This is a genomic window from Mycetocola sp. Y719, assembly GCF_056713205.1.
The window spans coordinates 402,411-458,540 of sequence record NZ_JBWYGY010000001.1; the positions used below are offsets into that span (position 1 = coordinate 402,411).

55 protein-coding genes (2 of these 55 running past the window's edge) are annotated in these 56,130 nt (G+C 66.9%); 6 read left to right on the forward strand and 49 right to left on the reverse strand.

Annotated elements, in window-relative coordinates; genetic code table 11:
* The 27 genes from gltB to pyrR form a co-directional block, all read right to left on the reverse strand.
* Nucleotides 1–1,710, reverse strand: partial view of a glutamate synthase large subunit gene (gene gltB, locus AC1M0F_RS01775; protein WP_480236490.1) — the beginning only. The gene continues 2,868 nt to the left of window position 1, outside the view; 1,710 of the gene's 4,578 nt are visible here — the first part of the coding sequence; it begins with the start codon at nt 1,708–1,710; the stop codon falls past the left edge of the window.
* Nucleotides 1,711–1,855: 145 nt separating this feature from the next.
* Nucleotides 1,856–2,836: a prolipoprotein diacylglyceryl transferase gene (gene lgt / locus AC1M0F_RS01780; RefSeq protein WP_480236491.1), complete on the reverse strand. Its 981-nt coding sequence runs from the start codon at nt 2,834–2,836 to the stop codon at nt 1,856–1,858.
* Between the two features lie 39 nt (nt 2,837–2,875).
* Nucleotides 2,876–3,667, reverse strand: a complete 792-nt coding sequence (trpA, locus tag AC1M0F_RS01785) for a tryptophan synthase subunit alpha (protein ID WP_480237344.1) — start codon at nt 3,665–3,667, stop codon at nt 2,876–2,878.
* On the reverse strand, nt 3,661–4,872 hold the full coding sequence (gene trpB, locus AC1M0F_RS01790; protein ID WP_480236492.1) for a tryptophan synthase subunit beta: 1,212 nt from the start codon (nt 4,870–4,872) through the stop codon (nt 3,661–3,663). The genes trpA and trpB overlap by 7 nt, the downstream gene beginning before the upstream one ends.
* A gap of 2 nt (nt 4,873–4,874) precedes the next feature.
* Nucleotides 4,875–5,645: an indole-3-glycerol phosphate synthase TrpC gene (gene trpC / locus AC1M0F_RS01795; protein ID WP_480236493.1), complete on the reverse strand. Its 771-nt coding sequence runs from the start codon at nt 5,643–5,645 to the stop codon at nt 4,875–4,877.
* A 4-nt stretch (nt 5,646–5,649) separates the two neighbouring features.
* Entirely contained in the window at nt 5,650–5,880 is a 231-nt protein-coding gene (locus AC1M0F_RS01800; protein ID WP_480236494.1) for a DUF6704 family protein, read from the reverse strand.
* A 59-nt stretch (nt 5,881–5,939) separates the two neighbouring features.
* Nucleotides 5,940–6,548, reverse strand: a complete 609-nt coding sequence (locus AC1M0F_RS01805; RefSeq protein WP_480236495.1) for a Trp biosynthesis-associated membrane protein — start codon at nt 6,546–6,548, stop codon at nt 5,940–5,942.
* Nucleotides 6,545–8,074 (reverse strand): anthranilate synthase component I, encoded by a 1,530-nt coding sequence (locus AC1M0F_RS01810; RefSeq protein WP_480236496.1) that lies wholly within the window; start codon nt 8,072–8,074, stop codon nt 6,545–6,547. The genes AC1M0F_RS01805 and AC1M0F_RS01810 overlap by 4 nt, the downstream gene beginning before the upstream one ends.
* Complete coding sequence (hisI, locus tag AC1M0F_RS01815) at nt 8,067–8,447, reverse strand: phosphoribosyl-AMP cyclohydrolase (RefSeq protein ID WP_480236497.1); 381 nt, start codon at nt 8,445–8,447, stop codon at nt 8,067–8,069. The genes AC1M0F_RS01810 and hisI overlap by 8 nt, the downstream gene beginning before the upstream one ends.
* Nucleotides 8,447–9,208 carry an imidazole glycerol phosphate synthase subunit HisF gene (gene hisF, locus AC1M0F_RS01820; RefSeq protein WP_480236498.1) on the reverse strand — a complete coding sequence of 254 codons (762 nt, stop codon included), beginning with the start codon at nt 9,206–9,208 and terminating at the stop codon, nt 8,447–8,449. The genes hisI and hisF overlap by 1 nt, the downstream gene beginning before the upstream one ends.
* A 13-nt stretch (nt 9,209–9,221) precedes the next feature.
* A complete protein-coding gene (gene hisG, locus AC1M0F_RS01825; RefSeq protein WP_480236499.1) occupies nt 9,222–10,061 on the reverse strand; it encodes an ATP phosphoribosyltransferase in 840 nt (279 codons plus the stop codon).
* Between the two features lie 63 nt (nt 10,062–10,124).
* A complete protein-coding gene (locus AC1M0F_RS01830; RefSeq protein ID WP_480236500.1) occupies nt 10,125–10,388 on the reverse strand; it encodes a phosphoribosyl-ATP diphosphatase in 264 nt (87 codons plus the stop codon).
* Between the two features lie 13 nt (nt 10,389–10,401).
* On the reverse strand, nt 10,402–11,085 hold the full coding sequence (rpe, locus tag AC1M0F_RS01835) for a ribulose-phosphate 3-epimerase (RefSeq protein WP_480236501.1): 684 nt from the start codon (nt 11,083–11,085) through the stop codon (nt 10,402–10,404).
* Nucleotides 11,086–11,094: 9 nt separating this feature from the next.
* Nucleotides 11,095–12,516, reverse strand: coding sequence for an RsmB/NOP family class I SAM-dependent RNA methyltransferase (locus AC1M0F_RS01840; RefSeq protein ID WP_480236502.1), 1,422 nt, complete (start codon nt 12,514–12,516; stop codon nt 11,095–11,097).
* 10 nt (nt 12,517–12,526) lie between these two features.
* On the reverse strand, nt 12,527–13,444 hold the full coding sequence (fmt, locus tag AC1M0F_RS01845) for a methionyl-tRNA formyltransferase (RefSeq protein WP_480236503.1): 918 nt from the start codon (nt 13,442–13,444) through the stop codon (nt 12,527–12,529).
* A 35-nt stretch (nt 13,445–13,479) separates the two neighbouring features.
* On the reverse strand, nt 13,480–15,504 hold the full coding sequence (locus AC1M0F_RS01850; RefSeq protein ID WP_480236504.1) for a primosomal protein N' family DNA-binding protein: 2,025 nt from the start codon (nt 15,502–15,504) through the stop codon (nt 13,480–13,482).
* 2 nt (nt 15,505–15,506) lie between these two features.
* Nucleotides 15,507–16,700, reverse strand: a complete 1,194-nt coding sequence (metK, locus tag AC1M0F_RS01855; protein WP_480236505.1) for a methionine adenosyltransferase — start codon at nt 16,698–16,700, stop codon at nt 15,507–15,509.
* A gap of 154 nt (nt 16,701–16,854) precedes the next feature.
* The gene (gene coaBC, locus AC1M0F_RS01860) at nt 16,855–18,069 is read right to left on the reverse strand and encodes a bifunctional phosphopantothenoylcysteine decarboxylase/phosphopantothenate--cysteine ligase CoaBC (RefSeq protein WP_480236506.1); all 1,215 of its coding nucleotides are present in this window, start codon (nt 18,067–18,069) and stop codon (nt 16,855–16,857) included.
* A 15-nt stretch (nt 18,070–18,084) separates the two neighbouring features.
* On the reverse strand, nt 18,085–18,342 hold the full coding sequence (gene rpoZ, locus AC1M0F_RS01865; protein ID WP_090712805.1) for a DNA-directed RNA polymerase subunit omega: 258 nt from the start codon (nt 18,340–18,342) through the stop codon (nt 18,085–18,087).
* 62 nt (nt 18,343–18,404) lie between these two features.
* Nucleotides 18,405–19,334 (reverse strand): guanylate kinase, encoded by a 930-nt coding sequence (gene gmk, locus AC1M0F_RS01870; RefSeq protein WP_480236507.1) that lies wholly within the window; start codon nt 19,332–19,334, stop codon nt 18,405–18,407.
* Complete coding sequence (gene pyrF / locus AC1M0F_RS01875; RefSeq protein ID WP_480236508.1) at nt 19,327–20,169, reverse strand: orotidine-5'-phosphate decarboxylase; 843 nt, start codon at nt 20,167–20,169, stop codon at nt 19,327–19,329. Before pyrF ends, gmk begins: the two co-directional genes overlap by 8 nt.
* A complete protein-coding gene (carB, locus tag AC1M0F_RS01880; RefSeq protein ID WP_480236509.1) occupies nt 20,166–23,459 on the reverse strand; it encodes a carbamoyl-phosphate synthase large subunit in 3,294 nt (1,097 codons plus the stop codon). The genes pyrF and carB overlap by 4 nt, the downstream gene beginning before the upstream one ends.
* Complete coding sequence (gene carA / locus AC1M0F_RS01885) at nt 23,459–24,628, reverse strand: glutamine-hydrolyzing carbamoyl-phosphate synthase small subunit (RefSeq protein WP_480236510.1); 1,170 nt, start codon at nt 24,626–24,628, stop codon at nt 23,459–23,461. Before carA ends, carB begins: the two co-directional genes overlap by 1 nt.
* Nucleotides 24,628–25,161 (reverse strand): PH-like domain-containing protein, encoded by a 534-nt coding sequence (locus tag AC1M0F_RS01890; protein WP_480236511.1) that lies wholly within the window; start codon nt 25,159–25,161, stop codon nt 24,628–24,630. The genes carA and AC1M0F_RS01890 overlap by 1 nt, the downstream gene beginning before the upstream one ends.
* A complete protein-coding gene (locus AC1M0F_RS01895) occupies nt 25,154–26,500 on the reverse strand; it encodes a dihydroorotase (protein WP_480236512.1) in 1,347 nt (448 codons plus the stop codon). The genes AC1M0F_RS01890 and AC1M0F_RS01895 overlap by 8 nt, the downstream gene beginning before the upstream one ends.
* Before the next feature lie 3 nt (nt 26,501–26,503).
* A complete protein-coding gene (locus AC1M0F_RS01900; RefSeq protein WP_480236513.1) occupies nt 26,504–27,451 on the reverse strand; it encodes an aspartate carbamoyltransferase catalytic subunit in 948 nt (315 codons plus the stop codon).
* A complete protein-coding gene (gene pyrR / locus AC1M0F_RS01905; RefSeq protein WP_480236514.1) occupies nt 27,451–27,990 on the reverse strand; it encodes a bifunctional pyr operon transcriptional regulator/uracil phosphoribosyltransferase PyrR in 540 nt (179 codons plus the stop codon). The genes AC1M0F_RS01900 and pyrR overlap by 1 nt, the downstream gene beginning before the upstream one ends.
* A gap of 283 nt (nt 27,991–28,273) precedes the next feature.
* Here pyrR and AC1M0F_RS01910 point away from each other — a divergent pair, with 283 nt between their 5' ends.
* Nucleotides 28,274–29,416 carry an NAD(P)-binding domain-containing protein gene (locus AC1M0F_RS01910; RefSeq protein ID WP_480237345.1) on the forward strand — a complete coding sequence of 381 codons (1,143 nt, stop codon included), beginning with the start codon at nt 28,274–28,276 and terminating at the stop codon, nt 29,414–29,416.
* A 4-nt stretch (nt 29,417–29,420) separates the two neighbouring features.
* Here the strand turns inward: AC1M0F_RS01910 and AC1M0F_RS01915 are convergent, their stop codons facing one another.
* From AC1M0F_RS01915 to aroC, 7 genes are all read right to left on the reverse strand, one after another.
* Nucleotides 29,421–30,113 (reverse strand): peptidoglycan DD-metalloendopeptidase family protein, encoded by a 693-nt coding sequence (locus AC1M0F_RS01915; RefSeq protein ID WP_480236515.1) that lies wholly within the window; start codon nt 30,111–30,113, stop codon nt 29,421–29,423.
* Between the two features lie 109 nt (nt 30,114–30,222).
* Nucleotides 30,223–30,636: a transcription antitermination factor NusB gene (nusB, locus tag AC1M0F_RS01920; protein WP_480236516.1), complete on the reverse strand. Its 414-nt coding sequence runs from the start codon at nt 30,634–30,636 to the stop codon at nt 30,223–30,225.
* Entirely contained in the window at nt 30,636–31,199 is a 564-nt protein-coding gene (gene efp / locus AC1M0F_RS01925; RefSeq protein ID WP_480236517.1) for an elongation factor P, read from the reverse strand. The genes nusB and efp overlap by 1 nt, the downstream gene beginning before the upstream one ends.
* A gap of 95 nt (nt 31,200–31,294) precedes the next feature.
* Nucleotides 31,295–31,732 carry a type II 3-dehydroquinate dehydratase gene (locus AC1M0F_RS01930; protein ID WP_480236518.1) on the reverse strand — a complete coding sequence of 146 codons (438 nt, stop codon included), beginning with the start codon at nt 31,730–31,732 and terminating at the stop codon, nt 31,295–31,297.
* A gap of 3 nt (nt 31,733–31,735) precedes the next feature.
* On the reverse strand, nt 31,736–32,812 hold the full coding sequence (aroB, locus tag AC1M0F_RS01935; RefSeq protein ID WP_480236519.1) for a 3-dehydroquinate synthase: 1,077 nt from the start codon (nt 32,810–32,812) through the stop codon (nt 31,736–31,738).
* Nucleotides 32,809–33,321: a shikimate kinase gene (locus tag AC1M0F_RS01940; RefSeq protein ID WP_480236520.1), complete on the reverse strand. Its 513-nt coding sequence runs from the start codon at nt 33,319–33,321 to the stop codon at nt 32,809–32,811. The genes aroB and AC1M0F_RS01940 overlap by 4 nt, the downstream gene beginning before the upstream one ends.
* Nucleotides 33,318–34,529 carry a chorismate synthase gene (aroC, locus tag AC1M0F_RS01945; protein ID WP_480236521.1) on the reverse strand — a complete coding sequence of 404 codons (1,212 nt, stop codon included), beginning with the start codon at nt 34,527–34,529 and terminating at the stop codon, nt 33,318–33,320. Before aroC ends, AC1M0F_RS01940 begins: the two co-directional genes overlap by 4 nt.
* 94 nt (nt 34,530–34,623) lie before the next feature.
* On the opposite strand from aroC, the gene AC1M0F_RS01950 reads away from it, so the two are divergent.
* Entirely contained in the window at nt 34,624–35,355 is a 732-nt protein-coding gene (locus AC1M0F_RS01950) for an SDR family oxidoreductase (RefSeq protein WP_480236522.1), read from the forward strand.
* A gap of 21 nt (nt 35,356–35,376) precedes the next feature.
* Here the strand turns inward: AC1M0F_RS01950 and AC1M0F_RS01955 are convergent, their stop codons facing one another.
* From AC1M0F_RS01955 to AC1M0F_RS02010, 12 genes are all read right to left on the reverse strand, one after another.
* Complete coding sequence (locus tag AC1M0F_RS01955; protein WP_480236523.1) at nt 35,377–36,240, reverse strand: shikimate dehydrogenase; 864 nt, start codon at nt 36,238–36,240, stop codon at nt 35,377–35,379.
* Nucleotides 36,240–37,661, reverse strand: a complete 1,422-nt coding sequence (gene mltG / locus AC1M0F_RS01960; RefSeq protein WP_480236524.1) for an endolytic transglycosylase MltG — start codon at nt 37,659–37,661, stop codon at nt 36,240–36,242. Before mltG ends, AC1M0F_RS01955 begins: the two co-directional genes overlap by 1 nt.
* Nucleotides 37,658–38,134 (reverse strand): Holliday junction resolvase RuvX, encoded by a 477-nt coding sequence (gene ruvX, locus AC1M0F_RS01965; protein WP_480236525.1) that lies wholly within the window; start codon nt 38,132–38,134, stop codon nt 37,658–37,660. Before ruvX ends, mltG begins: the two co-directional genes overlap by 4 nt.
* A gap of 14 nt (nt 38,135–38,148) precedes the next feature.
* Nucleotides 38,149–40,803, reverse strand: coding sequence for an alanine--tRNA ligase (gene alaS, locus AC1M0F_RS01970; RefSeq protein ID WP_480236526.1), 2,655 nt, complete (start codon nt 40,801–40,803; stop codon nt 38,149–38,151).
* A gap of 40 nt (nt 40,804–40,843) precedes the next feature.
* Nucleotides 40,844–41,077 (reverse strand): hypothetical protein, encoded by a 234-nt coding sequence (locus AC1M0F_RS01975; RefSeq protein WP_480236527.1) that lies wholly within the window; start codon nt 41,075–41,077, stop codon nt 40,844–40,846.
* Between the two features lie 142 nt (nt 41,078–41,219).
* Entirely contained in the window at nt 41,220–41,849 is a 630-nt protein-coding gene (gene rpsD / locus AC1M0F_RS01980; protein ID WP_480236528.1) for a 30S ribosomal protein S4, read from the reverse strand.
* 406 nt (nt 41,850–42,255) lie between these two features.
* Complete coding sequence (locus AC1M0F_RS01985; RefSeq protein ID WP_480236529.1) at nt 42,256–43,704, reverse strand: replication-associated recombination protein A; 1,449 nt, start codon at nt 43,702–43,704, stop codon at nt 42,256–42,258.
* 64 nt (nt 43,705–43,768) lie between these two features.
* On the reverse strand, nt 43,769–44,791 hold the full coding sequence (locus AC1M0F_RS01990; protein ID WP_480236530.1) for an iron-siderophore ABC transporter substrate-binding protein: 1,023 nt from the start codon (nt 44,789–44,791) through the stop codon (nt 43,769–43,771).
* Nucleotides 44,792–44,837: 46 nt separating this feature from the next.
* Nucleotides 44,838–45,677, reverse strand: coding sequence for an ABC transporter ATP-binding protein (locus AC1M0F_RS01995; RefSeq protein WP_480236531.1), 840 nt, complete (start codon nt 45,675–45,677; stop codon nt 44,838–44,840).
* On the reverse strand, nt 45,674–46,720 hold the full coding sequence (locus AC1M0F_RS02000; RefSeq protein ID WP_480236532.1) for a FecCD family ABC transporter permease: 1,047 nt from the start codon (nt 46,718–46,720) through the stop codon (nt 45,674–45,676). Before AC1M0F_RS02000 ends, AC1M0F_RS01995 begins: the two co-directional genes overlap by 4 nt.
* Nucleotides 46,720–47,760: a FecCD family ABC transporter permease gene (locus AC1M0F_RS02005; protein ID WP_480236533.1), complete on the reverse strand. Its 1,041-nt coding sequence runs from the start codon at nt 47,758–47,760 to the stop codon at nt 46,720–46,722. Before AC1M0F_RS02005 ends, AC1M0F_RS02000 begins: the two co-directional genes overlap by 1 nt.
* Complete coding sequence (locus AC1M0F_RS02010) at nt 47,760–48,713, reverse strand: siderophore-interacting protein (protein ID WP_480236534.1); 954 nt, start codon at nt 48,711–48,713, stop codon at nt 47,760–47,762. The genes AC1M0F_RS02005 and AC1M0F_RS02010 overlap by 1 nt, the downstream gene beginning before the upstream one ends.
* A 148-nt stretch (nt 48,714–48,861) precedes the next feature.
* Here AC1M0F_RS02010 and AC1M0F_RS02015 point away from each other — a divergent pair, with 148 nt between their 5' ends.
* From AC1M0F_RS02015 to AC1M0F_RS02030, 4 genes are all read left to right on the forward strand, one after another.
* Nucleotides 48,862–49,656, forward strand: a complete 795-nt coding sequence (locus AC1M0F_RS02015) for a peptidylprolyl isomerase (RefSeq protein WP_480236535.1) — start codon at nt 48,862–48,864, stop codon at nt 49,654–49,656.
* Nucleotides 49,657–49,743: 87 nt separating this feature from the next.
* Nucleotides 49,744–50,973, forward strand: a complete 1,230-nt coding sequence (locus tag AC1M0F_RS02020) for a DUF349 domain-containing protein (RefSeq protein ID WP_480236536.1) — start codon at nt 49,744–49,746, stop codon at nt 50,971–50,973.
* Between the two features lie 171 nt (nt 50,974–51,144).
* A complete protein-coding gene (locus tag AC1M0F_RS02025) occupies nt 51,145–51,831 on the forward strand; it encodes a phosphatase PAP2 family protein (RefSeq protein ID WP_480236537.1) in 687 nt (228 codons plus the stop codon).
* 90 nt (nt 51,832–51,921) lie between these two features.
* On the forward strand, nt 51,922–52,503 hold the full coding sequence (locus AC1M0F_RS02030; protein ID WP_480236538.1) for a type IV toxin-antitoxin system AbiEi family antitoxin: 582 nt from the start codon (nt 51,922–51,924) through the stop codon (nt 52,501–52,503).
* Here AC1M0F_RS02030 and AC1M0F_RS02035 read toward each other — a convergent pair.
* The 3 genes in view from AC1M0F_RS02035 to secD are tightly spaced (at most 44 nt apart) and all read right to left on the reverse strand, a layout consistent with a single transcriptional unit that may run on beyond the window.
* On the reverse strand, nt 52,482–54,728 hold the full coding sequence (locus AC1M0F_RS02035) for a RelA/SpoT family protein (protein WP_480236539.1): 2,247 nt from the start codon (nt 54,726–54,728) through the stop codon (nt 52,482–52,484). The genes AC1M0F_RS02030 and AC1M0F_RS02035 overlap by 22 nt on opposite strands.
* A 44-nt stretch (nt 54,729–54,772) precedes the next feature.
* The gene (secF, locus tag AC1M0F_RS02040) at nt 54,773–55,783 is read right to left on the reverse strand and encodes a protein translocase subunit SecF (protein WP_480236540.1); all 1,011 of its coding nucleotides are present in this window, start codon (nt 55,781–55,783) and stop codon (nt 54,773–54,775) included.
* Nucleotides 55,783–56,130, reverse strand: partial view of a protein translocase subunit SecD gene (gene secD, locus AC1M0F_RS02045; protein WP_480236541.1) — the 3' portion only. Its footprint extends 1,371 nt past the window's final position; the window shows 348 of its 1,719 coding nt (coding positions 1,372–1,719); its start codon lies off the right edge, out of view; it ends in the stop codon at nt 55,783–55,785. Before secD ends, secF begins: the two co-directional genes overlap by 1 nt.

A 56,130-nucleotide genomic window follows, 5' to 3' on the forward strand; every position in this document is an offset into this window, starting at 1 on the left:
GATCACCGGGAAGTCGAGGACGACCTGGCGGGCATGCTCCGGACCTGAGGTGAGCAGGTTCCGCTCAGGGCCGAGCCCGAGCTTGAGGGAGGTGACGACCTCCTCGCGGATCGAGTCGAGAGGCGGGTTGGTGACCTGGGCGAACTGTTGGGTGAAGTAGTCGAACAGCAGGCGCGGGCGCTTGGACAGTGCGGCGATCGGGGTGTCCGATCCCATGGCGCCGAGCGGCTCGGCTCCGGTCTGTCCCATCGGGCGCAGGAGGATGCGGACTTCTTCCTCCGTGTAGCCGAAGGTGCGCTGGCGGCGGGTGACCGAGGCAGGCGTGTGCACGATGTGCTCGCGCTCCGGCAGGTCGGAGAGGTTGATCCGGCCGACCTGCAGCCAGTCGCCCCACGGCTGAGACGCCGCGAGGTTCTCTTTGATCTCGTCGTCTTCGATCAGCCGCTGGGCCTCGGTGTCGACGAGGAACATCTTGCCTGGACGGAGCCGACCCTTGCGCTTGACCCGGTCGGGGGCGATGTCGAGCACGCCGATCTCGCTGCCGAGCACGACGAGCCCGTCAGTGGTCTCGAGCCAGCGGCCTGGGCGGAGGCCGTTGCGGTCGAGGGTCGCGCCGACGAGGGTCCCATCGGTGAAGGTGAGCGCGGCGGGGCCGTCCCACGGTTCCATCTGCATCGAGTTGAACTCGTAGAAGTTCCGGAGCTCCTGGTTGAGGCCCGCCTGCTTCTCCCATGCCTCAGGCACCATCATCATCATGGCGTGGGGAAGCGTCCGCCCGGTGAGCGTCAGAAGCTCGAGCACTTCGTCGAACGACGCCGAGTCGCTCGCGCCGGGAGTGATGATCGGGAGGAGCGGGCGGATGTCGCCGATCAGCTCGGATTCGAGCTGGGACTGGCGCGCCCGCATCCAGTTTCGGTTTCCCTCGACCGTGTTGATCTCGCCGTTGTGCGCCATCATGCGCAGTGGCTGCGCGAGCGGCCAGGACGGGAACGTGTTCGTCGAGTACCTGGAGTGGACGATCGCGAGTTTCGATGCGAAACGCTCGTCACTGAGGTCGGGGTAGAACGGCTCGAGCTGGAGCGTCGTCACCATCCCCTTGTAGACCACGGTGCGACAGGACAGCGAGATGAAGTATGCGTTCAGTTCGCGTTCGGCGCGCTTCCGCAGCCGGAAGGTCTGGCGGTCGAGAGCGATGCCGGAGACGGGCTCGCCGGCATCCGTGGTGATCGTGCTCGACAGGAACAGCTGCTCGAAGGCGGGCATCGCGTCGTGCGCGAGCTTGCCGAGGTTCTCGGGGTCGGTCGGAACGTCGCGCCAGCCGAGGACGGCCAGGTCCTCGTCAGCGGCCAGGCGTTCGATGCCCGCCTTGAGGTCGGCCCTCGCGTCGTCGTCGAGCGGGAGGAACGCCATGCCGACCGCGTACTGACCCATCGGGGGCAGCTCGAAGCCGGTCACCGCACGGAAGAACTCGTCGGGGATCTGCGTCAGGATGCCGGCGCCGTCGCCTGTGCCCGCGTCTGAGCCGATGGCTCCACGGTGCTCGAGGTTCCGCAGCGCGTCGAGCGCGTGAACGATGATGTCGTGACCGGCCGTGCCCCTGAGTGTGGCAACCATGGCCAGCCCACAGGCGTCCTTCTCACCGGCAGGGTTGTAGAGACCCTGCTTGGGCGGAACGAGGCTGAACTGGGAAAACGTGGGTCGAGGCTCCATCGGTAACCGTCCTCACAAAGAAATAGCGGCGGTGGGACGACGATGGCCCGGGGAAGTTGAGGGTTCGCCGCCCGACAGTGGGCTGTGTGATCGCACACGCCAGGCGAATGGCTTGGTGGCTAGCAGCCGTCGGGTACAGGCAAACCTATGATTTCGAGCCGGTCTCGCTTGTGGCGACGGCATCCACCGGAGCAGGGGTGGAATCCTCGGGCTCGCCGAGATCCACGTATTCCGAATCGGTGTGTGACGATTGTACCCCAGCGCCGGCCCCATCCCATTCCCGGCCCGTGACGTACGGTCCAGGCTCGAGACCGGTGTGGCGGCGGGACTGCACGACGAGAATAACCACGCCGACGAGGATGGCGAGCAGTGCGGCCCAGACATTGACCCGCAGGCCGAGGAACACCTCGCTCGGGTCGATGCGGATGGACTCCCAGACGGTGCGGCCGAGGCCGTACCAGATGAGGTAGAGGCCGAGGACCTTGCCCCACTGGAGCCGGAAGAACCGCTCGAGCGCGAGAAGGACGACGACACCGGCGAGGTTCCAGAGAACTTCGTAGAGGAAGGTGGGGTGGAACAGCGTGCCTGCTGGCAGTCCGACCGGCCAAGCCGGGTTCGACTCGTCGATCTCGAGGCCCCACGGCAGGGTGGTGGGGATGCCGAAGAGTTCCTGGTTGAACCAGTTGCCGAACCGGCCGAAGGCCTGGGCGAGCAGCAGTGCTGGTGCGACAGCGTCTGCGAAGGTCCAGAACCGGATGCCGGTGACACGGCAGCCGATCCAGGCTCCGATGGCGCCACCGATCAGGGCGCCGAAGATGGCGATGCCGCCCTCCCAGATGTACAGGGTGCGCAGCAGGTCCGCACCCGGGTAGAAGTAGTCGTTCGGGTGGGTGAGCACGTGGAAGATGCGTGCGCCGACGATGCCGAACGGAACGGCCCAGAGGATGATGTCGAGGACGATGCCGGGCTCGGCGCCGCGCTTCGTCAGCCTGTGGTTCGTGAAGAACGCGGCAGCGACGATACCCGCGAGGATGCAGAGGGCATAGAAGTGAATCGTAAAGTTACCGAGTTGGACGGAACTGATGTCCGGACTCGGGATGCTCAGGTGGATGGACACTGACTCCATGCCTTTCTGGGGTTACTTCTCGAACGTGCGCGTACAACTCTAGTTCGCGCGGGTCGTGCCCTGCGCCAAGTCTCGGGCGACGGCTGCGACACGGTCGACTCCGCCTTCGGCGAGTGCCTTGACGAGCGCCGAACCGACGATGGCACCGTCGGCGTATGCGAGGATCTCGCGGACCTGCTCGGCCGTGGAGATGCCGAGTCCGACGCACGCGTGCTCGCTGCCTGCCTCACGGAGCCGCGAGACGAGGATCTTCGCCGCCTGGTCGACGTCGCTCCTGGCGCCGGTGATGCCCATGGTCGACACCGCGTAGACGAATCCCCTGCTGGCCTCGACGGCCTGGCGCAGCCGGGCGTCACTCGACGACGGCGCGGCGAGGAACACGCGGTCGAGGCCGGTGCGCTCGGACGCTGCGAGCCAGTCGGCCCCTTCATCTGGGATGAGGTCGGGAGTGATCAGGCCTGCGCCGCCGGCGGCGACAAGGTCGTCGGCGAACCGCTCGACGCCGTACTGCACCACCGGATTCCAGTAGGTCATCACGAGAACGGGCACGTCGACCCGCTCGGTGATGGCACGGACGGCATCGAAACCGTGCCGCAGCTTGAAACCGTTCGCCAGGGCGTGCTGGGTGGCCTTCTGGATGACAGGGCCGTCCATGACCGGGTCCGAGTACGGCAGGCCGAGCTCGATGATGTCGACGCCGTTCTCCGCGATGGCCACGGCGGCGTCGACGCTCTCGTCGAAGGTCGGGAAGCCGACGGGGAGGTAGCCGATCAGCGCGCCGCTGCCTGCCTCACGCTTCGCGGTGAGGACGGATGCCACGCTTGTCACGATTGTTCTGCTCCCTGGTCGATGAGGTCGAAGTACCGCCCGGCCGTCTCCATGTCCTTGTCTCCGCGACCGGAGAGGTTGATCAGGATTGTGGCGTCCGGGCCGAGTTCCTTACCGAGGTCGAGCGCGCCGGCGAGGGCGTGCGCGCTCTCGATGGCCGGGATGATGCCCTCGGTGCGGCTGAGCAGGCGGAGTGCGCTCATCGCTGCGGCATCCGTCACCGGACGGTAGGACGCACGGCCGATGCTCGACAGCCAGGAGTGTTCGGGGCCGACGCCCGGGTAGTCGAGTCCGGCCGAGATCGAGTGCGACTCGATGGTCTGGCCGTCTTCGTCCTGCAGCAGGAAGCTGCGGGCGCCGTGGAGCACGCCCGGCCTGCCCTTGGTGATGGTCGCGGCGTGGCGCGGGGTGTCGGCGCCTTCACCTGCGGCCTCGAAACCGTAGAGGGCGACATCCGTGTCGTCGAGGAATGCGTGGAAGATCCCCATCGCGTTCGATCCCCCGCCGACGCACGCAGCGACGGCATCCGGGAGCTTTCCGGTGAGGTCGAGGACCTGCTGGCGAGCCTCTTCACCGATGATCTTCTGCAGGTCGCGGACCATGGCAGGGAAGGGGTGAGGACCGGCGACGGTCCCGAAAATGTAGTTCGTGGTCTCGACGTTCGTCACCCAGTCGCGCATGGCGTCGTTGATGGCGTCCTTGAGCGTGCGGGAGCCGGTGGTGACGGAGACGACCTCTGCGCCCAGCAGGCGCATCCTGGCGACGTTGAGCGCCTGCCGCTCGGTGTCGACCTCGCCCATGTAGATGACGCAGTCGAGCCCGAACAGGGCGGCGGCGGTCGCAGTCGCTACGCCGTGCTGGCCTGCGCCGGTCTCGGCGATGACTCGGGTCTTGCCGATCCGTTTGGTGAGGAGGGCCTGGCCGAGCACGTTGTTGATCTTGTGCGAGCCGGTGTGGTTGAGGTCCTCGCGCTTGAGGATCATCCTCGCGCCTCCGCCGTGCGCGGCGAAGCGGGGCACCTCGGTGAGGATCGACGGCCTGCCGGTGTATGTCCGGTGCAGTTCGTCGAGTTCGGCGTGATAGCCGGGGTCGAGTTTGGCCAGTTCCCAGGCCTCTGACAGTTCGTCGAGGGCTGCGATGAGGGATTCGGGGACGAATCGTCCACCGAACTCACCGAAGTATGGGCCGGTTTCGTCGCGTAGTGCCATGGTTATACCGCCAGGAATTCGCCGAGGGTGAGAATGGGGTCGCTCGTGACGAGCGCTTCCCCGATGAGGACCACGTCTGCTCCTGCGTCGCGGTAGTGCGCGACGTCGGCAGGGGCGAGGACGGCCGATTCGGCCACGCGGATGACTCCGGACGGGATCTGGGGAGCCAGACGCCCGAACAGATCCCTGTCGAGTTCGAAGGTCGAGAGGTTGCGCGCGTTGACGCCGATGAGTCCGGCGCCGAGGTCGAGTGCACGTTCGAGTTCGTCCGCACTGTGTGTCTCGACGAGCGCGGTCATGCCGAGGTCGGTGACCAGTGTGTAGAGCTCGCTCAGGGTTCGCTGGTCCAGCGCGGCCACGATGAGCAGGGCGAGGTCGGCACCGGCGGCGCGGGCCTCGAAGACCTGGTACGGGATCGAGATGAAGTCCTTGCGCAGCACCGGGATGCCGACGGATGACCGCACATCGACGAGGTCATCGAGCGAACCCTTGAACTTGCGGCCTTCGGTGAGGACGCTGATGGCGCTCGCTCCCCCGCGCTCGTACGAGACGGCCAGCTGGGCCGGGTCGGGGATGTCGGCGAGATCGCCGCGGGAGGGACTCGCGCGCTTGACTTCGGCGATGATCTTGACGCGATCGACCGGTGACAGTGCGGAGAGGGCGTCGAGGGGTGGCGCAGCATCCGCCGCAGCGGATTCAACACGGGAAAGCGGGCGCAGCAGTTCGCGCTCGCGTGCGTCGTGGAGTGCGCCAGCCGTGAGGTCGGCCAGCACGGGGCTAGTGGCCCTTCGGGATGTACTTCGCGCCGTTCACGCCGTAGCCCGCCTTGGCCAGGATCCAGCCGAGAAGCGCACCGACGACGAGGAGGGCGGCCGAAGCCCACACGAGCCAGGCCAGGTCGAGCCAGAAGGCGACCGTGCCGATGGTGAATGCGATCAGCATCACCGTTACAGCCGTCCAGGCGGCCGGTGAGTGGCCGTGTCCTTGGTCTGTCGACTCTGCGCTCATGGAACTCCTTCAGTATCAGTGCCGGTCAAGTCTATCGGGTGGAGCGAACGGGACCCAGTTCAGCGGGTCGGGTCGTCTCCTCGAGTCAGTTCGTCCCAGCTGTCGACCGCATCGGGCATCTCATCGCCATCGACGGGTTCGAGGCGGACTGCCGAGTATTTGCGCGACGACGACGGCCAGCTCCTGCCGGTGACGGCGATGCCCAGGCCGACGATGACGAGCAGGATTCCGGTGACGAGCGTGATCACCGGCCACACGGTGAGCGAGGTGGCGGTCACGATCCCGGCGATCGACTCCGAGCCGGCGATGCCGGTTGCTGCCGTGACCGCTGCTTCGCTCGCTGCGACGGGGCCGGTGACGACGAGCACTGCGGAGAGTGCGATGCACGCGCCGATGAGCGCGTCGAGGACGCCGAGCACGATTCGGAAGAGGACGCCGGCGATCGAGAGCGCTGCGGTGAGGGCCAGTCCCGCGAGCGCGAGCGCCGCGAGGGCCGGCGCAGCGACGGCGCCGTCTACGGTCACGGTCTCGCTCGGCGCGCCTGCGCCGAGCGAGACCGTGAGCCAGGTCTGCGTCCATGCGACGAGCACGAGGGCCGCGAGGGCGAGCGACGCGAGGATGAGCGTGTACTTGGTCCTTTTGCCGCCGCTGCCGGTTGCGGGGGTCATCGGACCCGCTTCATGGCGTTGGCCACTGCGACGGCGCGGAGCGGGGCCGCGGCCTTGTTCTGCGACTCGAGGAATTCGCTCTCCGGGTCCGAGTCGGCGACGAGGCCTCCCCCTGCCTGGACGTGCGCGACTCCGTTGACGATGGTGGCCGTCCGGATGGCGATGGCCAGGTCGGTGTCGCCGGAGAACGCGAAGTACCCGACAACTCCCCCGTAGACGCCGCGCTGGGCGGGTTCGAGCTCGTCGATGATCTCCAGGGCACGGGGCTTCGGCGCGCCGGACAGCGTCCCTGCCGGGAACGTCGCCGTGAACACGTCGATGGGGGTGGCGGACTCTGCCAGTGTGCCTTCGACGCTCGACACGAGGTGCATGATGTGGCTGAACCGCTCGATCCGCATGAACTCCGTCACTTCGACGCTTCCCGGGGTGCAGACCTTGAGCAGGTCGTTGCGCGCCAGGTCCACGAGCATGAGGTGCTCTGCCCGTTCCTTGGCGTCAGCGGAAAGCTCGGCCGCGAGTTCGACGTCGCGCTCAGGGGTGTCTCCCCTGGGCTTCGAGCCGGCGATCGGGTGGGTGAAGACCCGGTTGTTCTGAACCTTGACGAGTGCCTCAGGGCTCGAGCCGACGATCGTGTACGGCGTGCCGTCGACCGTGTGCAGGGTGAGCAGATACATGTACGGGCTGGGGTTGAGGCTCCGCAGGATCCGGTACACGTCGATCGGCTCGGCCTCGCACGGCTGGTCGAAGCGCTGGGAGATGACGACCTGGAAGATGTCGCCGTCACGGATACGCTCCTTGCTCGTCACGACCGCGTCGAGGAAGTCCGACTTCTTCGTGCGATGGGCCGGGTTCGCCGGGGTGGCGAGGTCGACCTCGGCCAGCCAGGCGTCGCTCGGCTTCGCGAGCTGGGACTGCATCGCGTCGAGTCGTGACTGTGCGGAACGCCACAGGGCGGTTTCGTCGTCGAGACCGTCGTTGAGCACGTTGGCGATGAGTTGGACGGTTCCTGTGCGGTGGTCGAGGACGACGAGGTCGGCCACGAAACAGAGGGCCTGCCCTGGCACGTCGAATTCCTTCGGCGGGCGGTTCGGCAGGTGTTCGATCTGGCGGATCGCTTCCCAGCCGATGAAACCGACGAGCCCGCCGGTGAGCGGTGGGTGACCGTCGACGTGGGGGGTCTCCCACCGCCTGTGCAGTTCGGCGATGGCCTGCAGCGGCCGCAGGCCTTCGGCATCCCCGAGGGCTCGCTGCCGTGTGAGGCCGTAGTCGATCCACTGGACCGTGTCACCACGCTGGGTGAGCACGCCGAACGAGGAGACGCCGACGAACGAGAAGCGCGACCAGATCCCGCCCTGTTCAGCCGATTCGAGGAGGAAGCTGCCCGGCTTGCCGATCGCGAGCTTCCGATAGATCCCGACAGGGGTCTCTCCGTCTGCGAAGAGCTCGCGGATCACCGGGATGACCCTGTGGTCCCTGGAGAGCATGTCGAAGTCGGCACGACTGGTCGTGCCTGTGCTCTTACTCATCGTCATCGTCGCTGTCGTCGGAGGGTTCGTCGCCGATGGCAGGGCTGAGTTCGTGCGCGTCGAAACAGGTGCGGGTGCCGGTGTGGCATGCGACGCCGACCTGTTCCACCTGGACGAGAAGGGTGTCCGCGTCGCAGTCGAGCGCTGCGCCCTTGACGTACTGGGCGTTGCCGGAGGTGTCCCCCTTGCGCCAGTACTCTTTCCGTGACCGCGACCAGAACGTCACGCGTCCTTCGGTGAGCGTGCGCCTGACGGCTTCGTCGTTCATGTAGCCGAGCATCAGGACCTCGCCGGTGTCCCACTGCTGGATGATGGCGGGGATGAGCCCGTCCGCATCGAACTGGATCTGCTGGATTGTCGAGGAAACGCTCATCAGCGCACCAATATCCCTTCGTTCGTCAGTTCACGTTTCACGTCGCCGATGGTCAACGCTCCCGAGTGGAAGACGCTCGCTGCGAGGACGGCGTCTGCACCCGCCGCGATGGCCGGCGGGAAGTGCGCGACAGCTCCTGCGCCACCTGAGGCGATCACGGGGACACTGCTGACCTCGCGCATGAGAGCGATGAGCTCGGTGTCGAAGCCCTGCTTGGTGCCGTCGGCGTCGATCGAGTTCACGAGCAGTTCGCCCGCTCCGCGTTCGATGGCTTCGCGTGCCCAGTCGAGGGCGTCGAGCGACGTCTCTGTCCTGCCGCCGTGGGTGGTGACCACGAATCCGGAGTGGGTCGATCCGCCCCGTTTGACGTCGAGGGAGAGCACGAGGACCTGGGCGCCGAAGCGGTCGGCGATCTCACCGACGAGGTCTGGCCTGGCGATCGCGGCGCTGTTCACGCCGACCTTGTCTGCGCCGCTGCCGAGCAGCCTGGCGACGTCGTCGACGCTGCGCACTCCACCTCCGACGGTGAGTGGGATGAAGACCTGCTCCGCGGTGCGGGTGACGACGTCGTAGGTGGTCGCCCGATTGTCGATGGTCGCGGTCACGTCGAGGAAGGTCAGTTCGTCAGCACCCTGCTCGTAGTAGCGGCGGGCCAGTTCGACCGGGTCGCCTGCATCCCGCAGGTTCTGGAAATTGATGCCCTTCACGACGCGGCCGTCGGCCACGTCGAGACACGGGATCACACGGCACGCAACGGTCATCGTTCCGCCCTCGCTACAGTCTCGCCGCGTGGATGGCGCTGACGAGGATGGCCCGCGCGCCGAGGTCGTAGAGCGCATCCATGATGTGGTTGGTCCGCTGGCGGGGAACCATGACCCGGACGGCCACCCAGTCCTTGTCACGGAGCGGTGAGACGGTCGGCGATTCGATGCCGCCGGCGATGTCGGTCGCCTGGTCGAGGAGGTGAGCGGGGAGGTCGTAGTCCATGAGGACGAACTGGCGGGCGACGAGCACTCCCTGCAGGCGCCTGCGGAGTGTTGCGAGCCCGGACGCCTCCTGGGGAGACCCGATGAGCACCGCCGTGGATTCGAGGATCACAGGGCCGAAGATGTCGAGCCCTGCCTTCCTGAGCGTCGTTCCGGTGGAGACGACATCTGCGACGGCATCCGCTACACCGAGCTGGACGGCAGATTCGACGGCGCCGTCGAGCGGCACGAGGGTGACGTCGACGTCGTGGCCGGCAAGGAATGTACCGACCAGGCCGGGGTAGCTCGTTGCGACCCGCAGCCCTGCCAGATCTGCGAGCTCGGTGAACCGGCCGGAAGGACCGGCGAAGCGGAAGGTCGAGTCACCGAAGCCGAGGCTTTCGATCTCGGAGGCCTCGGACCCCGAATCGAGGAGCAGGTCGCGTCCGGTGACCCCGACGTCGAGGGCACCTGAGCCGACGTATGTGGCGATGTCGCGTGGGCGGAGGAAGAAGAACTCGACGTCGTTGTGTGCGTCGACGAGGTGGAGTTCCTTCGGGTCGCGCCGGCCGGCGTAACCGGCCTCTGACAACATCTGTGCGGCTGTCTCAGCCAGTGAGCCCTTGTTGGGCACTGCGATTCTCAACATGTGCTGAAGTCTCTCGGTGGGGTGTCTGGTGTCGGAGGTGTCGTGTGCCCTGACGGGCAGGCGTCACAGATGTCGGTACACGTCCTCCGGCGCGAGTCCCTTGGCGAGCATCAGGACCTGCAGGTGGTAGATCAGCTGGGAGATCTCTTCGGCGGTCTCGGCGTCGCTCTGGTATTCGGCGGCCATCCACACTTCGGCGGCTTCCTCGACGATCTTCTTGCCGATGGCGTGCACGCCGGCATCCAGTTCACGAACCGTTCCGCTGCCTTCGGGGCGTTCGAGCGCCTTGCGGCTGAGTTCTGCGAACAGGTCGTCGAATGTTTTCACGTCTATCAGGGTACTAGTTCCTCGACGGGCCGCCGTGCGTGTGAACGGATGCAGCGGCCTCACGGAGGGCGCTGATCCGCAGTTCGGCGTTGTCGGAGCCGAAGACGCTCGAACCGGCCACGAAAGTGTCTGCCCCGGCCTCGGCGGCGATGCTGATGGTGTCTTCGTTGACTCCGCCGTCGACCTGCAGCCAGACGTCTCCTCCTGTGCGCGAGAGGGTTTCGCGGAGGAGGTGCAGTTTGGGCATGGTCTCTGCCATGAACGTCTGTCCGCCGAATCCGGGTTCGACGGTCATGACGAGGACCTGGTCGAACTCGTCGAGGAGCTCGAGGTAGGGCTCGACGGCGGTTCCCGGTTTGAGGGCGATGCCAGCCCTGGCGCCGATCTCGCGCATCCGCCGGGCGAGGAGGACGGGTTCGGTGGTCGCCTCGGCGTGGAAGGTGACGCTGTACGCGCCGAGTTCGGCATAGCCTGGCGCCCACCGGTCGGGGTCGTCGATCATCAGGTGCACGTCGAGCGGGAGTGAGGAGACCTGCTGGATCCGGTCGACCATCTGGGGGCCGAAGGTGAGATTCGGCACGAAATGGTTGTCCATCACATCCACATGCACGAGATCCGCTGTGCCGATGCGGCCGAGGTCACGTTCGAGATTGACGAAATCGGCGGCCAGGATGCTCGGGTTGATTCGGATCGACATCCAGACAGCCTAACGAGTGGAGGAGGTCGCCTGCGATTTACCGATCAATGCGATGAACATCGCGTCCGTCCCGTGGCGGTGCGGCCAGAGTTGCACCGTCGTGCCCTGGTCAGGGTCCGCCGCTGGGGGCAGGTCGAGGGGCTGGACAGCGACGGATTGCAGAACCCGGGCGGTGTCGAGCAGTTCGGCCGCATCGCCGAGCCTGCGGAGGGCGTCTGTGACGACGCCGCGGGTCTCAGCGACGTGCGGTGAGCAGGTCACGTATGCCAGCACTCCACCTGGCTTGAGCGCGTCGAAGGCGGACAGCAGCAGTGACTGCTGGAGCACGGTGAGGTCGCCCACGTCTTTCGCGGTCTTCCGCCAGCGCGCCTCAGGTCGGCGGCGGAGCGCGCCGAGACCGGTGCATGGCGCGTCGACGAGGATGCGATCCCACGACTCGGGCTGGAGCTCGCCGACGTCGGTGCCGTCGAGTTCGGTGACCGGGATGTCTCCCGGCACCGGTGCGACGGCGCGGCGGACGAGCTGCGCCCTTGCGGGGACGACTTCGTTCGCCGTGACGGTGGCCCCGGAGAGGGCCGCCTCGGCGCCGAGCAGCGCGGTCTTCCCGCCGGGCCCAGCGCACAGGTCGAGCCAGCGCTCCCCCTCCACGACCGGCCGCGCCCTGCTGAGCGCGAGGGCGGCGAGCTGTGAGCCTTCGTCCTGCACGCGCATGCGGCCGTTCTCGTGGCGGATGGCTGTGTCCGGGTCTCCGCCGGTCAGGGTGAAACCGAACGGAGAGTACCGGTTGTGGTCGGCATCGTCAGGGGCGTCGGCGAGACCGGGAAGGGCGACGAGGTTGACGCGGGGTGCCTGGTTGTCTGCGGCGAGCAGGTCGTCGAGTTCGTCTCCCCTGCCCTCCAGGTTGAGCGCCTGTCGGAAGGCACGGATGATCCAGGCCGGGTGCGCGGAATCCGCGGCGATGCGGTCGTCCGCGCTCGTGGCGGCGGCGAGCACACGCTCGCGCCACTCGTCCGGCGTCGAGCGGGAGATGGTGCGGAGGACGCCGTTCGTGAAGCCGACGGCGGAACGGGAGCCGACCATTCGCGCCAGCGCGACCGATTCGTTGACGGCGGCGTGGGGCGCGACGCGGGTGGCGAGCAACTGGTGTGCGCCGAGCCGGAGCACGTCGAGGATGGCGGCATCTATCTGGCTGATGTCCCGGCCGGCGGCGATGGCGATGACGCGATCGTAGTAGCCGCGGAGGCGCAACGTGCCGTAGGTCAGCTCGGTCGCCAGCCCGGCGTCAGCGGTGTTGAGCGCCGACCGGGAGATGAGGGTGGGAAGGAGCAGGTTCGCATAGGCGTCGTCCGTGCTCACGGCGGCGATCACGTCGTACGCGACGCGCCTGGCCGGCTGGACGGAAGAGGGAGTGGGTGCGGTTGATGCAGTCATTGTGTGGAACCTACTCTGCCACGATCGCCGGGTCGCGGCCGAGTCCGCGCCACCAGTCGGCGGCAGCCATGGCCGGTTTGCCGGCCGGCTGGACCCTGAGGAGTTCGAGTGCCGTTGTTCCGGTGCCGACGACCACACGGCCGTCTGCGAGTCCCAGCTGCCCGGGGGGAAGCCTGACGTCCGGGGCCACCCGCGCGTCGAGGACCTTGAACCTGGCGCCGCCGATTGTCGTGTGTGCCCCAGGCTCCGGCGTCACGCCACGGAAGCGGTTGTACACCTCGTCGGCCGGAGCGGTCCACGGCAACCGACCGTCCTCGATGGTGAGTTTCGGTGCGACGGTCACCTCGCCGGACTGGGGCACCGCCTCGATCGCGCCGTCGCCGAGCCGGTCGACGACGTCGGCGAGGAAGCCCGCCCCGGTGTCTGCGAGCTCCCCGAGGAGGGCGCCGGCCGTGGCATCCGGGTCGATCGGATGGGTGAGGGTCCCGAACACGTCGCCGGCGTCGAGTTCGCGGACGAGCTGGAACACGCTCGCGCCGGTGACGGTGTCGCCGGCGATCAGTGCGTGCTGCACTGGTGCTGCTCCTCGCCAGGCGGGGAGCAGCGAGAAGTGCAGGTTGATCCAGCCGAGCCGTGGTGTGGACAGCAGGGGTTCGCGGAGGAATCCTCCGTATGCGACGATGACGCCGAGGTCTGGTGCCAGCGCGGTGATCGACTCGGTCACGTCGTCGCTGAGCCTGTTGGCCTTGAGTACGGGGATGCCTGCCGACTCTGCCGCACGAGCCACAGGCGACGGTGTGAGGATGCGCTTGCGGCCGAGCGGAGCGTCCTCCCTGGTCAGGACCGCCACGACCTCGTGGCGCCCTGCGAGCAGGCGCTCGAGGCTGGGGACGGCGACCTCGGGGGTTCCGGCGAAAATCAGTCTCATCGGGGTGTGCTCTCTCGCTGGCTGGTGCTGGGGGCTCATGACAGGATCTCGGGGTCGTCGAAGCGGACCCGCAGTGTCGGGGGCGGGCGGTAGCCGGCCTTGCCAGGGGGCGCCTTGCGGCGCCTGGTCGCGTTCTTCACGACGGCGCCTCGGAGCAGCCGTGCCGCTTCGCCGGCGTGGCCGTAATCGATTCGCAGGATCGCCCTGACTCCGTCGTCTGTGGGAGTCGGACCGAGGATGCTCGCCCCTGGCAGATCCCTCACCTCATCGAGTGCGGCGGAGACCGCGGTGGAATCTCCAGAGACGGATGCCGCTCTCACGGCGGGAGGGAAGCGCAGCGCGTGGCGGTCGAGGAGCTCGGCGTGGGCGAACGCCGGCTGGGTCCAGGTGGCGAGAGCGCGTGCGAGGTCTCCGGTGACGCCGGTGAGGACGACGGGGGCGCCCGGACGGGCGAGTGCTGCGGCGTTCGACCACCAGCGCAGGCAGTCCTCACCGATCCTGAGGTGCTCTGCAGCGAGCATCCGGTCTCCGTCAAGGAGAAGGACGGCCGCGTACCCGCCCGAGGCGATCGGCTCGGCCCCCCTCGTGGCGATGACGAGCGAGGGCCTGGACTCGACGGTCGTCACCTGTCGTTCGCCGTCCGAGACGATGACGGGCACACCGGGGAAGGCCCGCCCCAGTTCTTCAGCGGTGCGTCCTGTCCCCCTGGTGACCAGCCGGAGCTTCGTGCCCTCGCAGGTCGGGCATCTCCATCCGGCGGCGATGGCGCCGCAGAGGGTGCAGGCGGGTGCCGCTCCTGCCCTTGCGATGCCGAGGGGGCCTCCACAGTGGGTGCACCGTGCGGCTGCGGAACACGTGGCGCAGGCGACCACAGGGGCGTAACCGGGCCTCGCCACCTGCACGAGCACGGGACCTGACTGGAGCGCTTCCCTGGCCTGGCGCCACGCCATCGACGGGATGCGGGCCGCGACGGCGCCGGCATCCTCATGGTCCGATTTCGCCGTGACGAGCACACGCGGTGTCAGGGCGCGCTCGGGCGCGACAGCCCTCACCCAGCCGATCTCGACGAGACGCTGTACGTCAACACTGCGCGTGTGCCCAGCGAAGAGAAGGGCGGACCCCGACTGTTCCTGGCGGATGAGAGCCGCGTCGCGTGCGTGGACGTACGGGGTGAGCGGCTCCGAGTAGAGCGGATCGCCGTCGTCCCACAGGGCGATGAGACCCAGGCGTTTGGCCGGCGCGTATACCGCCGACCGGTTGCCGAGGATCACCCGGGGAGTGTCGCTGAGGCAGTCGAGGAACCCGCGGTACCGCTCGGCATTGGGCTGGTTGGCGTCGACCCTGGTGATGCGATCGGCCGGAAGGTATTCGCTCAGGGCGGCGGAGAGCTGCTCGAGGTCGCGGTAGTCGGGCACGGCGAGGATGGCCGACTCTCCCCCGGCGACGACACGGGCAGCCGCCTGGGCCAGCGTGAGTGCCCATCGCCCGACCCATGCTCCGGAGTCGACCTGCACGACCTGAGGGACGACATCGAGCGCGATCCTGGCATGGTCGGCGAGCAGCCCGGCCAGCGCGTCTGAGAAGCCGTGGATGTCCGGGGCGGAGAGGACAGGCGTCGGAGCGCCCGGTTCGTCCTGCTCGCGCTGCCAGGTCTTCTCCACCCGGACCTGCCTGGCCGGGATGGCCAGCCGCAGGATGTCTCCTGCGCCGCCGGCTGCGCGGTCGGCCGCCTTCCTGGCCAGAGCCCAGACCTCAGGGGTCAGGACGGGCACATCGGAGACGACGGAGTCGATCGGGCTGAGGGCGCCGTCGAAACCGTCGGACGCGTCGACGGTGTCGATGATGTATCCGCGCGCGATCCGCCCGGCCGAGCGGAGGGGCACTGTCACCCGCACGCCGGGCACTGCGACGGAGGCGAGGCTCTCAGGGATGCTGTAGTCGAACAGGTGGTCGAGCTGTGGCAACGGGGAGTCGATCACGACGCGGGCCGCCGTGGTTCGGCTCGGACGCGGACCGGGCGGTGCTGCCCCGTCCGTCCCGGTTGCGGCGCCCTCCGTCACGGCTAGAGCCCGGCAGCGCTGCGGAGGTCGTCGACCCTGTCGAGCCGTTCCCAGGTGAAGTCAGGCAGTTCCCGGCCGAAGTGGCCGTACGCCGCCGTCGCAGCGTAGATCGGCCGCTTGAGGTCGAGCGCAGCGACGATCGCCGCAGGCCGGAGGTCGAACACGTCGCGGATGGCGTCGACGATGGTCTCCTCTGAGACCTTCGCGGTGCCGAATGTCTCGACGTAGAGGCCGACAGGGGCGGCCTTTCCGATCGCGTATGCGACCTGAACCTCGAGCTTGTCGGCGAAACCGGCCGCCACAGCGTTCTTCGCGACCCACCGCATGGCGTATGCGGCTGAGCGGTCGACCTTCGACGGGTCTTTTCCGCTGAATGCGCCTCCGCCGTGCCGTGCAGCGCCGCCGTAGGTGTCGATGATGATCTTGCGGCCGGTGAGCCCGGCGTCGCCGGCCGGTCCGCCGATGACGAAGCGACCGGTGGGGTTGATGAGGAAGTTGACGGCGGAGGTGTCGAGGTCCACCGTGTCGAGCACGGGCCGGATGACATGCTCTTCGACGTCTGCGCGAAGCTGTGCCAGTTCGATGCCGTCCTGGTGCTGGGTGGAGAGCACGACGGTTTCGACCGAGCGGGCGGTGATCCCGTCGTAGCCGACCGTGACCTGGGTCTTGCCGTCCGGACGGAGGTAGTCGAGCTCACCGGACTTGCGCACGGCGGAGAGTCGCTCAGCGAGACGGTGGGCGATCCATCCCGGCACGGGCATGAGCTGGGGGGTCTCGGTCGTGGCGAAACCGAACATGATGCCCTGGTCGCCTGCGCCCTGGTGGTCGAGGGCGTCCGAGCTGGACAGTTCGCGGGATTCGAAGGCGTCGTCGACACCCTGGGCGATGTCAGGCGACTGCTGGCCGATGGAGACGGAGACGCCGCATGAGGCGCCGTCGAAGCCGACATCCGAATGGTTGTAGCCGATGTTGGTGACGAGTTCCCGGATGAGCGCGGGGATCTCGACGTATGCCTCTGTGGTGACCTCGCCCGCGACGTGGACGAGTCCGGTGGTGACGAGTGTTTCGACGGCGACGCGGCTGTTCGGATCCTGTTCGAGCATGGCGTCGAGGATGCTGTCTGAGATCTGGTCGCAGACTTTGTCCGGGTGCCCTTCGGTGACGGATTCCGAGGTAAACAGGCGCAGTTGCGTCATACCAACTCCAAGTGGGACGGGGTGAGAACGGTCGTTCGGTGGGGCAGCCCGTGATCGATTCTCAGTGAGACCACCGACAATGCGCGGCCCGAAAAGCCCTCATCACTATATCCCCGGCCGGATGGGCGCCCCGTCCAGGTGACGGCGGGAGACGTCAGCGGGTCGGTCGGGGAAGGGTGTTGAGGACTCGGTCGGCGACGGTCAGTTTGTCGCCGGACGCCGTCAGAACGACCTCGCCGCCCCGAGCCAGGACGACGACGGTGTTGCTGTCCCTGGCGAAGCCCTCGTCCCATCCGACGCGGTTCACGACGAGGAAGTCGCAGCCCTTGCGCGCGAGTTTTGCCCGGCCGATCTCGATCAGTTCGTCCTCCCCTGGCGTCGTCTCCGCCGCGAAACCGACGACCACCTGGTCCGGCCTTGCCGATGCCGCGAGTCCGGCGAGGATGTCGGGGTTCTTGACGAGCCGGAGAGTGAGTTCGTCGCCGGTGTCTTCCTTCTTGATCTTGGCGTCCATCACCTCGACCGGCCGGTAGTCCGAGATTGCGGCGGCCATGATGACGATGTCGGCGTCCGGTGCGGCCTCCGTCACGGCCCGCTGGACGTCAGCGGCGCTCGGTGCATCGACGAGAGTGACGCCGTCTGGGGCAGGAACGTCAAGATGTGAGGCGATGAGCGTGACGGCCGCGCCCCGAAGGAGGGCGGCGGTAGCGAGGGCGACACCCTGTTTGCCGCTGGAGCGGTTGCCGATGAACCTCACCGGATCGAGGGGTTCGCGTGTTCCGCCTGCCGTGATGACGATGCGGGTCCCGTCGAGGTCGCCAGGGGTACGCCGTTCGACCGCAAGGGCGAGTGCGGCTTCGACGATCCGTTCGGGTTCCTCCATCCGCCCAGGGCCCGAATCTGCGCCGGTGAGTTGGCCGACGGCCGGACCGACGATTCCGACGCCGCGCGTACGGAGGGTGGCGATATTCGCCTGCGTTGCCGGGTTCTGCCACATCTCGGTGTGCATGGCGGGGGCGATCACGAGAGGGGCGGTGCTGGCCAGCACGGTGTTGCCGAGGAGGTCGTCTGCGAGCCCTGCTGCGAGCTTCGCGATCGTGTTCGCGGTCGCGGGGGCGATGACGATGAGGTCGGCGGCCTGGCCGATCGCCACATGCCTGACCTCGGAGACGCCCTCATAGAGTTCTGTGTGCACTGGGTTGCGGGAGATCGCCTCAAGAGTCGGCCTGCCGACGAAGCGCAGCGCCCCGGCGGTGGCCACGACCTGGACCGAGTGCCCGGCCAGCACGAAAGAACGGATGACACCGACCGCTTTGTATGCGGCGATGCCACCCGTTATGCCGACAACGACATTCAGAGAACCTGTCATCGGGAGTATTCGGTGTTACTCGACGATGGGACGCAGGACGAGCTTGTCCTCGTTGATCTCGTGGAGTGCGACGGAGAGCGGCTTGTCTTCGACGTGTGAGTCGACCAGGGGTCCGACGTTGTCGAAGAGGCTGCCCTCGTGCAGGTCGGAGTAGTAGTCGTTGATCTGGCGGGCGCGCTTGGACGCGAAGATCACCAGGGCGTACTTGGAGTCGACCTTGGAAAGCAGGTCGTCGATGGGCGGGTCAATGATTCCCTTGGGCTTCTCAGCCATACTGAAGTCACACTCCTCGTGTGTTGCGGATTGGAGAATAGAGGTCTGTCTGTGGCCGCGCGTCACGCCTGAGGGGCGTCTGACGGGCCGCGAGTCTTCATCAAGTCTACGACCTCCCGGGCTGCTTCAGCCACGGTGCCGTTCACGACCCGGTAATCGAACTCGTCCTGGGCCGCCAGTTCGTGCTCAGCGGTGGCCAGTCGACGTTCGCGCTCCTCGGCATCCTCGGTGCCACGGCCGACGAGCCGGCGGACGAGTTCGTCCCAGCTGGGCGGCAGCAGGAAGACGAGGGTAGCCTCTGGCATCACCTTGCGGACCTGCCTCGCTCCCTGGATGTCGATCTCGAGGAGCACGCTGTGCCCGCGGCGGAGAGCTTCGTCGATGGGTGCGCGAGGGGTGCCGTAGCGGTACGCGTTGTGGACGGTGGCGTGTTCGAGAAGTTCGTGGTCGGCGATCAGCCGGTCGAACTCGGCGTCGTCGACGAAGAAGTAGTTCACACCGTCGACTTCACCCGGCCGTGGCGCCCGCGTGGTCGCCGAGACGGACAGCAGCACGTCAGGGTAGTTCTCCCTGATGTGCGTGGCGACCGTTCCCTTGCCGACGGCTGTGGGTCCTGCGAGGACGACGAGACGGCTCTTGCGGCGTCCACGGTTCCGTGCCTCCCTGTCTATGACGAAGTTCCGGAGCCGCACGCGCTGATTGTGGCCGAGCCCGCCGATCCGCTTCGACGGAGAGATTCCGAGATCATCGAGGATGCGGGCGAGTTTGGTCCGACCGATCGCAGGCACGCTGAGCAGGAAGTCGGTGACGCGCATCCGGCCGGCAACGCCTTCCGGGTGCTCGAGCCCGTCGTCGAGGACGGAGAGCGCAGAGGTCGATCCCTCAGCGATGGCGTTCTTCAGCCGGGCTCTGGCCCGCCTCGCCTCGACTGCGGCACGGGATGCGGCGACGCGGTCCACCTCTGGTGGGGTGCGATCCGTTGACTCAGGCACTGGCCCGCCTCACCTCTTCTGCTCGGGAGGCGACAGCCTGGCGGATGCCGTCTGGACCCGCGGCGAGCAGAGCGCGGGACTCGGAAACGATGACTCCGGCGGCGAGCGGGCCGTAAATGGCCTTGAGGTCGGCGACGGATGCGCCCTGGTGGCCGAAGCCAGGCGCGAGGACGGGCGGAGCCGGGCTCCTGGTTCCCCCGAGGTCGAACGGGCCGAGGTCGAGGGTCGCGCCGAGGACCACTCCGACCGAGCCGAGCGGCCCGGCCGCATGGTCTTGGTTCCATGTGGTCACGTCGTCGAGAATACTCCGCGCCAGGGTGGAACCGGAGGCCAGTTTTGCCTGCTGGCCTGCGATGCCCTCCGGGTTCGACGTCGCGGCGAGCACGAACACCCCTTTTCCGTGCTTTTCGGCGAGCTCGAACGGCCCGGTGAGCGATCCGACTCCCTGGAACGGGTTGAGGGTGACGGCATCCGATTCCAGTGGTGAACCGGCACCGAGCCATGCGTCGCCGTAGGCGTCGACGCTGGAACCGACGTCGCCCCGCTTCGCATCGGCGATGACGAGGAGCCCACTCTCCCTCGCCTCGCGGAGAACGCGTTCGAGCGCGTCGAACCCGCGGGATCCGAAGCGTTCGAAGAACGCCACCTGCGGTTTGACGATGCCGGCCGTCCCCGCGGCGGCCGCGACGACCCGGAGGCCGAACTCCCTGGCGCCGTCCGCTGTGTCAGGGAGCCCCCAGGTCGAGAGCAGCCAGCCGTGCGGGTCGATGCCGACGCAGAGGCGGCCAGGGCCGGCGAAGACCCCCGCCAGCCGTTCGCTGAAGGTTTCGGTCATGCCCGCGAGGCCCGATCCGCTGCGTACTCCTGCAGGGAGCGCACGTCGAAGCCGTTGCGCACCGCTTCGATCGACGCGACAGCCGCGGTGAGTTCGGCGATGGTGGTGAAGAGCGGCTTGTCTTCCGCGACGGCAGCTGCGCGGATCTCGTAGCCGTCTGCGCGGCCGCTGCGACCCGAAGGGGTGTTGATGACGATGTCGACTTCGTGGCGGTTGATGAGTTCGACGATGGACGGTTCGCCGAGTGTGGACTCGTCGCCCTCGCTGTACTTGCGGACGGTGCGCGCCGAGATGCCGTTGCGGTTGAGGATCTCGGCGGTTCCGACCGTGGCGAGGATGTCGTAGCCAAGCTCCTGGAACCGAAGGATCGGGAGCACGATCGAGCGCTTGTCGCGATCGGAGACCGAGACGAAGACGGTGCCGGACAGCGGCATCCCGCCGTATGCAGCCGTCTGACTCTTGGCGAATGCGCGCGGGAAGTCCTTGTCGATGCCCATCACCTCACCGGTCGAGCGCATCTCGGGGCCGAGGATCGAGTCGACGATGCGCCCGTCCGTCGTGCGGAACCGCTTGAACGGGAGGACGGCTTCCTTGACGGAGACCGGGGAATCGATCGGGATGCGCGATCCGTCGACCGGCGGCAGGAGACCCGACTCCTTGAGCTCGGCGATCGTCGTGCCGGTCATCACGAGCGATGCGGCCTTGGCGAGCGGGATGCCGAGGGCCTTCGAGACGAACGGAACCGTGCGCGACGCCCGCGGGTTGGCTTCGAGCACATAGAGGATGCCAGCGCCGATCGCGAACTGCACGTTGAGCAGACCCTGCACGCCTATGCCCTGCGCGATGGCGAGGGTGGCGTCACGGACCCGGTCGATCTGCCCACGACCGAGGGAGATCGGCGGAAGGGTGCAGCTCGAATCACCGGAGTGGATGCCTGCCTCTTCAATGTGCTCCATCACGCCGCCGATGTAGAGCTCGGTGCCGTCGTAGATGGCATCGACGTCGATCTCGATGGCGTCGTCGAGGAACCGGTCGACGAGCAGCGGATGCTGCGGACCGATGATCCCCTGGCCGGCCATGCGGAGGAAGTAGTCCTCGAGAGACGCGGTGTCGTAGACGATCTCCATGCCGCGGCCGCCGAGCACGTAGCTCGGGCGGACGAGGACGGGGTAGCCGATGTCCTCGGCGATGGTGATCGCACCGGTGACCTCGGTGGCTGTGCCGTTCTTGGGTGCCAGCAGCCCGGCGTCTGTGAGGATCTGTGAGAACGCGCCGCGCTCTTCGGCGAGGTCGATCGCCTCCGGCGTGGTTCCGAGAATCGGGATGCCTGCTGCTTTGAGCCCCTTGGCCAGGCCGAGGGCGGTCTGGCCGCCGAGCTGCACGACCACTCCGACGAGTTCGCCCGCCTGGCTCTCGGCGTGGATGACCTCGAGGACGTCCTCGAGAGTCAGCGGCTCGAAGTACAGCCTGTCGCTCGTGTCGTAGTCCGTCGACACGGTCTCCGGGTTGCAGTTGATCATGATGGTCTCGAACCCGGCGCCGCGCAGGGCGAATGACGCGTGGACGCAGGAATAGTCGAACTCGATACCCTGGCCGATTCGGTTGGGGCCTGAGCCGAGGATGACGACCTTGCGGCGGTCGGACGGGATGACCTCGGTCTCCTGGTCGTAGCTCGAGTAGTGATACGGCGTGAGGGCGGGGAACTCGCCTGCGCACGTGTCGACGGTTTTGAAGACGGGCCGTACGTCGAGGATGTGCCTGACTTCGCGCACCTCAGCTTCGCCGAAACCGCGCAACTGCCCGATCTGGGCGTCGGAGAAACCGTGGTTCTTGGCGGTCGTGAGCACGTCGGTGTCAAGCCTGGCGGCATCCCGGATGTAGTCGGCCACCTCGTTGATGAGCACGATCTGGTCGAGGAACCACGGGTCGATCTTGGTGGTTTCGAACAGCTGTTCCGGGGTCGCCCCACGACGCAGTGCCTGCTGGACGACGACGATTCGTCCGTCGGTCGGTACGGCGGCGATCGTGAGAAGTTCCTCGATGGAGCGGTTCTCTTCTCCCCAGTGGAAGCTGGAGCCGCGTTTCTCGAGTGAGCGGAGCGCCTTCTGCAGGGCTGTGGAGAAGTTACGGCCGATCGCCATCGCCTCACCGACCGACTTCATGGTCGTGGTGAGCGTGGCATCCGCTGCCGGGAATTTCTCGAACGCGAACCGCGGCACCTTGACGACGACGTAGTCGAGCGTCGGCTCGAAGCTCGCAGGGGTGACCTTCGTGATGTCGTTCGGAATCTCATCGAGGTGGTAGCCGATGGCCAGCTTTGCGGCGATCTTGGCGATCGGGAACCCGGTCGCCTTGGACGCGAGGGCACTCGAGCGCGAGACGCGTGGGTTCATCTCGATGACGATGATGCGACCGTTCGCCGGGTCGATGGCGAACTGGATGTTGCAGCCGCCCGTGTCGACGCCGACGGCGCGGATGATGTCGATGCCGATGTCGCGGAGCTTCTGGTACTCACGGTCGGTGAGGGTCAGAGCCGGAGCGACGGTGATCGAGTCGCCGGTGTGCACACCGACCGGGTCGACGTTCTCGATGGAGCAGACGACGACGGTGTTGTCGGCCGTGTCGCGCATCAGTTCGAGTTCGTACTCTTTCCAGCCGAGGATCGACTCTTCGAGGAGGACCTCGGTCGTCGGGCTCTGGTGCAGGCCATCGGTGACCATTCGCACCAGTTCCTCGCGGGTATACGCGAATCCGGAGCCGAGACCGCCCATGGTGAACGACGGCCGGATGACGAGCGGGTAGCCCAGCTGGTCGGCGAAATCGATTGCTTCGTCGACGGTGTGGGCGATGAAGGATTTCGCGACATCCGCGCCGCATTCGAGGACGAGCTCCTTGAAGATCTGGCGGTCTTCGCCCTTGTTGATGGCCTCGAAGTTCGCGCCGATCAACTCGACGTCGTACTTCTCGAGGATGCCGTGTTCGTGCAACTGGATCGCCGCGTTCAGTGCGGTCTGGCCGCCCAGGGTCGGCAGGATGGCATCCGGCTTCTCCTTGGCGATGATCGTTTCGAGGACTTCCCACGTGATCGGTTCGATGTATGTGGCATCTGCGAAGTCCGGGTCGGTCATGATGGTGGCCGGGTTGGAGTTCACGAGGATGACGCGGACGCCTTCCTCACGCAGAACACGGCAGGCCTGCGTTCCCGAGTAGTCGAACTCGGCTGCCTGGCCGATGACGATCGGGCCTGAACCGATGACGAGGACGCTGTGGATGTCGTCGCGCTTGGGCATTAGTTGTTGTCTCCTGCTCGGTTGGCCTTGTTCGAGATCACCAGGTCGCGGAAGCGATCGAAGAGGTGGTTGGCGTCATTCGGGCCTGCGGCCGACTCCGGGTGGTACTGCACGCTGAACGCGGGGATGTCGAGGCACGCGAGGCCTTCGACGACCTGGTCGTTGAGACTGTAGTGACTGACGGTGACCCGGCCGAATCCCTCAGGCGACTCGTGTTCGCCCTCGATCGGCAGGTCGACCGCGAAGCCGTGGTTCTGGGAGGTGATCTCCACTCGCCCTGTCGCCTTCTCGAGCACTGGCTGGTTGATGCCGCGGTGGCCGAACGGCAGCTTGTATGTGCCGAAACCGAGCGCGCGGCCCAGCAGCTGGTTTCCGAAGCAGATCCCGAAGTAGGGAAGTTCGGCGCGGAGTGCCTCGCGGAGGAGGGTCACATGGGCTTCGGACGCAGCGGGGTCGCCCGGTCCGTTCGAGAAGAACAGGGCGTCCGGGTTCAGGGAGAGCACGTGCTCGGCCGTGACGTTCTGCGGCAGCACGAGAACGTCGAAGCCGCGCTCCGAGAGATATTTGACGGTCGAGCTCTTGATACCGAGGTCGAGAACAGCGACCCGGCCGACGCGCTCACCCTGGGCAGGGACTTCGTACGGGTCGACCGTGGAGACGTCGCGCGACAGGTTTCGTCCCGACATCTCCTCACCCTGGCGGACCTGGTCGAGCTGGTCGCCCTCGGAGAGGTCGAAGAACTCGCCAGAGAAGATCCCGGCGCGCATGGCACCCGCCGAGCGGATGTGGCGGGTGACGGCGCGGGTGTCGATGTTGCTGATCCCGACGACGCCGCTCTGAACGAGGTCGTTGTCGAGGCTGTCCTCGGCGCGGAAGTTGGAGACCATACGGGAAGGGTCGCGGACGACGTATCCGGCCACCCAGATCTGCTTCGACTCCATGTCTTCGGTGTTGACGCCGGTGTTGCCGATGTGGGGTGCGGTCATCAGGACGATCTGCCCGGCGTACGACGGGTCGGTCAGCGTCTCCTGGTATCCGGTCATCCCGGTGGAGAAGACAGCCTCACCGAGGGTCTTGCCTGTTGCGCCGTATGCGCGGCCGACGTAGCGGCTGCCGTCCTCGAGGACGAGGACGGCCGGTGTTGCGGAGCCAAATCTCGAGCTGCTCATTATTTCTCACTCTCGGTGGAGTCGGTGGGCGCGGCGGGGGCCGGCGCGGAGGACAGGGACGTCAGGGCGTCGAGGACGCGGGTGTGCTGGGTGGGATCGATCACGCGGAGGTAGCTCTCGACATCCGTGCCCGCCGATCGCCAGCGGAACGAGAGCAGGCCGTCTGCCTCGACCACACGGTCGATGGTCCAGGTCGCAGGCTCCGCGGACACGATCTGATCCGCGGCGAGAAAGACGGGATCCTGTCCGGGGACGGACAGCACGACGCCTTCGGAGGCGACCGTGAGGTCGGCACTGGCTCGGAACGCCAGTCCGCGGATGGCGAGCCGCTCAAGAGGCTGCCCGGCACGGGTCGTGGCGACGTAGAGCACTGCGGTGGTGATGAGAGGGTGGATGCCCTCTGCTGGCACCGGCTGTCCGGCAGGAACGCCGGCGTCACGGGCGGCGCGGGCACGCCAGGCGAGCCACATGCCGAGCAGGAGCAGGGCAAGGAACGCCAGGACGATCGCGGCGGGTACGATCCGGTCAGACATGGCTGGCCGTCCTCTGCTCGCGGGCCAGCCTGGCGATCTCGTCCGCCGGCCTGAGGAGGCCGTCGAGGACGGTGGCGAAGCCGTTGTGGAAGGTCGCGACGACCCGGCCGGGCAGAACCTGGTCGAGATAGGGCGAGTTGGTCCCCTTCCCAGCGAGGTCGTCGGTGCTGAAGGTGCGGCTGGCCGTCGGGTCGTAGAGGGTGACCTGGCCTGGGGCCCCGTGTGTGAGGCCCTGGCCGTGGCTCGAGATGCGCCCGATGCGCGCCGGAGCTGAGGAGAGCACGCGGGCGACGTCAGCCCAGCCCAGCTGGCCGGTCTCGACGACGGCCTTGTGGACCACGCTGAGCGCCGATTCCAGTCCGACCATGCCGTTCGCGGCGGCATCCCATTCACAGTCCTTGTTCTCGACCGGGTGCGGGGCGTGGTCGGTGGCCACGATGTCGATGGTGCCGTCTGCGAGTGCCTCGCGGAGGGCGAGCACGTCCTCGCGGCGACGCAGAGGCGGGTTCACCTTGTAGCGGGCGTCGAAGCTGCGGACGAGTTCTTCGTCGAGGAGCAGGTGGTGCGGGGTGACCTCGGCGGTGACGTCGATGCCGCGTGCCTTGGCCCAGCGGATGACGTCGACGGAGCCTGCGGTCGAGACGTGACAGACGTGCAGCCTGCTGCCGACGTGTTCGGCGAGAAGCACGTCGCGGGCGATGATCGACTCCTCGGCGACGGCCGGCCACCCGGTGAGGCCGAGTTCGCCGGAGACGGCGCCCTCGTTCATCTGTGCGCCGACGGTGAGGCGGGGTTCCTGGGCGTGCTGGGCGATGACGCCGTCGAAGGACTTCACGTACTCGAGCGCGCGGCGCATGAGTACAGGGTCTGAGACACAGAAGCCGTCGTCGGAGAAGACGCGGACGTTGGCCCGTGAGGATGCCATTGCGCCGAGTTCGGCCAGCTGTTCACCGGCGAGGCCGACCGTGACGGCGCCGATCGGCTGCACGGTGGTGTATCCGGCCTGTTCCCCCAGCGAGAGTTCCTGTTCGACGACGCCGGCCGTGTCTGCGACCGGCGAGGTGTTCGCCATGGCGAAGACGGCGGTGAAGCCGCCGGCAGCAGCGGCCTGGGTTCCGGTCAGCACCGTCTCACTCTGTTCGTAACCAGGCTCACGGAGGTGGGTGTGCAGGTCGACCAGGCCAGGGAGCGCGACGAGTCCGTCTGCGTCGATGCGTCGGGCGCCGGCGGACGACAGGCCGGTGCCGAGGCCGGCGATGATGCCGTTCTCGAGGAGGATGTCGGTGCGCGTGCCGTCTGGCAGGGAGGCTCCGGAAATCAGGTAGGTGTTCGTCGACATGTCTTAGTTCTCCCGATCGCCTGACAGCAGCAGATACAGTGCGGCCATCCGCACGGAAACCCCGTTGGTCACCTGTTCGCGCACGGTTGACATGGGCGAATCGGCGGCGGCAGCGGAAATTTCGAGGCCCCGGTTCATCGGCCCGGGGTGCATGACAATGGTAGTCGGCTCGAGCCGGTGCAGCCGCGCGTCGTCGAGTCCCCAGCGTCTCGCGTACTCGCGGCTGTTCGGGAAGTAGGCGTCCCGCATCCGTTCGCCCTGGATGCGGAGCATCATCAGAACGTCCGGCCCGGCGGCGATGGCGTCGTCGAGGTCGTAGCCGATGCTGATGGGCCATGCCCGGGTGTCGACGGGGACGAGGGTCGGTGGGGCGACCAGACTGACCGTCGCGCCGAGAGTCGTGAGCAGCCAGACGTTCGACCGTGCCACCCGGGAGTGCAGGATGTCGCCGACGATGCTGACCGTGAGGCCGTCGAGGCTGCGCCCGCGGGAATCCGCGCCGTGCACACGCTTGCGGATGGTGAACGCGTCGAGGAGCGCCTGGGTGGGGTGCTCGTGGGTGCCGTCGCCGGCGTTGAGGATGCCCGCGTCGATCCAGCCGCTGGTGGCCAGCGTCTGCGGAGCTCCCGACGCGGGGTGACGGATGACGACGGCATCCGCGCCCATCGCCTGCAGGGTCTGTGCGGTGTCCTTGAGGCTCTCGCCCTTCGAGACGCTCGATCCCTTCGCACTGAAGTTGATGACATCCGCGCTCAGGCGTTTCGCGGCGGCCTCGAACGAGATGCGAGTGCGGGTGGAATCCTCGAAGAAGAGGTTCACGACGGTCTTGCCGCGGAGCGTGGGGAGTTTCTTGACCTCGCGCTGCTGGGTGTCTGCCATGTCTTCGGCGACGTCGAGCAGGCGGACGGCCGCGTCGCGGTCGAGGTCACGGGTCGACAGCAGGTGGCGCATCACAGGGCCGCCGCATCGATCGAGACGAGATCGGCGCCGTCGAGTTCGGCCAGTCGCACGTTGATCCGTTCGGTCTGAGAGCTTGGCAGGTTCTTGCCGACGAAGTCCGGGCGGATCGGGAGTTCACGGTGCCCGCGGTCGACCAGCGTGGCGAGCCGGACGGCGCGGGGTCTGCCGATGTCGCCGATCGCGTCAAGGGCGGCCCGGATGGTGCGGCCGGAATAGAGAACGTCGTCGACGAGGATGACGGTCTTGCCGTCGATCCCCGAGGCCGGGATGTGGGTCGGAGCCGGCGTGCGGGTCGGATGCTTCGCGAGGTCGTCACGGTACATGGTCACGTCGAGCGACCCGGCCTCGATGGCCGTGCCGGAGATGTCGGAGATGATCCGGGCGATGCGGTCGGCGAGGATCACGCCCCGAGTCGGGATTCCGAGGAGGACGAGGTCGTCTGCGCCTCGATTGGACTCGAGGATCTCGTGCGAGATCCGAGTCAACGCTCGGGCGATGTCAGCCTGCTGCAGTACGACGCGCGCACTCATGTGCTGACTCCCTTCTCCGTCTCTCTGGGCGGCTTTAAAGGTTGTCGGTTTCGTCCACCCTACCAGCGGGCGTGCCTACCCGCCTCCGCTCGCAACCCTCGCCAGTCGGGTAGCGCCCATGCGCAGGGCGCCGCATACCGAGCCCGCGTCGGAATAACAGGAGATCGCACGTTTATCAGGACTGAAGTACCGAAAGTCTCCTGCAAACCGTGCGATCTCCTGCGGAGCCTTTGCGGCATCCGCAGCGGGAAGGACTGGGGTGCGCGCGGCGTTACACCTCACCGTGACCGTCGACTCCCCCGCACCAGCAGCCCAACCCGCACCGGCCGACGTCGTCGTCATCGGTGCGGGGCAGGCGGGCCTCTCGGCGGCGTATCACCTGCAGCGGCGAGGCTTCGTACCCGCGGCGAACGCACCGACGGGTACGTCGGCCAGGACCTACGTCGTCCTCGACGCCGAAGACGGCCCTGGCGGAGCCTGGCGCCACCGCTGGAAGAGCCTCGTGATGGCCACGGTCAACGGCATCAGCGACCTTCCGGGAATCGCGAAGCCCGATGTCGACCCCGATCAGCCGAGTTCGGAGTTCCTCACCGGCTATTTCGGGGACTACGAGCGGGAACTCTCGCTCGCCATCGTCCGCCCTGTGCGGGTGTCAGGAGTCTTCAGGGAGGACGACGACCCGCACGGCAGGCTGCGCGTCGAATCGGATGCCGGCACCTGGTCCGCCCGCGCCGTGATCAACGCCACCGGCACATGGACCCGCCCGTTCTGGCCGCTCTACCCCGGGCAATCGACGTTCCGGGGACGCCAGCTCCACGTCGCCGACTATGTCTCAGCCGATGAGTTCACCGGGCAGCACGTGCTCGTCGTCGGCGGAGGAATCTCGGCGGTACAACTCCTCGATGAGATATCCACCGTCGCCACGACGACGTGGTTCACCCGCCGCGAACCCGTCTGGCGCGACGACGTCTTCGACGACGCGGCCGGCCATGCCGCCGTCGCCCTCGTCGAGGAACGGGTGAAGCAGGGCCTGCCCCCGCAGAGCGTGGTGTCCGTCACCGGCCTGATCTGGACGCCGGTCCTGCGCGCCGCTGCCGCTCGCGGTGTCCTCGACCGGCATCCGATGTTCACCGCGATCGAGGCCGACGGGGTCCGGCACGCGGACGGCTCGTTCGAGCGTGCGGACGTGATCCTCTGGGCTACCGGGTTCCGTGCGGCACTCGACCACCTCTCGCCGCTTCACCTCCGTGTGCCTGGCGGCGGAATCGTCATGGACGGCACGTCCGTCGCCGCAGAGCCGCGCGTCCACCTCGTCGGCTACGGCCCGTCGTCGTCGACCATCGGCGCGAACCGGGCCGGACGCGCAGCGGTCACCGGAATCGTCCGCATGCTCGACGCCGCACCGGCCGCGCGGCTCGCGGGCTGACCCGTCAGTCCGGCTCGGTCGACCGGATCCGTTCGCGACGGGCCGGGATGCCGTCCGTCACGGCCTCCCACCGGCCGTCCCGTTCCACCTCGTACCCGCTGAACGCGCAGGCGATGCCGTTCGCCGTCATCAGGTCTGGCGAGTCCATCAGTTGGAAGTGCAGGTGTGGTGAGGTCGAATTTCCGGTGTGCCCGACCCTCCCGAGGAGATCTCCGGATGCCACACGCTGACCGGGAATCACCGCGACCGTCCCCGGCGCGAGATGGGCGAACCCGGCGAACAGGGCGCCTGAGCGCAGGATCACGTGGTTGCCGAGGATGCTGGGCAGGCGCTCAGGCGTGAACGTGACGGCGTTCCTGACCATGCGGAGGATCTCGGCGACCGGGTGGATCCATTTCCGCTCGGGGAAGCCGTCGACGGCGCGCACGACGTCACCGTCGAACGGTGCGTGGACAGAGGCACCCCATGCGTAGCAGTCGCGCGTCTTCGTCCCGAGAACGAGGCCGCGAGCGGTGCCACCCGGGTCGACGTGCACTCCCCTTCGCCGGTCGACCCTGACCAGGTCGAACGCGTATCGCTGTCCGAGCATGTCTGTGCCGTGGCTCGGCACTCTGGTTGCAGGCGTCGTGACGGCCATCCAGCCTTCCCCGCGGAGGGGGAACGTCACGGTGACGGGGTTCTCGAGCGAGTGGGCCATGGCCCAAGAGCGTAGTCCCGGCCGCCGCTGGGGTGAATGCCCCATGTCGACGGAACGCCCGCCGACTCGCACGGAGGTGCGAGGGGGGCGGGCGTCCGGAGGATGTGCTCTAGCCGTTGGCCTGCGAGATCTTGCCGAGAAGGCCGTTCACGAAGCCGGCTGAATCGTCCGTCGACAGCGTCTTGGCTGACTCGACGGCCTCATCGATCGCGACAGCCGCCGGGATCTCATCGTTGAACAGGATCTCCCACACGCCGATGCGCAGGATCGCGCGGTCGACGGCGGGCATCCGCGCGAGGCTCCAGCCCTGCGCGTACGTCTCGATCTGCTCGTCGATCTCCTCGGAGTTGTCGATGATGCCGTCGACGATGTCCCTGGCGTAGAGCCAGGACGCTTCGCGCTGCGGCTCGCTCGCCGCACGCTGCGCTTCGACGGTCAGGGCGTCGCGAAGCGGAAGTTCGCGAAGGTCGGCACCATAGAGGATGTCGATGGCCCGTTTGCGGGCCTTGCTACGGGCGCTCACTAGTCGTTGACGCGGCCCATGTAGTCACCGGTGCGGGTGTCCACCTTGACCTTGGTGCCCTGCTCGAGGAACAGCGGGACCTGGATCTCATAGCCGGTCTCGACGGTGGCGGGCTTGGTGCCGCCGGTCGAACGGTCGCCCTGCAGGCCAGGCTCGGTGTACGTGATCTCGAGGACGACGGATGCCGGAAGCTCGACGTAGAGCGGGTTGCCGTTGTTGAGGGCGACAGTGACCGACTGGTTCTCCAGCATGAAGTTGGCGGCGTCTCCGACGACGGTGGCCGGGACGGTGAGCTGGTCGTAGTCAGCGGTGTCCATGAAGACGAACGCTTCACCGTCGTTGTACAGGTAGGTGAAGTCGCGGCGGTCGACGTTCTCGATCTCGATCTTGGTGCCCGCGTTGTACGTGCGGTCGACGGTCTTGCCCGAGACGACGTTCTTGAGCTTGGTGCGGACGAACGCGCCGCCCTTGCCCGGCTTGACGTGCTGGAATTCGATGACGTTCCAGAGCTGGCCGTCGATGTTGAGGACGATTCCATTCTTGATGTCGGCGGTAGATGCCATGAAGAGGGGGTTCCGTTTCAGTGGGAAGAGGTTCGGCCCGACGGGGCCGTCCCAAGGAGTTTACCCGCAGCGCGTCGAGGCGCCAAAGGCACCGCTCAGCGTGGGAGGGTGACGGCCGACAGCGCCAGCCGGTACGAGTCGAAACCGAAGCCTGCGATGATGCCCGTCGCCACACCGGAGATCACGCTGGTGTGCCTGAACGTCTCCCGGGTGTGCGGGTTGGTGATGTGCACCTCGACGAGCGGCAGGCCGGCCTTGGTGACGAGCGCTGCGGCATCCCTCAGGGCGTAGCTGTAGTGGGTGAAAGCGGCAGGGTTGAGGATGACGGGCGAACCGGTGTCGACGGCCTCGTACATCCAGCCGATGAGCTCGGCCTCGTCGTTGGTCTGGCGGAGATCGATGGTGACCCCATCGGGCGCGTCCGCTTCGAGGATGACGCGCAGGTCGTCGAGGCTGCCGCTTCCGTAGACGTCTGGTTCACGGGAGCCGAGGCGACCGAGGTTCGGGCCGTTGAAAACGAAGATCCGAGTCATGGTTCAGGAGCCTACTTCCTGGTACGCCGCGAAGAGCAGCGATGTCTCAGGGCCGGCGAGGACGGTCGGCTTGGCCAGGTCGTCGAGGACGATGAAGCGGAGCATCCCCGCCCGCGCCTTCTTGTCGCGCTGCATGGTCGCCAGGAGCGTGTTCCAGCGCCCGAGCGGGTACTCGGTGGGGAGGGACAGGGAATCGAGGATGCTGCGGTGCCGGTCTGCCACGGCGTCCGGCAGGCGGCCGGCCAGCCTGGACAGCTCTGCTGCGAACATCATGCCGACGGCGACAGCGGCACCGTGACGCCACTGGTAGCGCTCGGCGTGCTCGATGGCGTGGCCGAGGGTGTGCCCGTAGTTGAGGATCTCGCGCACGCCGCCCTCCTTGAAGTCCTCGCTGACCACTCGCGCCTTGAGGGCGATGGACAGTTCGACGACCCGGCGGAACGCGTCAGTGGTCGGGTCGGTGACGACGTCGACGTCTGCCTCGATGAGGTCGAGGATCTCGGGCTCTGCGATGAACCCGCACTTCACGATCTCGGCGAATCCGGCGAGGATCTCGTTCTTCGGCAAGGTGGAGAGCAGATCGAGGTCGACGACGACGCCGGCGGGAGCGTAGAAGGAACCGACGAGGTTCTTGCCCTCGTTGGTGTTGATGCCGGTCTTGCCGCCGATGGCTGCGTCGACCATTCCTGCCACAGACGTCGGCACCTGCACGAGGCGGACGCCGCGCAGCCAGGTCGCTGCGACGAACCCGGCGACATCGGTGGTCGCTCCCCCACCGAAGCCGATGACGGCATCCGTCCGGGTGAAGTCGGCCTGTCCCATGATCTGCCAGCAGAAGGCCGCGACCTCGACCCGTTTGCCGGTCTCGGCATCCGGGATCTCAGCGAGGAGGACCTGGTATCGATCCGAGAGGCTCTCACGCAGCTTCTCGGCCCGTGCGCCGAGCGTCGGAGGGTGGACGAGGAGGATCTTCGCCACCTGGTCGCCCAGGGCGACCGGGATCCGGTCGAGGATGCCGCGTCCCACCTCGACGTTGTACGCGTCGGTTCCTGTGACCTCGATGGTGGTGATGTCCGTCATGCGTGTCCTTTCGCCCAGTCGGCGATTCTGTCGGCGATGTTCTCGATCGGCTCGCGCGACGTGTCGAATGTGATGGTGGCCAGCCGTTCGTACGTCGGCCGGCGTTCCTCGTAGATGCGCTGCCAGTCGCCCGTGCCGTCCTTGAGGAGCGGTCGCTTGTCGGTCCGGATCCGTGCGGCCACGGCCTCAGCGGTCACCGTGAGCAGCACGACGGTGAGACCGTCGAGTTCGGCTTGCGTGTCGGGGTCGATCACTGCGCCGCCGCCGAGGGAGACCACGGCAGGTTCCTTCAAAGCGTCGGCAACGGCGATGCGTTCGAGGCGGCGGAACTCCGGTTCGCCGTGAAGGGCGAAGATCTCCGTGATCGGCCCGTGGTCGGCGACGATCCTCTTGTCCGTGTCGATGAACGGCACGGAGAGTGACCGGGCGACACGGCGGCCGATCTTGGTCTTACCGGCCCCCATCGGTCCGATCAGGACGAGGGGAAGCGGTTTCGCCTGCTCGCTCACTGAGGTTCTGGAGTGGATTCCGTCGCGGTCCGAAGACCCTCGGGGATCGCGGCGATGTAGGAGTCCAGGTTGCGCTTCGTCTCCTCGATGGCGTCTCCGCCGAACTTCTCGAGGACCGAGTTCGCGAGCACGAGTGCGACCATGGCTTCGGCCACCACACCGGCTGCAGGAACGGCGCAGACGTCCGAACGCTGGTGGTGCGCACCTGCGGCCTCGCCAGTGGCGACGTCGATGGTGCGCAACGAGTGCGGTACCGTCGCGATCGGTTTCATGCCGGCACGCACACGAAGGACGGTGCCCGTGCTCATGCCGCCCTCGGTTCCTCCGGCTTTGTCGCTTGAGCGGACGATCCTGTCGCCGATGGCGAACAACTCGTCGTGTGCGGCCGAACCGCGACGGGTGGTGGTGAGGAAACCGTCGCCGACCTCGACCCCCTTGATGGCCTGGATGCCCATGAGAGCGTGTGCGAGCTGGCCGTCGAGGCGCCGGTCCCAGTGCACGTGGGACCCGAGCCCTGGCGGGAGCCCGTATGCGAGCACCTCGACGACGCCGCCGAGGGTGTCACCGTCCTTCTTGGCGTCGTCGACTTCTGCAACCATGCGCTCCGACGTGGCGGGGTCGAAGCACCGCAGCGGATCCGCGTCGAGCAGGTCGACGTCGGCAGGGGTCGGCAGTGCAGTACCTTCGGGAACGCGGACGGGACCGATCGAGAGCGTGTGGCTGACGAGGGTGATCCCGAGCTCGGCGAGGAAGGAACGCGCGACGGCTCCGAGAGCGACGCGCGCTGCGGTCTCGCGTGCACTCGCCCGTTCGAGGATCGGCCGTGCTTCGTCGAAGTTGTACTTCTGCATGCCGACGAGGTCGGCGTGACCTGGCCGTGGTCGGGTCAGCGGCGCGCTGCGGCCGCGGGACTTCTCGGTCTCCTCGACGGGCTCCGGGTTCATCACCTCGACCCACTTGGGCCACTCGGTGTTGCCGATGCGGATGGCGACGGGGCTGCCGAGAGTAAAGCCGTGGCGCACTCCCCCGGAGACGTTCAGTTCGTCCTGCTCGAACTTCATCCGGGATCCGCGGCCGTAGCCCAGCTTGCGGCGGGCCAGATCGGCGCGGATCGCGTCGAGGGAGACGGGGACGCCGGCGGGCAGGCCCTCGACGATTGCAATGAGTTCCGGGCCGTGAGACTCTCCGGCAGTGAGCCAACGAAGCATGGCTCTATCCTTCCACAGCGGCTGGCCCCGCTCTGACGCGGGGCGCTAGCCTGCAGGAAGGACCCCGACACGGAGCAGGGAAGGGCGGCAGCGCATGGAGGTTCTCGTCACAGGAGGCACAGGGACCCTCGGCTCGATCGTCGTCGACCGGTTGCGATCGGCCGGTCACATCGCCCGTGTCCTCAGCCGCTCAGCGAAAGCTGGAGTGGTGACCGGCGACCTGCGCAAGAATCTCGGGATCGGACCAGCGGTCACCGGAGTCGACGTCATCGTGCACTGTGCGACCGGTCGCGGCGACGTCAGCGCCACGAAGAACCTGGTCCACGCGGCTCGTTCCTCCGGAAACCCGCATCTGGTCTACATCTCCATCGTCGGCGTCGACAGGATCCCGTTCAGCTATTACCGGCGGAAGCTCCAGGCCGAGGCCGTGATCTCCGGCAGCGGGCTGCCGTTCACGATCCTCCGCGCCACGCAGTTCCACACCCTCGTCGCCGGGATCTTCGACGCCCAGCGAAAGGTGCCACTGCTCGTCGTCCCCGCTGTGTCCGTTCAGCCGGTCGAGGTCTCGGAGGTGGCCGATGTTCTCGCCGGCCTCGCTGTCGCCGAGCCCGCCGGCCGCGTGCCTGACTTCGGCGGTCCTGAGGTCAGGCCGGCGCACGAATTCGCCAGCGCGTGGCAGCGGGCAGAGGGGCAGCACAGGCACCAGGTGCCGCTTCGGCTGCCCGGCGGGACATTCCGCGCGTTGCGCGAGGGAAGAAACGTGACCAGCGGACTCCCGACCGGTTCCATCACGTTCGACGAATTCCTCACGGCGCGCAAGCGCTGAGCAAACGCGACGGTCTGGTGGTCAGGCGATCGGGATGCCCCGATTGTCGAGACCGACGGATGCCAGCATGGCCGCCAGCACGGCATCCTCGTCGTCGAGCGGCTGGAACGGGTCGTCGAACGCGAAGATGCGGACCTGGACGAGCGCCTGGTGCACGAGCATGGACAGGCCGTTGGCGACCGTTCCGCCGGCGTTCTCCCACCCGGAGGCGAGAGCACTCGGCCACGGGTCGTACGCGACATCGAGCAGCGCAGACTCTGCCATCACTCGGGCCGGGTATCTGACGGGGGCGTTCGATCCGCCCGGCAGGGTGCTGACGACGAGTTGAGGAGTCGGGAGCCCCGCGATCGTATCGAATCCGACCAGCTCGACGGTGAGCCCTGCACGGTGGCCGAGGTCGACGAGGCCGGCGGATTTCTCCGGCGAGCGGGTCACGATCGACACGTTCAGGGCGCCGAGCTCGGCCGCGGCGACGACGGCGCTTGCCGCTGTGGAACCTCCGCCGAGAATGTGCACCTGAGCGGCTTCGGTGACGTCGAGCGTTGCCAGGGCGCGGAGGATGCCGGTGACGTCTGTGTTGTAGCCGGACAGTCGCCTGCCGGTCCCTGTGTCGGTGAACCGCAATGTGTTCACGGCGCCAGTGAGTTTCGCGATGGCGTCCCGGGTGTCTGCCAGGTCGAATGCGGCGGATTTCAGGGGCATCGTCAGCGACAGTCCGCGCCACGTGTCGTCGAGGTCAGCGAGCGCCCCGGGCAGCTCGGCGGCGCCCACCTCCCGTGAGTCGTATTCCCAGTCGACGCCGATGTGCCGATACGCGGTGCTGTGCAGGACGGGCGACTTCGAGTGGGCGATCGGTGAACCGAACACGGCGAGGCGTTCGGTCATCAGCAGCCTTTGCCCGGGTTCGCGTCGCACCAGGAGCGGAGTTGCGCGACGGCCGCTTCATGTTCCTCGATCGTGTTCGTGAACACGGTCTCGCCGGTGTCGAGGTTCACCGTGACGAAGAACAGCCAGCTGCCGTCTGCCGGCGCCATGGCTGCGGCGATCGCGGCGTCGCCCGGACTGGCGATCGGCCCGATCGGCAGCCCGGTGCGCTTGTAGGTGTTCCACGGGTTGTCGGACTCGAGGGCTTCCTTTGTAGACCAGACCGAGCCGGACTTCGTCGTGTCAGCGTACTGGGCCGTCGAGTCCATCTCGAGCTTCATGTCGACGTCGAGCCGGTTCTGGATGACTCGGCTGACCTTGTAGAAGTCCTCGTCGAGCCGCGCCTCCCGCTGGATGATCGAAGCGATGGTGAGGATGCGTTCGCGGTCCTCGGCCGGCACGGCGGCGGAGTCGAGCGAGCTGATCGTCCTGTCGACGAGCACCTGGATGATCTGCTCGGCGGTCAGCCCCGGGTCGAATGTGTAGAGCGCAGGGAACAGCCAGCCTTCGATGGAGACCGCTGTGGCGGGGATCCCGTACTGCGTGGGATCGGCGACCGCCGCCTCGAACTCCTCGACGGGGATCTCGGTTCCCGCTGACAGCTCTTCGATGATCTCGGCGCCGGTGATACCTTCACGCAGGAGCACCGTCCGCTCGATCTTGTTGTCAGGGTCGAGCAGCGCATCGAGTGCCGACTGTGCGCTCATCTTCTTCGCGAGCTGGTAGACGCCCGGGTGGAAGACCGGTTCGGCGTCCTGGGTGAGGAGCAGGTCGTAGAACGCTTCGGTCGTCTTCGTCACGCCGCTGTTCTTCAGCGTCCTGGCGATGTCCGATCCGTCGTCGCCTGCGGCGATCGAGACCATGACCTCACCGCTGCCTGAGCCCTCGTAGTCGTTGGGCTCTTCCCAGCCCATGACGGAGCGGATCTGCGGCTCGAAGGTGTTCCAGACGTACAGACCTCCCCCACCGATCCCGGCGAGGAGGACGAGCACGACGACGGCGGCGATCCAGCCGGACTTCTTCTTCTTTTCACGTGGCGGGTAGTCCGGGGCGGCGGAGCGTCGCGACGCGCGGTCGCGGCCTCGTGCGTCGGGCTCAGTCGGCTCGGTCGCTCCGACAGCCGGAGAGACGTCCGCCGTCGACTCAGTCGGCGGAACGGCCGTTCTGCCCGCCTGTTCACGAGCCTCACGCCGTGACAGCGGGGCATCGGCAGCCGCGGAGACGGGTGACGGGTCCGTCACGAAGGCAGAGTCATCGCCGGCGGGAGAGGTGGACGAGGTGGATTCGACGGCGGGGTCCGGCGTGGACTCGACGTCCTGGTCCCGGCCGTTTGACCCGAATACGGCGTCGAACGCGTCATCGCGTGGCGTCTGTTCAGTCACTCCTGTGTTCCTTCATTCGGGCTGACGAGTGTGCCAGGGGGGAACGCGCTGCCGCGTTCCGCATCGAGGGCGTGCTGCAGGATGATGACGGCCGCGACCTGGTCGATGACGGTGCGAGAGCCCTTCTGTTTCTTGCCAGAGCTCCGCAGCGCCGAGTGGGCGGACACGGTCGACAGTCGTTCGTCGACCATGCGTACCGGGATACCGGATGCAGTTGCAAGCGTTGCCGCGAAACCGGCTGCATCCTCTGTCGACGCCGTCCGTCGCCCGGAGAGTGCGAGGGGCAGCCCCACGACGATCTCGATCGGCTCGAGTTCGCCGGCGATCTCGAGAATGCGGCGGATGTCTGAGTCGCCGCTCGAGGCCCGCGGGACGGTCTCGATCGGCGTCGCCAGCATCGCATGGGCGTCAGAACGGGAGACGCCGATGCGAGCCGTTCCGACGTCGATGCCGATGCGGACACCTGCGCGCATGTCGGTTCCCACCGTCAGCGCGTGACCGCGTCGACGATGGCGGACAGCGCTGCTGGGATCGCGGCGGAATCTGACCCGCCACCCTGGGCGAGGTCGTCCTTGCCGCCTCCGCCTCCGCCGAGGACGCCTGCGGCGGTTCGGGCGAGCTGGCCGGCCTTCGCGCCGAGGGCACGGGAGGCGTCGTTCGTGGCGACGATGACGATCGGACGGTCGTTGACGGTCGCGGCGAGGGCGACGACCGATGGGTCGGAACCCAGCCGTTCGCGCACACCGGTCACGAGCGATCGCAGGTCGTCCTGCGAACCGAGGACGCCGACCGATTCAGCCACGGTGCGGATCGCACCCGGCCGGACCGTCGACACCAGGGCAGGAATACGTTCTGAGAGCACACGCGCCTCGAACGACTGGATCTTCTTCTCGGCCGACTTGAGGTTCGCGACGAGCTCGGCGATCCGGTCGGGCAGCTGCTCACGCGGAGTCTTCAGAGATGAGGTGAGCTGCGACACGATGGCGCGCTCGGCAGCCAGGTCACGGAACGCGTCGAGCCCGACGAGCGATTCGACGCGACGGTTGGTCGATCCGACGCTGGACTCACTCACGAGGTTGATCATCCCGATCTCGGCACTCGACGACACGTGTGTTCCTGCGCAGAGTTCGCGAGACCACGGTCCCCCGATGTCGACGACACGCACGACATCGCCGTACTTCTCGCCGAACAGGGCCATGGCGCCGAGCGACTTCGCCTCGTCGAGCGGGAGCTCACGGGTGACGACCTCGAGGTTGTCCCTGATGGCGTTGTTCGAGACCTCTTCGATCTCAGACCGCGTCTCCTGGGACAGTCCCTGGTTCCAGGAGAAGTCGAGTCGCAGGTAGCCGGCCTTGTTGTACGAACCGGACTGGTGCGCGTTGGGGCCCAGGATCTGGCGCAGCGCGGCGTGGATGATGTGGGTTCCCGAGTGGGCCTGTTTTGCGCCACGCCGGTAGTCGGCGTCGACGACGCTTCGAGCGATGTCCCCGACTCCGACCTCGCCGCGCGACACCTGCACCTTGTGGCTGATGAGACCCTTGACCGGCTTCTGCACGTCGAGCACTTCGAGCTCGTAGCCCGGTCCGACGATGAGGCCCTGGTCGGACTCCTGGCCACCGGACTCCGCGTAGAGCGACGTCTCGGCGAGGATCACTTCGGCGATGTCCCCGGCGACCGCCGTGGTGACCGAGTGGCCGCCGACGATGAGCCCGAGCACACGGGATTCCGTTTCGAGGTCGGTGTATCCGGTGAAGACTGTCTCGCCCTGTGCCCGGAATGCGCTGTAGACGGAGAGATCGGCGAGTGCCGTCTTCTTCGCTTTTGCGTCGGCCTTCGCGAGCGAGCGCTGGTTCGCCATGAGCGCGTCGAATGCCGGGCGGTCGACGGAGAGGCCTGCTTCTTCAGCGATCTCGAGGGTGAGGTCGATCGGGAAGCCGTAGGTGTCGTGGAGCAGGAACGCGGTGTCGCCCGGGAGCCTGCTGCTCCCGGTGTCCTTCGTCTTCGTGACCGCGAGGTCGAGGATCGTGGTTCCGCCTGCCAGCGTGCGCAGGAAGGTCTCCTCCTCGCCGAAGGCGGCCTGGGAGATCCGGTTGTAGTCGTGCTCGACTTCCGGGTATGCGGACTTCATTGCGTCGCGGGATGCGGCGAAGAGTTCGGGGAACGACGCGCCGTCGACGCCGAGCAGGCGCATGGCACGCACCGTGCGGCGCATCAGGCGGCGGAGAATGTAGCCACGGCCTTCGTTGGACGGCGAGACGCCGTCGCTCATGAGCATGAGTGAGCTGCGCACGTGGTCGGCGATGACGCGCATCCTCACGTCGTCGGTGTGGTCGGAGCCGTAGCGCTTCCCCGACAAAGCGGCCGCGCGGTCGAGGACAGGCCTGACCTGGTCGATCTCGTACATGTTCTCGACGCCCTGCTTGAGGAACGCGACACGTTCGAGTCCCATGCCGGTGTCGATGTTCTTCTTCGGCAGTTCCTGGACGATCTGGAAGTCTGTCTTCGAGCGGACGTCGCCGATCAGGTACTGCATGAAGACGAGGTTCCAGATTTCGACGTACCTGTCGTCATCCGTCGCCGGTCCGCCGTCTGCGCCGTACGCGGGGCCGCGGTCGAAGAAGATCTCCGAGCACGGACCGGCCGGGCCGGGCTGGCCGGTGTGCCAGTAGTTGGTGTCCTTGTCGAGACGCTGGATCCGTTCCTCCGGCAGGCCGGCGACCTTCTTCCACAGCGCGATGGCCTCGTCGTCGTCCTTGTAGACGGTGACCCAGAGGTCCTTCTCGTCGAACCCGTAGCCGCCGTCGCTCTCCGAGGAGGTGAGCAACTCCCACGCGTACGCGATCGCCCCCTCCTTGAAATAGTCGCCGAAGGAGAAGTTCCCGGACATCTGGAAGAACGTGCCGTGTCGCGGGGTCTTCCCGACCTCTTCGATGTCGTTGGTGCGGATGCACTTCTGGACGCTCGTTGCGCGCGGGTACGGCGCTGGGACGAGACCGGTGAGGTAAGGAACGAACGGAACCATTCCCGCGACGGTGAAGAGCAGCGACGGGTCGTCTGAGACCAGGGAGGCTGAGGGGACGACGGTGTGGCCGCGCTCGGCGAAGAAATCGAGCCAGCGCTGGCGAATATCAGCGGTCTTCATGGGTCCGTTCGAAGGTCGAGGGTGCGCCTGGGCGCAGCGGTCAGTTCTTGTTGAGGTCGCCGAGAGCGTCTTCGGCATCACGGGCGAGGTCGTCGATCTTGTCGCGGAGCTCGGCTTCGCGCTCCTTGTATGCGTCGGCGACGGTCTCGCTGAACTCGCGCAGTTTCTGGTCCAGGTCGGCGAAGAACTCCTTGCCGCGCTGGGTCTTGTTGACTTCGTGGGCGACGACAAAGCCGGCACCGATGCCTGCGATCAACCAGAGCAGGTTCTTCATAGGGGCTCCTCCTGTAACTGTGGGGCGGATGCTTCCAAGCTATTCATCCTATCGGGTGAGCCTGTTGACCAGCCGAACGCTGCCGGTACGACGAACGGGGCCGCGGCAGATGCCGCGACCCCGTCCGTTCGATAAGCAGTGCTTAGCGAGCTGCGTAGTACTCCACAACGAACTGGACTTCACAGGTCACCGGGACCTCTGCACGCTTCGGGCGGCGCACGAGGCGTGCCTGCAGCTTGTCGAGTTCGACCTCGAGGTAGGCGGGAACCTTGGGCAGGACATCGACGTGTCCGCCTGCGGCTGCAACCTGGAAAGGCTCGGTGCCTTCGCTCTTGGCCTTGACGTGGATGAGCTGACCCGGCTTCACGCGGAAGGACGGGCGGTCGACGAGCTGGCCGTCGACGAGGATGTGACGGTGCACGACCATCTGGCGGGCCTGTGCGGTGGTGCGGGCGATGCCTGCACGCAGCACGAGCGCGTCGAGACGCATTTCGAGGAGCTCGACCAGGTTCTCACCGGTCAGGCCCTGGGTACGGCGAGCCTCTTCGAAGGCGATCTTCAGCTGCTTCTCGCGGATGCCGTACTGGGCGCGCAGACGCTGCTTCTCGCGAAGACGCACGGCGTAGTCGGAGTCGGTCTTGCGCTTGGTGCGGCCGTGCTCACCGGGAGCATACGGGCGCTTTTCAAGGTACTTTGCAGCCTTCGGGGTCAGGGCGATGCCCAGTGACCGCGAGAGGCGGGTCTTGCTACGGGTACGTGACTTGGTAGACACGGGTTCCTTTCGATGGAATCTCTGACAATGTGATGCCGACGCACAGAAGTGCGACCGGAAAGTAAGAGGGGTGAGCCGGAACAGTTCGGCTAAAGAACATGTCCGTCAACCCGATTCAGTGCAGCCATACATTCAAACCGGGCCTAGGCCAGCAACAATCCTAACACGGGTGGGCCTGACACGAACGCGGTCTGCCGCGCGCCCCAGGCAGTGTCGCGCGAAGGTTCCCGTTGCGGTCGAGGGCACCAGGAGCCCGGGGTGCTTTCGTCCGGAAGTGATGCCATCGGGCGCCCGTTCACCTGTTCCGGACGTGCTCACCCGATACGCCGAGTGAGTGCGTCCGGAAGTGGTGAGCACGTGAAGAAGCGCAGCGCGGCGCCCCTCGGAGCCCGGCACGAGGAATCGGTCAGCTGCGCCCGCCGCGCACGATGCGCAGCAGCTTCGCCAGGCGGGACGAGACATCCCGCTCGTTGCCGTGCTGGGTGGGCTGGTAGTAGCGCACGCCCCGCAACTCGTCGGGCAGGTACTGCTGTTCGACCACGCCGAGGTCGGCGTCATGCGGGTAGCGGTAGCCCTTGCCGTGGCCGAGGCGCTTCGCTCCTGCGTAGTGGGCGTCGCGCATCGGCTTGGGGACGCGGCCGAAGTTGCCTGCCCGCACGTCGGCGATGGCCTGGTCGATAGCGACGTATGAGGCGTTCGACTTCGCTGCTGTGGCCAGGTAGACGACCGCCTCGGCCAGCGGGATCCTGCCCTCGGGCATGCCGATGAACTGGACGGCGTCTGCAGCGGCGACGGCGATGAGCAGGGCCTGGGGGTCGGCCATGCCGATGTCTTCAGAGGCCGAGACGATGATCCGGCGCGAGATGAACCGCGGGTCTTCCCCCGCCTCGATCATGCGCGCGAGGTAGTGCAGCGCCGCGTCGACGTCTGAGCCGCGGATGGACTTGATGAACGCACTGATGACGTCGTAGTGCTCGTCTCCGTTCCTGTCGTACCGCAGCAGGGCACGGTCGACCGCAGACGAGACGACGTCTGCGGTGATCCGCGGTCGTTGGGCCTCGGCGGTCTGCGCAGGGGCGGCCTCCTCGTCGCGCTCATCTGATTCGTCGGATTCGGTCGCAGGCTCAGCCGCAGCGTCCGAGCTGAGTGAATCGGCGCTGAGTGAATCGGCGCTGAGTGAATCGGCGCTGACGGATGCCGCTTCGAGGGCGGTGAGTGCGCGGCGGGCGTCGCCTGAGGCGAGGCGGATGATCGTGTCTCGCGCGTCATCGGTGACTTCGAATCGACCTCCGAGGCCCCTGGGGTCGTCGATGGCCCTGTCGAGCACGATACGGAGGTCGTCATCGGTGAGCTGCTCGAGTGTGAGCAGGAGCGACCGCGAGAGAAGGGGCGAGATCACCGAGAACGACGGGTTCTCGGTCGTCGCTGCGACGAGGATCACCCAGCCGTTCTCGACGCCGGGGAGAAGGGCATCCTGCTGCGCCTTCGTGAAACGGTGGATCTCATCGAGGAACAGAACGGTGGAGAGGCCGTACAGGTCGCGGCTGGTCATCGCTTCGTCCATGACCTGTCTGACGTCGCGCACGCCTGCGGAGACGGCGGAGAGTTCGACGAAGCGGCGACCGGAGCTGTGGGCGATCGACTGGGCGATCGTTGTCTTGCCCGTGCCTGGTGGACCCCACAGGATCACGGAGACCGAGCCTTTGTCGCCCGACTTGCTTGTGGCGAGGCTGACGAGAGGTGAACCGGGCTTGAGCAGGTGCTTCTGGCCGGCGACCTCGTCGAGGCTCTTGGGGCGCATCCGCACGGCGAGCGGGACGCTGCCCGATTGCAGCGCCGCTGTCGTGTTTGCCATGATGCAAGGCTAGCCGCACCCGCCGACAGTTGCTGTCGGCGGATGCGGCCAGTGCCTGGTGTTTCTACTCGGCTGCGGTCGCTGCCGTGGAGAGGATCGCGACGTAGTCTTCGATCCCCCAGGTCAGCGAGAGAGCGCTCGGCGGGGAAACGGCGGCGATGAGCTCGACACCGACGACGGATGCCACCGAGCCGTTCGCGACGGCAGGGATGGTCTGCGCGTAGCTCGAGGACAGGAACGTGTCCGCTGCTTCCTGGGTGTCCGAGTAGCTCACCAGGATGTCGCTGTCGAGCTTGTCGAGTTCCTCGTAGCTGAGCTCGTAGTAGAAGCTCGAGTCACCGTTCGCGAGTTCCTCGACGGCCGGAGCGTCGACGAGGCCGAGATCGAAGAGGAAGTCGACGCGGGAGTCTGCTGCCTTGTACACGTAGAACTTGCCGCCGGAGTCAGCGACGGCCGCGACCGTCTTGCCCTCGAGTTCGGGGTGCGCTTCGGCCTGCTCGGCGGTGACTGTCGCGATGTCGTCGAGGACTGCTTCAGCCTCGGCGGTCTTGCCGAGCGCCTTGCCGACCGTGGTGACGACCTCGGTCCACGGGGTCGACCATGGGGCATCCGGGTATGCGACGGTCGGTGCGATCTCGCTGAGGAGGTCGAACTGTTCCTCGGTGATGCCCGAGTACACGGCCAGGATCAGGTCGGGTGCCTGCTCGGCGATCTGCTCGTATGCCGGTTCCTCGACCGTGGACGGGATGACGGCGGGGGTCTCGGCTCCGAGGTCGTCGAGAGCGTCGGCCACCCACGGGAGGACACCGTTCTCGTCTCCGCCGTAGCTCTGGGCCTCCATGCCGACGGGGACGACGCCGACCGCGATGGCGGCATCCGTCGATCCCCACCCGAGGGTGACGACGCGTTCGGGTGCTTCTTCGATCTCGGTCTCGCCGAAGGCGTGGGCGATCGACACGGGGTATGCGCCCGAGTCGCTCTGGGCCGCAGGGGTCTCGGCGTCGTCGTTCGATGTGGCACACCCGCTGAGGGCGAGGACGGTGACGGCGGCTGTCGCGATCAACGCGAGTCGGGGTCGGTAGGACACAGGGTCTCCAGGTTCGTCGGGAGGGGAATGTTTAGGTAAGCCTATCCTAAGCCGATTCGGCGGGACGGTGGAATCGTCCGATGGGGATGACCATGGGTGACCCGCAGACGGGGTCGGCGATGATCTGCGACTCGAGGCCGAACGCCCGCTGAACGAGGTCGGAGGTGAGGATGTCTGCAGGCGCGCCGTTGGCGAGGACCGCTCCATTCGCCATCACGACGAGGTGGTCGGCGTACCGCGCGGCGAGATTGAGATCATGGAGAACCATCACGATCGTCGAGCGCCTGGTGCGGTTGAGCTCGGCGAGCAGGTCGAGAACGTCGATCTGGTGGGTCACGTCGAGGAACGTCGTCGGTTCATCGAGGAGCAGGATGTCGGTGTCCTGGGCGAGGGCCATGGCGATCCAGACCCGCTGGCGCTGTCCGCCGGAGAGCTCCTCCACCCGTCGGTCGGCCAGCTCGGTGGTCGACGTCGCTTCCATCGCTTCGGCAACGATCGACTGATCCGCACTCGACCACTGCCGGAACAGGCCCTGATGGGGATGCCGGCCCCTGCCGACGAGATCGGCGACGGTGATGCCGTCAGGCGCGATGGGCGACTGCGGAAGGATGCCGACGACCCGTGCGAACTCCTTGGCCGGGTAGGTGGAGATGTTGCGGCCGTCCAGGTGAACGGTGCCGGCTGTAGGGCGGAGCAGCCTGGCCACGCCGCGCAGGAAGGTCGATTTGCCGCACGCATTGGCGCCGACGATGACGGTGACTTCACCGTCAGGGATCGAGAGGTCGAGGCCCGCGATCACGTCGCGGCCGTCGTAGGAGAGGCCGAGTCCTGCCGCCTCGATGTCGTGGCCGGGCTTCGCCTGGCTGGGTGTCTGGTTCCCGGTCATGCGCCGCGGCCTCCTCGGTCGGCGGTGGCGAGCAGCCACAGCAGGTAGGGGGCACCGATGATGCCCGTGATGATGCCGGCGGGAACCTGAAGTTCGCCGGGGAGTGCATGCTGGGCGACGAAGTCGGCGCTGAGCACGAGGACCACTCCGACGAGGGCGCTGGGGACGAGCGCAAGCGAGCCGTGTCCGACGATGCGACGTGCGATCGGGGCAGAGACGAAGGCCACGAACGCGATCGGGCCGACGAATGCCGTCGCGACGGCACACAGGGCGACAGCGACGACGAGCAGGACGAGCCGGGTCCGTTCCACGGGAACTCCGAGGCCACCGGCCGCGTCGTCGCCGAGCTGGAGGATGCGCAACCGGGCTGACAGGACCGCTACGACAGGCAGCAGGACGGCGAGCCCGATCGCGAGCACCGCGATCTCCGACCACTCGGCTCCGCCGACCCCGCCGACCATCCAGACGAGTGCCTGTGACACCTCCCGCACGTCTCCGCGGGTGAGGAGGTAGCCGAGGGCAGCCTGGACGAGGAACGCGACACCCACCCCGATGAGGACGAAGCGATAGCCGCTCACCCCGTCACGCCAGGCGAGGAGGTAGATCGCCGCAGCGACGACCAGGGCGCCGAGGAAAGCGCTGAGGGAGACGGCGGCGCCGCTCGCGCCGAAGATCAGGATGGCGGTCGCGGCTGACACGCTCGCTCCTCCGGAGATGCCGATGATGTCCGGGCTGGCCAGGTCGTTCCTCAACAGGGTCTGGAACAGCGCCCCGGCGATCCCGAAGGCCGCGCCTGCCAGCATCCCGAGCACCACCCGCGGCAGGCGGAGCCGGAAGACGATGACGTTGTCACTGCCTGCGCCCTGTCCGAGCAGCGTCATCACCAGGTCGGGCAGCGCCAGAGTGTACGCGCCCACCGCCACACTGAGCGCGGCGATGAGCAGCGCGATGACGGCAAGGATCCCGACGACCCAGCGTTCGCGAGTCGGGTTCCCGTGGGTCGCGAGCGGAGCGGGCAGCGTTGCCTGTGGGGTCGACGTCATCACAGGCCGGCCGTCTTCGACCGGCGAACGATCACGATGAGGACCGGAGCGCCGATCACGGCGACCACGAGCCCCGCCTCGATCTCGCTCGGGTAGCTGAGGAGCCGGCCGACGACGTCGGCGGCGACGAGCAGGACCGGCCCCAGCACCGCCGAGTAGGCCAGGATCCACCGATAGTCCGGCCCGGTGAACGGGCGGACGAGATGCGGGATCACCAGTCCGACGAAGACGATCGGACCGGCAAGAGCCGTTGCGGCGCCGCACAGCAGCACGATCGAGACCGCGGCGATCGCTCGGGATAACCCCACGCCCTGCCCGAGTCCCCTGGCGAGGTCGTCGCCGAGCGACAGCACGTTGAGGGTCGATCCGATGGCGAAGGCAAGTATCGCGCCAACGACCAGGAACGGAAGGAGGGCGGCCACGGTGTCGAGGTCGCGATTGACCAGGGAACCGACCGACCAGAACCGGTAACTGCTCAAGGTGTCGATGTCGGTGATGAGTAGCAGGGTGATGATCGACGTGAGCCCGGCAGTGAGCGCCGTTCCCGCGAGGGCGAGCTTCACCGGTGTCGCGCCCTCACGCCCCAGTGTGCCGACCGCATAGACGATCGCTGCAGCTGCGGCCGCGCCGGCGAAGGCGAACCAGATGTATCCGGACGGGTCGGTGACGCCGAACAGGGCGATGGCCAGCACGACGAAGAGGGATGCTCCCGCGTTGACCCCGAGCAGCCCGGGATCCGCCAGCGGGTTGCGGGTGATCCCCTGCATGAGTGTGCCCGCGAGAGCGAGGGCAGCTCCGACGACGAGCCCGATGATCGTGCGGGGCACCCGGAGCTCGCGGATCACGAGGTGATCGTTGTTCCCGGCCACCGGGTCGAACAACGCACCGAAGACGCTGTCGATGGAGGTGACCCGGGTGCCGAGGGTCAGGCTCAGGACGAGCACCAGTATGAGCAGGCCGACAGAGACGACCAGCCCGATCCGACGACGACTCCGTGACCTCACCGGTGGCGCTGTCGCCGCCACGAGGGCTGTCGTCATTACTGAGCTTCGGCTTTCCCGGTGCGCCAGTAGCCCATGAATGCGATCCGTTTGCGATCGATGCCGGTCTCGCTGACCAGGAACCGACGCAGCGTCTTGATCACGGATGCCTCGCCAGCGAGCCAGGCGTAGAAGTCTCCGGTGTCCTGGGCCTCGGGCGAATCCCAGATCAGTTCGCGGTCGACGTCGACGTCGTCGAGCTGCTGGGCGGTCGACGAGAGGGCGGCGCGGTAGAGGTGCCGGTTCGCGGCAACCCATTCGCGGACGGCAGGATCGAGGATGCCTCCGATCGCGGCGTCGTTCCTGGCCAGCCAGGTCACCTCCGAGCCGGGCGGCACGTCGAGCGGCAGGATGTCCGATTCGGCCGGCACTTCGATGAACGCCCTGGCGGTGCGACCCGCAGGCAACGATTCGATCACGCTGCAGATGGCGGGCGCCGCGGTCTCGTCGCCGACAAGCAGTACGCAGCGTGCGTCGCCTGGGTGCCAGTCGATACCGACGGCCGAGTCGATGCTCTGCGAATCCGGTCCGATGAGGACGACCTCCTGGCCGGGTTCGGCGCGGTTCAGCCAGCGCGACGCAGGCCCGCCGTCACCGTGGGCGACCATGTCGACGTCGACCTCGCGCGCTTCAGGCCGGACACCGCGGACCGTGTAGGTGCGGAACGGGTTGCGTTCGGCGTCCGGAAGGCCGCGCCAGCGGGAGTACCAGGAGCCGTCGGCGATCGTCGCAGGGTCGTCGGAGCCGAAGTCGCTGATACCTCTTCCCTCGAGCGGGAACACGATCTTCATCCGCTGGTCGAGGCGGTCCACCCCGAACGCGCCGAGTTCGTCCCCGGTGAAGGTCACCCGGATGAAGTGCGGAGTCAGGGGTTGCACGCGGGCGACGGTGACCCGGAACGGACGATACGCGGGGCGCGAGTCCTTGACGGGAACGGGGCTCAGGGTAAGCATTGCCTAAGTATGGCATGCCTTACCTAAACGCCCCAGCTCGCTCCGGCATTTGGCGGGTACCAGCCGGTGACCGTAAAGTTCATCAGGGTGAGGAAGCCGCAGGCTCCTCTCCCGCGCGATTGCGCACAGGCACCCATGGAGGATCCACGTGGCACCCAGCAAGACCGACGACCGTGCCGCTCGCGAGAACCGCGAGCGTCTCAAGGGTTACAAGGCCCGGCAAGCCATGCACGAATTCCGGATCCGCCGTCGGGTGCGCGACAACTGGATCGCGAGCATCGCGATCGTCGTGGTCGTTGCGGGTGCGACGTTCGCACAGCTGGCCTACTTCACGTCAGGACCAGGAACGCCCGTCGCGACGCCGACCGCTACGCCTGAGCCCACCGAGACCGCTCCCGCCGGCGAGAATGTCGGCAATGTCCCCGATGCCGAACTCGCCGAGGGCCGAACCTGGACAGGAACGCTCACGGTGAACGATGTCCCGCTCGGAATCGAACTCGACGGCGCAGCGGCTCCGCAGGGTGTTTCGTCCTTCATCTCGCTCGCCCAGAGCGACTTCTACAGCGGCATCCCCTGCCACCGCCTCACCAGTGGTGGATTCTTCGTGCTGCAGTGTGGCGACCCGGAGGGTGACGGAAGCGGCGGCCCCGGCTACAGCTACGGCCCCGTCGAGAACGCACCTGCAGACAACGTGTACCCGGCAGGGACGATCGCCATGGCCAGGCAGAGCGAGAACGGCTACAGCATGGGCAGCCAGTTCTTCATCGTCTATGAGGACACGACCATCCCTGCGGACTCCGCCGGCGGTTACACCGTGCTCGGAACGGTCACGAGCGGACTCGACGAACTGAAGGCCCAGGTGACGGACAAGGGTGTCGCGGACGGTGCCTCTGACGGCGCTCCTGCCATTCCCGTATCGATCACCGGCGTCGTCGTCGAATAGCCTTGCCGGGCGCACGCGCCGAGGTAATAGGCTTGAGCAGAGTTTCCGGTCGCACGTGAGTGCGACACCCACAGCAAGGTGAGGCACGTGTCCAATTCAGACCAGCAACCATGGGGCCGCGTCGACGAGTCCGGCGCCGTCTTCGTCCGCGAGGGCGAGGACTGGCGCGAAGTGGGCCAGTACCCTGACGGAACCGCAGAAGAGGCTCTTGCCTACTTCGAACGCAAGTATGTCGACCTCGCCGGCCAGGTGACCCTGCTCGAGCAGCGTGTGAAGCGCGGCGCACCGGCCGCAGACGTCGCCAAGGCTGTGGCGCACCTTGCCACGAACCTCGAGGGAGCCAACGCCGTCGGCGACCTCGCCAGCCTCAAGACCAGGGTGGCCGCTCTCGATACGACCGTCGGCGAACTGACCGAACAGCAGGGCGAAGAGGCGAAGGCCGCAGTGGCCGAGGCACTTGCCGCCCGGACGGCGATCGTCGAAGAGGCCGAGAAACTCGCGGCCCAGGACCCGGCGAAGGCGCAGTGGAAGAACACCACCGAGCAGATCAACGCTCTGTTCGCGCAGTGGCAGACCCACCAGCAGGAGGGTCCGAAGCTTCCCAAGGGCGAGGCGAACGACCTCTGGAAGCGATTCCGTGCAGCGAAGTCGACCATCGAACAGAATCGGCGGGCATTCTTCGCCGAACTCGACTCGGTTCACCGCGATGCGAAGACCCGCAAGCAGGCGCTGATCGAGAAGGCCGAAGCCCTCATCGAGAAGGGCGCCGACGGCATCCCCGGTTACCGTGCCCTGCTCGACGAATGGAAGCAGTCGGGCCGGGCAGGCAAGCGACACGATGACGCTCTCTGGGCACGTTTCAAGGCTGCGGGCGACGCGATCTATGCCGCCAAGTCCGAGGTGGATGCCCGCGACAACGCCGAATTCCAGGGGAACCTCGAGCAGAAGCTCGAACTCCTCGCCGAGGCAGAGCCGCTGCTGTCTGAGAACGACCGTGACAAGCTCCGTTCGGCTCTTGCCGGCATCCAGCGTCGCTGGGACGAGATCGGCAAGGTCCCGCGTGACCAGGTCAAGAACGTCGAGGACCGCCTCCGCAAGGTCGAGCAGCACCTCCGCACGCTCGACGACGATCACTGGAAGCGCAACAACCCCGAGACGAAGGCACGCACCGAGGGGCTCGCAGGCCAGCTGAACGCCGCCATCGCGAAGCTCGAGAGCGAACTCGAAGATGCGAAGGCATCCGGCGACAAGGCGAAGATCGCCGAAGCCACCGACGCACTCGAGGCCAGGAAGCTCTGGCTCAACGCCCTGTCCTGATTCCCACGTTCCTACCATTCGACGTCCCGCTGTGCACCGCACAGCGGGACGTCGTACTTTTGCGGTGGCGAACGCGCACGCCTCGCCCGCAATCGTCGACGCACGCGATACAGTTTCCACCTGCACGTGCTGACCCGGCCCGAGCGCAGGCAGATCGCAGGGAGTCGACCGATGGCATCATCCGTCCGTGAATCAGGCTCGTCCAGGCGGATCGAGCCGCCTGCCGCCCCCTCCGACCGCACACGACGGCTCGCGCTCATCGCGTGCGCGGCGGCCGTCGTCCTCTTCGCGATCGTGGCCGCCGTCAGCTACGGCCAGTCGTACGTCGCCGAGCCCCTCGACCGGTGGTGGAGCGAGCTGATGCTCGACCAGAGGACGGAGACCGGGCTCGTGCTGGCCTGGATCCCCGCCGTCATCGGCGGGCCGATCTCGATGCTCATCATCGGACTGGTTCTCGTCGGCACTCTGCTGTACCTGCGGTGGAAGCTCGTCGCCCTCATCGTCGCGGCGGCGATGGTGGCATCAGTGGCTCTGGCCGCGCCTCTCGCGGCGGTGGTTGCTCGCACCAGGCCGGAGGGCTCGCTCGCGGAGTCCGTTCCCACCTCGTTCCCCTCAGGGCACACGGCGATGGCCGCGACCGTTGCGGTGGTCCTCGGACTCGTCCTGCGTCACTGGCTCGTCTGGCTCCTGGGTGCTCTATGGGTGATCGTCATGGCGTGGAGCCGGACGTATCTCCAAGCCCACTGGCTCACCGATGTGATCGCGGGCGCCCTGCTCGGCGTGATCGCGGGCACAGTGGTCTGGTACGGCATCGAGACCATCCGGAGCCGACGGGCGGCCTCGGAACCCGCATCCTGAGCCGGCAGCGGAGTTGTCCACAGCGGTCGGTCGAGCGTCGCGTTGTGCACAGCAGTGCGGGGTGTCCACTCTGCCCGCTCGGAGGCAGGCATGCTGTTGGCTGTGTTCTCCGTTCCCCCGATTCTCACCTCGGTCGTACTCCCCCGGGCTGAGCTGTCTGCCGCCCGCCTCGACGGGGAGCTCTTCCCCGTGGACGAATGGTGGGTGTGCGCTGACGAACCCGACAGCCCTGAGCTTCGCGCACGCGCGCTCGGCGCGCTGCTCCCCCGGTCGGTGGCGAGCGGACGCCTGGTGATGATCGGGCTCACCGCAGCCTGGCTGCACGGGGCGACGGATGTTCCGCCCCCGCGCCACGAGGTCTGCTCACGGAGCGATGAGCGGGCAGGTGTTCGGCTGGCGCACCGCTTCATACTTCACGAGCTCAGCCTGGCCGACGAGGAGGAGTGCAGGATCGGACCCCTCCGGGTGACGACGCCTGCACGGACGGCTTTCGATATCGGCAGGCGCGAGCCTCTTGGTCAGAGGGACCTCCTCGTGCTGCAGGCACTCGTTCTCCGCTACCGGATCGTGCCTTCCGATCTGGTCGGTGTTCGCGCCACGCCGCTGCCCGGGAGGCGACGGTCGCTCGACCTGATCGCCGCGGTGGCTGCTCAGCCGCCGTTGACGCGGTAGACGTCGTAGACGGCGTCAATTCGGCGGACTGCGTTGAGGACCCGGTCCAGGTGGGTGGTGTCACCCATTTCGAAGACGAACCGGCTGATTGCGAGGCGGTTGGTCGATGTCGACACCGTCGCGGAGAGGATGTTGACGTGGTGTTCGCTGAGCACCCGGGTGACGTCGCTGAGCAGCCCGGCCCGGTCGAGCGCCTCCACCTGGATGTTCACGAGGAAGACGCTCTTCGAGGTCGGTGCCCATTCGACGTCGATCATCCGTTCGGGTTCCTTGAGCAGATCCTGCACGTTGTGGCAGTCGCTGCGGTGGACGGACACTCCGGACCCGCGTGTGACGAAACCGACGATGTCGTCGCCGGGAACCGGGGTGCAGCACTTCGACATCTTCACGAGGATGTCAGGGGCTCCACGAACGAGCACACCTGAGTCGCTGTGCGGCAGTTTGCGCGTGCGCCCGCGCACCGGGAAGTCGATGGCTTCGGCTTCGGCTTCGCTGTCACCCTGAAGCAGGGCGGCGACCTTCTCGAGCACCGACTGGGTCGAGACGTGTCCCTCGCCGACGGCGGCGTAAAGCGCCGAGACGTCTTCGTAGCGCATCTGTGCTGCGACTTCGGCGAACGAGTCCTGGCTCATCAGTTTCTGCAGGGGCAGGTTCTGCTTGCGCATGGCGCGGGCGATGGCATCCTTGCCCTGCTCGATCGCCTCGTCGCGGCGTTCCTTGGTGAACCACTGCCGGATTTTGTTGCGGGCCCTGGTGCTCTTGACGAAGCTCAGCCAGTCCTGGCTGGGCCCGGAGTCCGGGTTCTTCGAGGTGAAGACCTCGACGACGTCACCGCTGTTGAGCTCGGTCTCCAGAGGAACGAGGCGACCGTTGACCTTGGCACCCATCGTGCGGTGTCCGACCTCGGTGTGCACCCCGTACGCGAAGTCGACGGGGGTCGCCCCGGCGGGGAGCCCGATCACGCGACCCTTCGGCGTGAAGACGTAGACCTCTTTGGCGCCGATCTCGAACCGCAGGGAGTCGAGGAACTCCCCCGGGTCGGCGGTCTCGGCCTGCCAGTCGGAGATGTGAGCCAGCCAGACCATGTCGTTCTCGTTGGCCTTGGCCCCGGCGCTCTTGCCGTTGACGTTCTCTTTGTACTTCCAGTGCGCCGCGACGCCGTACTCGGCGTGCTGGTGCATCTCGTGGGTGCGGATCTGGATCTCGACGCTCTTGCCGCCAGGACCGATGACCGTCGTGTGCAGCGACTGGTACAGGTTGAACTTCGGCGTGGCGATGTAATCCTTGAACCGGCCGGGGATCGGGGTCCAGCGGGCATGGATCGCACCGAGAACCGCGTAACAGTCGCGGACGGAGTTCACCAGGATCCGGATGCCGATGAGGTCGTAGATCTCGTCGAAGTCACGACCGCGCACGATCATCTTCTGGTAGATCGAGTAATACTGCTTGGGCCGTCCGACCACCTTGCCGCGGATCTTCGCGACCTTGAGGTCTTCGTTGACGGCGTCGATGACCTGGTGGACGAGCTCTTCACGCTGCGGCGTGCGCTGCTTGACGAGGCTTTCGATCTCGGCGTAGAGCTTCGGGTAGAGGACCGCGAACGACAGGTCTTCCAATTCCCACTTGATGGTCTGGATGCCGAGACGGTGCGCAAGCGGCGTATAGATCTCGAGGGTCTCTGTCGCCTTCTTCGCCGCCTTCTCCGGGGGGACGAAGCCCCACGTGCGCGCATTATGGAGGCGGTCGGCGAGCTTGATGACGAGAACGCGGATGTCCTTCGACATCGCCACGATCATCTTGCGGACGGTCTCGGCCTGGGCGCTTTCGCCGTACTTGACCTTGTCGAGCTTGGTGACACCGTCGACGAGCATGGCGACCTCGTCGCCGAACTCAGCCCTCAGCTCGTCGAGCCCGTACTCGGTGTCCTCGACCGTGTCGTGCAGAAGCGCAGCAGCGAGCGTCTTCGGCCCGATTCCCAGGTCCGCGAGGATCTGAGCGACGGCGACCGGATGCGTGATGTACGGTTCGCCGCTCTGCCGCTTCTGTCCGCGGTGCGCCTTCTCGGCGACCGTGTAGGCACGTTCGATGATCGAGAGGTCGGCCTTCGGATGGTGCATCCGTGCCGTGCGAACCAGCCGGTCGACGGCGCCCGCCGGCTGGGCCTTGGAGAAGATCCGCGGGACGAGGCGTCGCAGGGAGGCGCTCGACGATTGTGTTTCAGTCATCGGTCACCTCCTTCCGTACCATTATCTCGCGGAAATGAGGCCGGTCAGATCGCCGGAACGACGGCGGGCTGCTCCAGTGAGCGCTTACGGGCGGCCATGACGCGGGCATCCCGCTTCTTGATGTCCGGTTCGTTCTGACGGAACAGTGCGTACAGCGGCGCTGCCACGAAGATCGTCGAATAGGTGGCGATGATGATGCCGACGAAGAGCGACAGCGAAATGTCACGCAGCGTCTCCGCTCCGAGGACGAAGTCACCGATGATGAGGATGGACGCCACAGGCAGTGCCGCGACTACGGAGGTGTTGATCGACCGCACCAGTGTCTGGTTGACGGCGAGGTTCACCGACTCCGCGAAAGTCCGTGGGGCGTTCTCCCCGTCCTCACTGGTGTTCTCCCTGATCTTGTCGAACACCACGACCGTGTCGTACAGGGAGTAGCCGAGGATCGTCAGGAAGCCGATGATGGCCGCCGGGCTGATCTCGAAGCCACTGAGTGAGTAGACACCGAGGGTGATGATGAGCACGTCGAGCAGTGCGATCATCGCAGCCGCAGACATCTTCCACGTGCGGAAGTACAACGCCATCGTGATGAAGGCGAGTGCGAGGAAGATCAGGAGGCCGGTGATGGCCTGCCTGGTGACATCCTGTCCCCATGACGCGCCGATGAACGACGTCGCGACGTCGCTCTCGTCCACATCGAAGGCCGCGGCAAGCGCCTGGGAGACCTCGGTGGTCTCAGCGCTGGTCAGCTGGCTGGTCTGGACGCGTACGGCGTTGTCACCGACGGTGGTGACTTTCGAGACGGCTTCGGGGACCACGCTCGCGACGGCATCCGTCGCCTTGTCCTGGTCGGCGGATGCCACGGACGAGATCGTGAACTGCGACCCACCGGTGAACTCGAAGCTCAGGTTGAACCCACCCTTGACGATGGGCACGAGGATCGAGAGAAGGACGAGGGCGATCGCGACGCTGAACCAGACTTTGCGGTTGCCCACGAAGTTGAACGAGCGCTTGCCCGTGTACAGGTCATTGCCGAATGTTGTCAGGCTTGCCATTAGGAATCCTTCTCCTGGCTCTTCTTTCCGCCTGCGGCGATGAGTTCGGCCTGCTTGCGTTCTGCGATCGTTTGGCGTTTGACTGCCTCACGGCTGGATTTCGCCGCCTTCGACTGGCTCACGTCGATCGGCTGGCGGAACTGGGCACGACCGCGGTAGACCGCGCCGAGTGCCGTCGGGTCGAGTCCGGTGAGTGGATGCCCGCTGGAGAAGAACCGGGTGGTTGCGAGCAACTGCAGGGTCGGGTGAGTGAAGAGCACGACGACGATGACGTCGATGATCGTGGTGATACCAAGCGTGAACGCGAAGCCCTTCACGTTGCCGACGGCAAGTGCGTACAGCACGAC

Excerpts from the sequence above, each read along its gene's own strand:
- secF (WP_480236540.1), bottom strand. The coding sequence starts at position 55,783 with ATGGCAAGCCTGACAACATTCGGCAATGACCTGTACACGGGCAAGCGC.
- rpoZ (WP_090712805.1), bottom strand. The coding sequence starts at position 18,342 with ATGGCTGAGAAGCCCAAGGGAATCATTGACCCGCCCATCGACGACCTG.
- hisG (WP_480236499.1), bottom strand. The coding sequence starts at position 10,061 with ATGTTGAGAATCGCAGTGCCCAACAAGGGCTCACTGGCTGAGACAGCC.
- AC1M0F_RS01950 (WP_480236522.1), top strand. The coding sequence starts at position 34,624 with ATGGAGGTTCTCGTCACAGGAGGCACAGGGACCCTCGGCTCGATCGTC.
- AC1M0F_RS01895 (WP_480236512.1), bottom strand. The coding sequence starts at position 26,500 with ATGTCGACGAACACCTACCTGATTTCCGGAGCCTCCCTGCCAGACGGC.
- metK (WP_480236505.1), bottom strand. The coding sequence starts at position 16,700 with ATGACGCAACTGCGCCTGTTTACCTCGGAATCCGTCACCGAAGGGCAC.
- ruvX (WP_480236525.1), bottom strand. The coding sequence starts at position 38,134 with ATGCGCGCAGGTGTCCGCATCGGCATCGACGTCGGAACGGCTCGCATC.
- AC1M0F_RS01900 (WP_480236513.1), bottom strand. The coding sequence starts at position 27,451 with ATGCGCCACCTGCTGTCGACCCGTGACCTCGACCGCGACGCGGCCGTC.
- aroC (WP_480236521.1), bottom strand. The coding sequence starts at position 34,529 with ATGCTTCGTTGGCTCACTGCCGGAGAGTCTCACGGCCCGGAACTCATT.
- carA (WP_480236510.1), bottom strand. The coding sequence starts at position 24,628 with ATGAGCAGCTCGAGATTTGGCTCCGCAACACCGGCCGTCCTCGTCCTC.
- fmt (WP_480236503.1), bottom strand. The coding sequence starts at position 13,444 with ATGAGACTGATTTTCGCCGGAACCCCCGAGGTCGCCGTCCCCAGCCTC.
- AC1M0F_RS01805 (WP_480236495.1), bottom strand. The coding sequence starts at position 6,548 with ATGACCCCCGCAACCGGCAGCGGCGGCAAAAGGACCAAGTACACGCTC.
- AC1M0F_RS01955 (WP_480236523.1), bottom strand. The coding sequence starts at position 36,240 with ATGACCGAACGCCTCGCCGTGTTCGGTTCACCGATCGCCCACTCGAAG.
- rpe (WP_480236501.1), bottom strand. The coding sequence starts at position 11,085 with ATGTCGATCCGAATCAACCCGAGCATCCTGGCCGCCGATTTCGTCAAT.
- hisF (WP_480236498.1), bottom strand. The coding sequence starts at position 9,208 with ATGACCGTTGCGTGCCGTGTGATCCCGTGTCTCGACGTGGCCGACGGC.
- AC1M0F_RS01890 (WP_480236511.1), bottom strand. The coding sequence starts at position 25,161 with ATGTCTGACCGGATCGTACCCGCCGCGATCGTCCTGGCGTTCCTTGCC.
- AC1M0F_RS01995 (WP_480236531.1), bottom strand. The coding sequence starts at position 45,677 with ATGACCGGGAACCAGACACCCAGCCAGGCGAAGCCCGGCCACGACATC.
- AC1M0F_RS01930 (WP_480236518.1), bottom strand. The coding sequence starts at position 31,732 with ATGACTCGGATCTTCGTTTTCAACGGCCCGAACCTCGGTCGCCTCGGC.
- AC1M0F_RS02010 (WP_480236534.1), bottom strand. The coding sequence starts at position 48,713 with ATGCTTACCCTGAGCCCCGTTCCCGTCAAGGACTCGCGCCCCGCGTAT.
- AC1M0F_RS01975 (WP_480236527.1), bottom strand. The coding sequence starts at position 41,077 with ATGAAGAACCTGCTCTGGTTGATCGCAGGCATCGGTGCCGGCTTTGTC.
- pyrF (WP_480236508.1), bottom strand. The coding sequence starts at position 20,169 with ATGACCGAAACCTTCAGCGAACGGCTGGCGGGGGTCTTCGCCGGCCCT.
- AC1M0F_RS01840 (WP_480236502.1), bottom strand. The coding sequence starts at position 12,516 with ATGACTGCATCAACCGCACCCACTCCCTCTTCCGTCCAGCCGGCCAGG.
- AC1M0F_RS02005 (WP_480236533.1), bottom strand. The coding sequence starts at position 47,760 with ATGACGACAGCCCTCGTGGCGGCGACAGCGCCACCGGTGAGGTCACGG.
- AC1M0F_RS02025 (WP_480236537.1), top strand. The coding sequence starts at position 51,145 with ATGGCATCATCCGTCCGTGAATCAGGCTCGTCCAGGCGGATCGAGCCG.
- AC1M0F_RS01985 (WP_480236529.1), bottom strand. The coding sequence starts at position 43,704 with ATGGCAAACACGACAGCGGCGCTGCAATCGGGCAGCGTCCCGCTCGCC.
- carB (WP_480236509.1), bottom strand. The coding sequence starts at position 23,459 with ATGCCCAAGCGCGACGACATCCACAGCGTCCTCGTCATCGGTTCAGGC.
- AC1M0F_RS02030 (WP_480236538.1), top strand. The coding sequence starts at position 51,922 with ATGCTGTTGGCTGTGTTCTCCGTTCCCCCGATTCTCACCTCGGTCGTA.
- lgt (WP_480236491.1), bottom strand. The coding sequence starts at position 2,836 with ATGGAGTCAGTGTCCATCCACCTGAGCATCCCGAGTCCGGACATCAGT.
- AC1M0F_RS01915 (WP_480236515.1), bottom strand. The coding sequence starts at position 30,113 with ATGGCCCACTCGCTCGAGAACCCCGTCACCGTGACGTTCCCCCTCCGC.
- efp (WP_480236517.1), bottom strand. The coding sequence starts at position 31,199 with ATGGCATCTACCGCCGACATCAAGAATGGAATCGTCCTCAACATCGAC.
- aroB (WP_480236519.1), bottom strand. The coding sequence starts at position 32,812 with ATGACGGACATCACCACCATCGAGGTCACAGGAACCGACGCGTACAAC.
- AC1M0F_RS01800 (WP_480236494.1), bottom strand. The coding sequence starts at position 5,880 with ATGAGCGCAGAGTCGACAGACCAAGGACACGGCCACTCACCGGCCGCC.
- coaBC (WP_480236506.1), bottom strand. The coding sequence starts at position 18,069 with ATGACAGGTTCTCTGAATGTCGTTGTCGGCATAACGGGTGGCATCGCC.
- trpB (WP_480236492.1), bottom strand. The coding sequence starts at position 4,872 with ATGGCACTACGCGACGAAACCGGCCCATACTTCGGTGAGTTCGGTGGA.
- AC1M0F_RS02000 (WP_480236532.1), bottom strand. The coding sequence starts at position 46,720 with ATGACGTCGACCCCACAGGCAACGCTGCCCGCTCCGCTCGCGACCCAC.
- alaS (WP_480236526.1), bottom strand. The coding sequence starts at position 40,803 with ATGAAGACCGCTGATATTCGCCAGCGCTGGCTCGATTTCTTCGCCGAG.
- AC1M0F_RS01810 (WP_480236496.1), bottom strand. The coding sequence starts at position 8,074 with ATGAGTAAGAGCACAGGCACGACCAGTCGTGCCGACTTCGACATGCTC.
- hisI (WP_480236497.1), bottom strand. The coding sequence starts at position 8,447 with ATGAGCGTTTCCTCGACAATCCAGCAGATCCAGTTCGATGCGGACGGG.
- AC1M0F_RS02035 (WP_480236539.1), bottom strand. The coding sequence starts at position 54,728 with ATGACTGAAACACAATCGTCGAGCGCCTCCCTGCGACGCCTCGTCCCG.
- pyrR (WP_480236514.1), bottom strand. The coding sequence starts at position 27,990 with ATGAGTGCGCGCGTCGTACTGCAGCAGGCTGACATCGCCCGAGCGTTG.